Annotated in this window: 56 protein-coding genes (2 of these 56 running past the window's edge); 28 read left to right on the top strand and 28 right to left on the bottom strand. The window is 66.8% G+C overall.

Annotated elements, in window-relative coordinates:
* The 3 genes from oxlT to MFF22_RS14700 form a co-directional block, all read left to right on the top strand.
* A protein-coding gene (oxlT, locus tag MFF22_RS14690; protein WP_283206181.1) for an oxalate/formate MFS antiporter crosses the window boundary here: on the top strand, positions 1–841 show its 3' portion. It extends 494 nt beyond the left edge of the window; only the last 841 of its 1,335 coding nucleotides appear in the window; its start codon lies beyond the left edge, outside the window; it ends in the stop codon at positions 839–841.
* Positions 842–1,015: 174 nt separating this feature from the next.
* The gene (oxc, locus tag MFF22_RS14695) at positions 1,016–2,776 is read left to right on the top strand and encodes an oxalyl-CoA decarboxylase (RefSeq protein ID WP_238249706.1); all 1,761 of its coding nucleotides are present in this window, start codon (positions 1,016–1,018) and stop codon (positions 2,774–2,776) included.
* 209 nt (positions 2,777–2,985) lie between these two features.
* Positions 2,986–3,687 carry an alpha/beta hydrolase gene (locus MFF22_RS14700; RefSeq protein WP_238249707.1) on the top strand — a complete coding sequence of 234 codons (702 nt, stop codon included), beginning with the start codon at positions 2,986–2,988 and terminating at the stop codon, positions 3,685–3,687.
* On the opposite strand, the gene MFF22_RS14705 is transcribed toward MFF22_RS14700, so the two are convergent.
* Both MFF22_RS14705 and MFF22_RS14710 read right to left on the bottom strand, forming a co-directional pair.
* Positions 3,653–4,060: a YybH family protein gene (locus MFF22_RS14705; RefSeq protein ID WP_238249708.1), complete on the bottom strand. Its 408-nt coding sequence runs from the start codon at positions 4,058–4,060 to the stop codon at positions 3,653–3,655. The genes MFF22_RS14700 and MFF22_RS14705 overlap by 35 nt on opposite strands.
* Positions 4,057–4,500 carry an OsmC family protein gene (locus tag MFF22_RS14710; protein WP_238249709.1) on the bottom strand — a complete coding sequence of 148 codons (444 nt, stop codon included), beginning with the start codon at positions 4,498–4,500 and terminating at the stop codon, positions 4,057–4,059. The genes MFF22_RS14705 and MFF22_RS14710 overlap by 4 nt, the downstream gene beginning before the upstream one ends.
* Before the next feature lie 200 nt (positions 4,501–4,700).
* Here MFF22_RS14710 and MFF22_RS14715 point away from each other — a divergent pair, with 200 nt between their 5' ends.
* From MFF22_RS14715 to MFF22_RS14725, 3 genes are all read left to right on the top strand, one after another.
* Complete coding sequence (locus tag MFF22_RS14715; protein ID WP_238249710.1) at positions 4,701–5,144, top strand: PAS domain-containing protein; 444 nt, start codon at positions 4,701–4,703, stop codon at positions 5,142–5,144.
* 93 nt (positions 5,145–5,237) lie between these two features.
* On the top strand, positions 5,238–6,488 hold the full coding sequence (gene frc, locus MFF22_RS14720; RefSeq protein WP_238249711.1) for a formyl-CoA transferase: 1,251 nt from the start codon (positions 5,238–5,240) through the stop codon (positions 6,486–6,488).
* 156 nt (positions 6,489–6,644) lie between these two features.
* A complete protein-coding gene (locus MFF22_RS14725) occupies positions 6,645–7,838 on the top strand; it encodes an HPP family protein (RefSeq protein WP_238249712.1) in 1,194 nt (397 codons plus the stop codon).
* A gap of 193 nt (positions 7,839–8,031) precedes the next feature.
* Here the strand turns inward: MFF22_RS14725 and MFF22_RS14730 are convergent, their stop codons facing one another.
* Positions 8,032–8,715: a GntR family transcriptional regulator gene (locus MFF22_RS14730; RefSeq protein ID WP_238249713.1), complete on the bottom strand. Its 684-nt coding sequence runs from the start codon at positions 8,713–8,715 to the stop codon at positions 8,032–8,034.
* Positions 8,716–9,122: 407 nt separating this feature from the next.
* Between MFF22_RS14730 and MFF22_RS14735 the strand changes: the two genes are divergently transcribed.
* Positions 9,123–9,404: a hypothetical protein gene (locus MFF22_RS14735; RefSeq protein WP_238249714.1), complete on the top strand. Its 282-nt coding sequence runs from the start codon at positions 9,123–9,125 to the stop codon at positions 9,402–9,404.
* A 385-nt stretch (positions 9,405–9,789) separates the two neighbouring features.
* Positions 9,790–9,936, top strand: a complete 147-nt coding sequence (locus tag MFF22_RS14740) for a hypothetical protein (protein WP_238249715.1) — start codon at positions 9,790–9,792, stop codon at positions 9,934–9,936.
* Positions 9,937–10,004: 68 nt separating this feature from the next.
* On the opposite strand, the gene frc (MFF22_RS14745) is transcribed toward MFF22_RS14740, so the two are convergent.
* A complete protein-coding gene (gene frc, locus MFF22_RS14745) occupies positions 10,005–11,282 on the bottom strand; it encodes a formyl-CoA transferase (protein ID WP_238249804.1) in 1,278 nt (425 codons plus the stop codon).
* A gap of 460 nt (positions 11,283–11,742) precedes the next feature.
* Here frc (MFF22_RS14745) and MFF22_RS14750 point away from each other — a divergent pair, with 460 nt between their 5' ends.
* The gene (locus MFF22_RS14750) at positions 11,743–11,976 is read left to right on the top strand and encodes a hypothetical protein (RefSeq protein WP_238249716.1); all 234 of its coding nucleotides are present in this window, start codon (positions 11,743–11,745) and stop codon (positions 11,974–11,976) included.
* Between the two features lie 82 nt (positions 11,977–12,058).
* Here MFF22_RS14750 and MFF22_RS14755 read toward each other — a convergent pair whose 3' ends face one another.
* Positions 12,059–12,310 (bottom strand): hypothetical protein, encoded by a 252-nt coding sequence (locus tag MFF22_RS14755; RefSeq protein WP_238249717.1) that lies wholly within the window; start codon positions 12,308–12,310, stop codon positions 12,059–12,061.
* Positions 12,311–12,326: 16 nt separating this feature from the next.
* Complete coding sequence (locus MFF22_RS14760; protein ID WP_238249805.1) at positions 12,327–13,628, bottom strand: RsmB/NOP family class I SAM-dependent RNA methyltransferase; 1,302 nt, start codon at positions 13,626–13,628, stop codon at positions 12,327–12,329.
* A gap of 257 nt (positions 13,629–13,885) precedes the next feature.
* On the opposite strand from MFF22_RS14760, the gene MFF22_RS14765 reads away from it, so the two are divergent.
* Positions 13,886–14,068 (top strand): hypothetical protein, encoded by a 183-nt coding sequence (locus MFF22_RS14765; RefSeq protein ID WP_238249814.1) that lies wholly within the window; start codon positions 13,886–13,888, stop codon positions 14,066–14,068.
* Between the two features lie 40 nt (positions 14,069–14,108).
* Here the strand turns inward: MFF22_RS14765 and panE are convergent, their stop codons facing one another.
* From panE to MFF22_RS14780, 3 genes are all read right to left on the bottom strand, one after another.
* Entirely contained in the window at positions 14,109–15,053 is a 945-nt protein-coding gene (gene panE / locus MFF22_RS14770) for a 2-dehydropantoate 2-reductase (protein ID WP_238249718.1), read from the bottom strand.
* Between the two features lie 28 nt (positions 15,054–15,081).
* Positions 15,082–16,575, bottom strand: coding sequence for an IMP dehydrogenase (gene guaB, locus MFF22_RS14775; protein ID WP_238249719.1), 1,494 nt, complete (start codon positions 16,573–16,575; stop codon positions 15,082–15,084).
* Positions 16,576–16,725: 150 nt separating this feature from the next.
* Positions 16,726–17,613 (bottom strand): DUF3313 domain-containing protein, encoded by an 888-nt coding sequence (locus MFF22_RS14780; protein WP_238249720.1) that lies wholly within the window; start codon positions 17,611–17,613, stop codon positions 16,726–16,728.
* A 228-nt stretch (positions 17,614–17,841) separates the two neighbouring features.
* Between MFF22_RS14780 and MFF22_RS14785 the strand changes: the two genes are divergently transcribed.
* Entirely contained in the window at positions 17,842–19,278 is a 1,437-nt protein-coding gene (locus MFF22_RS14785) for an MDR family MFS transporter (protein ID WP_238249721.1), read from the top strand.
* 5 nt (positions 19,279–19,283) lie between these two features.
* Here the strand turns inward: MFF22_RS14785 and MFF22_RS14790 are convergent, their stop codons facing one another.
* The 4 genes from MFF22_RS14790 to MFF22_RS14805 form a co-directional block, all read right to left on the bottom strand.
* Positions 19,284–19,781, bottom strand: coding sequence for a DoxX family protein (locus MFF22_RS14790; protein WP_238249722.1), 498 nt, complete (start codon positions 19,779–19,781; stop codon positions 19,284–19,286).
* Between the two features lie 77 nt (positions 19,782–19,858).
* Positions 19,859–21,025, bottom strand: a complete 1,167-nt coding sequence (locus tag MFF22_RS14795) for a multidrug effflux MFS transporter (protein ID WP_306424680.1) — start codon at positions 21,023–21,025, stop codon at positions 19,859–19,861.
* 288 nt (positions 21,026–21,313) lie between these two features.
* On the bottom strand, positions 21,314–22,603 hold the full coding sequence (locus MFF22_RS14800) for an MFS transporter (protein ID WP_238249723.1): 1,290 nt from the start codon (positions 22,601–22,603) through the stop codon (positions 21,314–21,316).
* 27 nt (positions 22,604–22,630) lie between these two features.
* Entirely contained in the window at positions 22,631–23,071 is a 441-nt protein-coding gene (locus tag MFF22_RS14805) for a MarR family winged helix-turn-helix transcriptional regulator (protein WP_238249724.1), read from the bottom strand.
* A gap of 128 nt (positions 23,072–23,199) precedes the next feature.
* On the opposite strand from MFF22_RS14805, the gene MFF22_RS14810 reads away from it, so the two are divergent.
* Positions 23,200–28,044 (top strand): NAD-glutamate dehydrogenase, encoded by a 4,845-nt coding sequence (locus tag MFF22_RS14810; protein WP_238249725.1) that lies wholly within the window; start codon positions 23,200–23,202, stop codon positions 28,042–28,044.
* Positions 28,045–28,265: 221 nt separating this feature from the next.
* Positions 28,266–30,086: an outer membrane beta-barrel protein gene (locus tag MFF22_RS14815; RefSeq protein ID WP_238249726.1), complete on the top strand. Its 1,821-nt coding sequence runs from the start codon at positions 28,266–28,268 to the stop codon at positions 30,084–30,086.
* A 30-nt stretch (positions 30,087–30,116) separates the two neighbouring features.
* On the opposite strand, the gene MFF22_RS14820 is transcribed toward MFF22_RS14815, so the two are convergent.
* On the bottom strand, positions 30,117–30,572 hold the full coding sequence (locus MFF22_RS14820) for a nucleoside deaminase (protein WP_238249727.1): 456 nt from the start codon (positions 30,570–30,572) through the stop codon (positions 30,117–30,119).
* A gap of 122 nt (positions 30,573–30,694) precedes the next feature.
* Here MFF22_RS14820 and MFF22_RS14825 point away from each other — a divergent pair, with 122 nt between their 5' ends.
* From MFF22_RS14825 to rsmD, 4 genes are all read left to right on the top strand, one after another.
* The gene (locus MFF22_RS14825) at positions 30,695–30,886 is read left to right on the top strand and encodes a CsbD family protein (protein ID WP_238249728.1); all 192 of its coding nucleotides are present in this window, start codon (positions 30,695–30,697) and stop codon (positions 30,884–30,886) included.
* Between the two features lie 121 nt (positions 30,887–31,007).
* On the top strand, positions 31,008–31,184 hold the full coding sequence (locus MFF22_RS14830; RefSeq protein WP_238249729.1) for a DUF1328 domain-containing protein: 177 nt from the start codon (positions 31,008–31,010) through the stop codon (positions 31,182–31,184).
* A gap of 100 nt (positions 31,185–31,284) precedes the next feature.
* A complete protein-coding gene (locus MFF22_RS14835) occupies positions 31,285–33,231 on the top strand; it encodes a pseudouridine synthase (RefSeq protein WP_238249730.1) in 1,947 nt (648 codons plus the stop codon).
* Between the two features lie 12 nt (positions 33,232–33,243).
* Complete coding sequence (rsmD, locus tag MFF22_RS14840) at positions 33,244–33,801, top strand: 16S rRNA (guanine(966)-N(2))-methyltransferase RsmD (RefSeq protein ID WP_238249731.1); 558 nt, start codon at positions 33,244–33,246, stop codon at positions 33,799–33,801.
* A 73-nt stretch (positions 33,802–33,874) separates the two neighbouring features.
* Here the strand turns inward: rsmD and MFF22_RS14845 are convergent, their stop codons facing one another.
* Together MFF22_RS14845 and MFF22_RS14850 are read right to left on the bottom strand one after the other, a co-directional pair.
* Positions 33,875–34,318, bottom strand: coding sequence for a helix-turn-helix domain-containing protein (locus tag MFF22_RS14845; RefSeq protein ID WP_238249732.1), 444 nt, complete (start codon positions 34,316–34,318; stop codon positions 33,875–33,877).
* Positions 34,319–34,498: 180 nt separating this feature from the next.
* Positions 34,499–36,913, bottom strand: a complete 2,415-nt coding sequence (locus MFF22_RS14850; protein ID WP_238249733.1) for a thiamine pyrophosphate-binding protein — start codon at positions 36,911–36,913, stop codon at positions 34,499–34,501.
* A gap of 122 nt (positions 36,914–37,035) precedes the next feature.
* Here MFF22_RS14850 and MFF22_RS14855 point away from each other — a divergent pair, with 122 nt between their 5' ends.
* Positions 37,036–37,503 carry an Lrp/AsnC family transcriptional regulator gene (locus MFF22_RS14855; protein ID WP_238249734.1) on the top strand — a complete coding sequence of 156 codons (468 nt, stop codon included), beginning with the start codon at positions 37,036–37,038 and terminating at the stop codon, positions 37,501–37,503.
* Between the two features lie 237 nt (positions 37,504–37,740).
* On the opposite strand, the gene gatB is transcribed toward MFF22_RS14855, so the two are convergent.
* The 5 genes from gatB to MFF22_RS14880 form a co-directional block, all read right to left on the bottom strand.
* Positions 37,741–39,213 carry an Asp-tRNA(Asn)/Glu-tRNA(Gln) amidotransferase subunit GatB gene (gene gatB / locus MFF22_RS14860; protein WP_238249735.1) on the bottom strand — a complete coding sequence of 491 codons (1,473 nt, stop codon included), beginning with the start codon at positions 39,211–39,213 and terminating at the stop codon, positions 37,741–37,743.
* Between the two features lie 210 nt (positions 39,214–39,423).
* On the bottom strand, positions 39,424–39,723 hold the full coding sequence (locus MFF22_RS14865) for a hypothetical protein (protein ID WP_238249736.1): 300 nt from the start codon (positions 39,721–39,723) through the stop codon (positions 39,424–39,426).
* Complete coding sequence (gatA, locus tag MFF22_RS14870; protein ID WP_238249737.1) at positions 39,720–41,201, bottom strand: Asp-tRNA(Asn)/Glu-tRNA(Gln) amidotransferase subunit GatA; 1,482 nt, start codon at positions 41,199–41,201, stop codon at positions 39,720–39,722. Before gatA ends, MFF22_RS14865 begins: the two co-directional genes overlap by 4 nt.
* A 61-nt stretch (positions 41,202–41,262) precedes the next feature.
* Positions 41,263–41,550 carry an Asp-tRNA(Asn)/Glu-tRNA(Gln) amidotransferase subunit GatC gene (gene gatC / locus MFF22_RS14875; protein ID WP_238249738.1) on the bottom strand — a complete coding sequence of 96 codons (288 nt, stop codon included), beginning with the start codon at positions 41,548–41,550 and terminating at the stop codon, positions 41,263–41,265.
* Between the two features lie 87 nt (positions 41,551–41,637).
* A complete protein-coding gene (locus MFF22_RS14880; protein WP_238249739.1) occupies positions 41,638–41,823 on the bottom strand; it encodes a hypothetical protein in 186 nt (61 codons plus the stop codon).
* Between the two features lie 144 nt (positions 41,824–41,967).
* Between MFF22_RS14880 and ruvX the strand changes: the two genes are divergently transcribed.
* A complete protein-coding gene (ruvX, locus tag MFF22_RS14885) occupies positions 41,968–42,459 on the top strand; it encodes a Holliday junction resolvase RuvX (RefSeq protein ID WP_238249740.1) in 492 nt (163 codons plus the stop codon).
* Positions 42,460–42,497: 38 nt separating this feature from the next.
* Here ruvX and MFF22_RS14890 read toward each other — a convergent pair whose 3' ends face one another.
* The 6 genes from MFF22_RS14890 to MFF22_RS14915 form a co-directional block, all read right to left on the bottom strand.
* Positions 42,498–43,781 (bottom strand): TRAP transporter large permease, encoded by a 1,284-nt coding sequence (locus tag MFF22_RS14890; RefSeq protein ID WP_238249741.1) that lies wholly within the window; start codon positions 43,779–43,781, stop codon positions 42,498–42,500.
* Positions 43,782–43,812: 31 nt separating this feature from the next.
* On the bottom strand, positions 43,813–44,400 hold the full coding sequence (locus tag MFF22_RS14895) for a TRAP transporter small permease (protein ID WP_238249742.1): 588 nt from the start codon (positions 44,398–44,400) through the stop codon (positions 43,813–43,815).
* A gap of 54 nt (positions 44,401–44,454) precedes the next feature.
* Positions 44,455–45,459, bottom strand: a complete 1,005-nt coding sequence (locus tag MFF22_RS14900; RefSeq protein ID WP_238249743.1) for a TRAP transporter substrate-binding protein — start codon at positions 45,457–45,459, stop codon at positions 44,455–44,457.
* A gap of 139 nt (positions 45,460–45,598) precedes the next feature.
* Complete coding sequence (locus MFF22_RS14905) at positions 45,599–46,435, bottom strand: HTD2 family dehydratase (protein WP_238249744.1); 837 nt, start codon at positions 46,433–46,435, stop codon at positions 45,599–45,601.
* Positions 46,436–46,446: 11 nt separating this feature from the next.
* Positions 46,447–47,196 (bottom strand): glucose 1-dehydrogenase, encoded by a 750-nt coding sequence (locus MFF22_RS14910; protein ID WP_238249745.1) that lies wholly within the window; start codon positions 47,194–47,196, stop codon positions 46,447–46,449.
* Between the two features lie 29 nt (positions 47,197–47,225).
* A complete protein-coding gene (locus tag MFF22_RS14915) occupies positions 47,226–48,386 on the bottom strand; it encodes a CaiB/BaiF CoA transferase family protein (RefSeq protein WP_238249746.1) in 1,161 nt (386 codons plus the stop codon).
* 342 nt (positions 48,387–48,728) lie between these two features.
* Between MFF22_RS14915 and MFF22_RS14920 the strand changes: the two genes are divergently transcribed.
* The 7 genes from MFF22_RS14920 to ureG all read left to right on the top strand — a co-directional run bounded on the left by MFF22_RS14920 (position 48,729) and on the right by ureG (position 53,890).
* Entirely contained in the window at positions 48,729–49,166 is a 438-nt protein-coding gene (locus tag MFF22_RS14920) for a Ros/MucR family transcriptional regulator (RefSeq protein WP_238249807.1), read from the top strand.
* 142 nt (positions 49,167–49,308) lie between these two features.
* The gene (locus MFF22_RS14925; protein WP_238249747.1) at positions 49,309–49,491 is read left to right on the top strand and encodes a hypothetical protein; all 183 of its coding nucleotides are present in this window, start codon (positions 49,309–49,311) and stop codon (positions 49,489–49,491) included.
* 179 nt (positions 49,492–49,670) lie between these two features.
* Positions 49,671–50,291 (top strand): urease subunit gamma, encoded by a 621-nt coding sequence (locus MFF22_RS14930; RefSeq protein WP_238249748.1) that lies wholly within the window; start codon positions 49,671–49,673, stop codon positions 50,289–50,291.
* A gap of 31 nt (positions 50,292–50,322) precedes the next feature.
* Positions 50,323–52,050 (top strand): urease subunit alpha, encoded by a 1,728-nt coding sequence (gene ureC, locus MFF22_RS14935; RefSeq protein WP_283206182.1) that lies wholly within the window; start codon positions 50,323–50,325, stop codon positions 52,048–52,050.
* Between the two features lie 68 nt (positions 52,051–52,118).
* Positions 52,119–52,580, top strand: a complete 462-nt coding sequence (locus MFF22_RS14940; RefSeq protein WP_238249749.1) for an urease accessory protein UreE — start codon at positions 52,119–52,121, stop codon at positions 52,578–52,580.
* Positions 52,573–53,259, top strand: a complete 687-nt coding sequence (locus tag MFF22_RS14945; protein ID WP_238249750.1) for an urease accessory protein UreF — start codon at positions 52,573–52,575, stop codon at positions 53,257–53,259. The genes MFF22_RS14940 and MFF22_RS14945 overlap by 8 nt, the downstream gene beginning before the upstream one ends.
* 10 nt (positions 53,260–53,269) lie before the next feature.
* A complete protein-coding gene (ureG, locus tag MFF22_RS14950; RefSeq protein ID WP_238249751.1) occupies positions 53,270–53,890 on the top strand; it encodes an urease accessory protein UreG in 621 nt (206 codons plus the stop codon).
* Between the two features lie 60 nt (positions 53,891–53,950).
* On the opposite strand, the gene MFF22_RS14955 is transcribed toward ureG, so the two are convergent.
* Positions 53,951–54,172 carry a hypothetical protein gene (locus tag MFF22_RS14955; protein WP_238249752.1) on the bottom strand — a complete coding sequence of 74 codons (222 nt, stop codon included), beginning with the start codon at positions 54,170–54,172 and terminating at the stop codon, positions 53,951–53,953.
* Between the two features lie 121 nt (positions 54,173–54,293).
* Between MFF22_RS14955 and MFF22_RS14960 the strand changes: the two genes are divergently transcribed.
* A complete protein-coding gene (locus MFF22_RS14960; RefSeq protein WP_238249753.1) occupies positions 54,294–54,572 on the top strand; it encodes a DUF3311 domain-containing protein in 279 nt (92 codons plus the stop codon).
* A protein-coding gene (locus MFF22_RS14965; protein ID WP_238249754.1) for a sodium:solute symporter family protein crosses the window boundary here: on the top strand, positions 54,569–55,299 show its 5' portion. It continues 727 nt past the right edge of the window; 731 of the gene's 1,458 nt are visible here — the first part of the coding sequence; the start codon lies at positions 54,569–54,571; its stop codon lies off the right edge, out of view. Before MFF22_RS14960 ends, MFF22_RS14965 begins: the two co-directional genes overlap by 4 nt.

Consider the following 55,299-nt stretch of genomic DNA (forward strand, 5'->3'; position numbering starts at 1 on the left):
CGTCGTGCCGATCGCCAGGACGATTGCCACCAGCGGTTACGAGACCGCCTTCCTGTATTTCGGCATCGGCCAGGGCATCGTCGTGATGCTGCTGTCGTTTCTGCTGCGCAAGCCGCTGACGGCCGGCCCGGCGAAGAAGCGCAGCGTGCGCGTGCCGCAGACGAAGATCGACCGCACGCCCAAGGAAGCGGTGCGCACACCGGTGTTCTGGGTCATGTACGCCATGTTCGTCATGGTCGCCTCGGGCGGTCTGATGGCGGCGGCGCAGATCGCGCCCATCGCCCATGACTTCAAGGTAGCCGGTGTGCCGGTCAGCTTGTTCGGGCTTCAGATGACCGCCCTGACACTCGCGATCTCCCTCGATCGGATCTTCGACGGATTCGGACGGCCGTTCTTCGGCTGGGTGTCCGACAACATCGGCCGTGAAAACACGATGTTCCTCGCCTTCAGCATCGCCGCGATGGCGATGATTGTTCTGCTGAACCTCGGTACGAACCCTTACGTCTTCATCCTGGCCACCGCGGTTTATTTCGGGGTGTTCGGCGAAATCTACTCGCTGTTTCCCGCCACCTGCGGCGACACGTTCGGCTCGAAGTTCGCGGCGAGCAACGCCGGGCTCCTCTACACCGCCAAGGGCACCGCAGCCTTCCTCGTCCCCTTCGCGAGCATGATCTCGGCCTCCTTCGGCTGGTCGGCTGTCTTCTCCCTGATCATCGGCCTCAACATCGTGGCAGCGTCCCTCGCCATGTTCGTGCTGAAGCCCCTACGTCGCCGCTACCTCACCGAGGAGCCGGTCGCCGTCGCCGAGGGCGCAAAAGTTCAGGCGCCTAGACTCGCGTAAAACCCCTGCGCGCCTGTCTACGGATCGGCGCGCGGCGAATGCCGGAAAACCTTGTCCGGAAATCTGGTATATCGTATACCAACATGGCCGTGAGAGCCGGGCGCATCCTCCATCCGCACACAACAGGCGGTTTGGACCGCATCGGCTCCAAGAAATCTGCAGGGAGGCCCACCAATGACTGTTGTTGCAAAGAAGCTCGATATGTCGGCCGCCGATGTTGCCATTGCCGACTTCTACTCTCCGACGGAGTTGACCGACGGGTTCCACCTCGTGATCGACGCCCTCAAGCTGAACGGCATCGATACAATCTACGGTGTGCCCGGCATCCCGATCACCGACCTCGGACGGATGGCCCAAGCCGAGGGGATGCGGGTCCTGTCGTTCCGGCACGAGCAGAATGCCGGTAACGCCGCCGCCATCGCAGGCTTCCTCACCAAGAAGCCCGGTATCTGCCTGACCGTGTCGGCGCCGGGCTTCCTCAACGGCCTGACCGCGCTGGCGAATGCGACGACGAACTGTTTCCCGATGATCCTGATCTCGGGCTCTTCGGAGCGTGAAATCGTCGATCTGCAACAGGGCGACTACGAGGAGATGGATCAGCTCGCCATCGCCAAGCCCTTGTGCAAGGCGGCGTTCCGTGTCCTCCACGCCTGCGATATCGGGATCGGCGTGGCGCGGGCCATCCGGGCCGCCGTGTCGGGTCGTCCCGGCGGTGTCTACCTCGATCTGCCGGCCAAGCTGTTCGCGCAGGTCATCGATGCCCAGCACGGCGCGAAGTCCCTCGTAAAGGTGATCGATGCCGCCCCCGCGCAGTTGCCCGCGCCCACGGCCATCGCCCGTGCCCTCGATGAGCTGAGAAACGCCAAGCGCCCCCTCATCATCCTCGGCAAGGGAGCGGCCTATGCCCAGGCCGACGATGTCGTACGCGAATTCGTGGAGCGCAGCGGCATCCCCTATGTGCCGATGAGCATGGCCAAGGGGCTCCTGCCGGATACGCACCCCCTCTCGGCCGGCGCCGCTCGCTCCACGGCCCTCAAGGATTCCGACGTTGTTCTGCTCGTGGGTGCGCGCCTGAACTGGCTGCTCTCGCACGGTAAGGGCAAGGCGTGGGGCGAGCCGGGGTCCAAGCGCTTCATCCAGATCGACATCGAGCCGCGGGAGATGGACTCGAACGTCGAGATCGTCGCGCCGGTCGTGGGCGACATCGGCTCCTGCGTCTCTGCCCTGCTCGACGGCTTGGGCGACGGCTGGAAGGGCGCGCCGGCCGAGTGGGTCGAGACGATCCGGGCCAAGCGTGAGGCCAACATCGCCAAGATGGCCCCCAAGCTGATGAAGAACACCGCGCCGATGGACTTCCACTCCGCGCTCGGGGCCTTGCGCACGGTGATCAAGGAAAGGCCGGATGCGATCCTCGTCAACGAGGGCGCCAACACCCTCGATCTCGCCCGCGGAATCATCGACATGTACCAGCCGCGCAAGCGCCTGGATGTTGGCACCTGGGGCATCATGGGTATCGGCATGGGATTCGCCATCGCCGCCGCCGTCGAGACGGGTAAGCCCGTCCTCGCGGTGGAAGGCGACAGCGCCTTCGGTTTCTCCGGCATGGAGGTCGAGACAATCTGCCGGTACAAGCTGCCGATCTGCATCGTGATCTTCAACAACAACGGCATCTACCGCGGCACGGACACCGACCCGACCGGCCGCGATCCGGCCACGACGGTCTTCGTCCCGGATTCGCGCTACGACCGCATGATGGAAGCCTTCGGTGGGGTGGGCGCGCAGGTTTTCACCCCGGACGAGCTGAAGCGCGCCGTCGATGCGGCGATGGATTCCGGCAAGCCGACCCTGATCAACGCCGTCATCGACCCGGCCGCGGGGAGCGAGAGCGGCAACATCGGCAGCCTCAACCCCCAGAGCGTGATCAAGCGTAAGTGACGGGAACATCTTCGTTCGCGAGAGGAAACCAACCGATCCTTCACTCGACCTCATCCTGAGGCGCCCGCCTTGGCGGGCCTCGAAGGAGGGCTCCAGATGGCTCGGCGATCTCTGGATGTCACCTTCGAGGCTGCTTTGCAGCACCTCAGGATGAGGAAGAGGGCGGGATCAAGCGGTGGCCGGGCCGGACAACCGATCGGGGACCCACCATGATCGACCCCAAGCTGGCCGGACGGCTCAACGTCCCACTCAGGCTGCCGACGGAGGATCCTCTCCCGCCGGGATGCCACGCCCTCGGTCTCTTCGCGGAGCGGGATCCGTGGCTCTATGTGCCCACCGCGCTGGCGCCGCACCGGCCCACCCCCCTCGTCGTGCTGTTCCACGGCGGCGGGGGCAGCGCCGAGAAGATCCTGCCGATGCTGGCGGTCCATGCGGAGGCGCGGGGTTTCCTGCTGCTCGTTCCGCAGTCCCTTCACCCGACTTGGGATCTGGTCATCGCGGGCAACGGCCCCGACCGCGACCGGTTGGAGGGAACGCTGCAAGCGGTCTCCACGCATTTCCTGCTGGACCCCGGTCGGATTGCTTTCGCGGGGCATTCCGACGGGGGAAGCTATGCCCTCTCCCTGGGTCTGACCAACGGCGACTTCGTCAGCCACCTGATCGTGTCATCGGCCGGCTTCATGTCGGTGCAGGTTCAGGTGGGCGTGCCCCGGGTGTTCCTCTCCCACGGCACGCGGGACGAGCAGATCCCCATCGAGCGCAGCGGCCGCACCCATGCGCGGCTCCTTCGGGAAGCCGGCTACGACGTCGCCTTCGTCGAGTACGACGGACCGCACGCCTACGATCCTGCTGTGGTCCGGCGCGCGGTCGACTTCTTTATGGACGAGCGGGAGCCTCTCCGCGCGGCTTGATCTTCAACTGGTCGATCGCCCAGAGCCAAGACCCGTCGGCCTGCCGCTTGGCCGCCTCGACAGATAGGACGCCACTTGCGAGCCGGGCGAAGGTTAGCGCAAGGTCGTCCTTGACCAGGGTTGGCAGCGTCTCCGCCTGCGGAAACTCGGATCGTCTGGCCAGAAGATCCGTATAGAACCGGCGGATCTCCTCGCGGCCCGTGGCGACCACATCCCCGGCCGCCAGCACCGCCCCTGGCTCGTAGAGCGCCACCAGCCCCTCGACGTCGCCAGCATTGGCGCGGGCGTTGAACAGGAGGGCGAGATCGCCCGGCTCCCGTGCACCTTCGCGCGCGGCCTCGTGATCCCGCATTCCGTCCTCCCGCTCGTTCATCGCAGCTGCTCCCCGTTTCCATCCCGCACCACCACGGTGACGGGGATGCCCGCCTTCACGCTCTCGGACACGGTGCAGAACCGCTCGAACTGGGCGAGCACCTGCTCGATCCGCGGCATGGCCGCTGCGGCGGCGCCCAGGGTGATGTCGACCTCGATGCCGCCGATGCGCAGGCGCCGCTCGGTGTTTCGGACGATGGATGCCGACACCCGCGCCGTGACGCCCCGGCTGTCCTGCCCGAACTTGCCCAAGGCGAAGGCGAGGCTCGCACACAGACAGTTGCTCACGCCTGCGATCAGCAGTTGCTCCGGCGACGGGCCGGAGCCGGACCCGATAGGTCCGGGCTCATCCGTCTGCAGAGCCGGAAACGCGGCGCCGAAATCGACGACAAACTTGAAGCCCTCAATCTGCGTGATCGTGATGCTCGGTGCGAGCGTCATGCCGGCCACCTCCCCCCCTGTCATTAGCCCACGCCGGAACTCCCCCAGACATCGGCTTGACTGCCATTTCGTATCTGGTATACCAAATGCCAATCACCGAGTCACCCGTCGGGAGGGAGAGCCTCTCGTGCAGGAAGCAAGGGAGACAACGCCATGACTGAGCCGCGCCTATCAGACCGGCCGAGCGCGTGAGCGCGATCATGGCGCCAGACCTCGATCTGTCCGGGATCGTCGATGTGGTCGGCGACGCCGTGGTGGTGGCCGATCCTGACGGGGCCATCGTCGTGTGGAACCCGGCCGCCGAGCGCATCTTCGGCTTCACGCGCCAGGACGCTTTGGGCCAACCCCTCGATCTGATCACGCCCGATCGCCACCGTCGCCGGCATTGGGACGGCTACGCCAAGACCATGCAAACGGGGGTGACGAAGTACGGCACCCAGTTGCTGCGCGTGCCGGCCCTGCACAAGGACGGTCGCTCCCTCTCCATCGCCTTCACCGTCGGCCTCCTCAAGGACGAAGAGGGGACGGTCACCGGCATCGTCGCGGTCATTCGCGACGAAACTGAGCGCTGGCAGGACGAGAAGCGTCTTCGCCAGCGAATTTCGGACTTAGAAGCCGAAAGCAAAGATTGCATTCCGACTTAAAGAAAAACGCCTTTCGGATCTTAGTGAATTCAATCGCTATGCTTCGAATCGTCTTTCGGAGTGTCAATATTCCGCATAACGGGAGGAACGAAAATGACCCAGCCGCTTGATGGTATCAAGATCATCGATTTCACGCACGTCCAGGCGGGGCCGGCCTGCACGCAGCTTCTGGCATGGTTTGGGGCCGACGTGATCAAGGTCGAGCGCCCCGGCGCGGGCGATGTGACCCGTAACCAGCTCCGCCATGTCGAGGATGCGGACGCTCTTTACTTCACGATGTTGAACTCGAACAAGCGTTCACTAACGCTGGATACCAAGACCAAGCAGGGCAAGGAAGTTCTTGAACGGCTCATCCGGGAGTCGGACGTGATGGTCGAGAACTTCGGCCCGGGCGCCCTCGACCGCATGGGTTTTTCCTGGGCGCGTATCCAGGAGCTCAACCCGGGGATGATCCTCGCTTCGGTGAAGGGATTCTCCGACGGCCACCACTACGAGGATCTGAAGGTCTATGAGAACGTCGCGCAATGTGCCGGCGGTGCAGCTTCAACCACCGGATTCTGGGATGGCCCGCCCACCGTGTCGGCCGCCGCCCTCGGCGATTCCAACACGGGTATGCACCTCGCCATCGGTATCCTGACGGCGCTTCACCAGAAGTCGAAGACCGGTAAGGGTCAGAAGGTCGCCGTTTCGATGCAGGACTCCGTGATCAATCTTTGCCGCGTGAAGCTTCGCGATCAGCAGCGCTTGGAAGCTGTCGGATACCTTGAGGAATACCCACAATATCCGCACGGCACGTTCACGGATGTGGTGCCGCGGGGCGGCAACGCGGGTGGCGGCGGCCAGCCGGGCTGGGTGTTGAAGTGCAAGGGTTGGGAGACCGATCCGAACGCGTACATCTACTTCACCATCCAGGGTCATGCCTGGGCCCCGATCTGCAAGGCGATCGGCCGGGAAGAGTGGATCGAGGATCCGGCTTACAACACGGCCCGTGCTCGCCAGGACAAGATCTTCGATATCTTCAATACGATCGAGCAATGGCTCGCTGACAAGACGAAGTTCGAGGCGGTCGACATCCTGCGCAAGTTCGATATCCCGTGCTCGCCGGTTCTCACGATGAAGGAGATCGCAGAGGACAAGTCGCTCCGGGAGAGCGGGACGATCGTCGAGGTCGCGCATCCGAAGCTCGGGTCGTATCTGACGGTCGGAAGCCCAATCAAGTTCTCCGATCTGAAGGTGGATATCAAAGCGTCGCCTCTCCTGGGCGAGCACACCAACGATATCCTGGCCCAGCTTGGCTATACTCAGCAGCAGATTGCCGAGCTGCACGACGCCAAGGCCGTCTGACCGGCCAGTGATGGGCGGGGGGCGCACGCGTCCCGCCCATCCGGGCCGCCAGAGTCATGTGAGTTGCGTGGGTGCGTGGTGAACAATCACACCCCCCTCCGCCACCCCACGGCGTAGGTCCCCTCCCCGGCCGAGGGCGAAGCGGAGAGATTTGACATGAAGCCGGGGACGCTGATCGGCCGCTTCGTTCCGCGGATGGTGAAGGTCAGCCTCCTCGAACGGGCGCGATCGGCCTGCGGCGCCTTGATCGGTATCCTTTGTACAGGTCTGATCGCCCGCAGTGCCGTGGGCTCGGGCGCCGATCTGCCCATCCTCATCGCTCCGATGGGCGCCTCTGCGGTCCTGCTTTTCGCCGTGCCGGCCAGTCCCCTGGCGCAGCCCTGGTCCATCCTCGGCGGCAACATCGTCGCTGCCCTCGTCGGAGTCACGGCCGCGGCCCAGATCGGGGATGTGATGATGGCCGGGGCGGTGGCCGTCTCGGTGTCCATCGCCCTGATGATGCTTCTGGGCTGCCTGCACCCGCCAAGCGGCGCGGTCGCCCTCACAGCTGTTCTGGGTGGGCCCGCCATTCGCAGCCTCGGGTACACATTCGTGGCGTGGCCTGTCGGTTTGAACTCACTGCTGCTCCTCGTCTGCGCATTGATCTTCAACAATGTGACCGGTCGCACCTACCCTCACGCAGCCCCGGTGGAGAGCCGAAACGACGTCGGATCCGGCGCGGCCATGGGCGCCGGCCTCAACGCCGCGGACATCGATGCCGCCCTCGCCCAGTTCGACGAAGTGCTCGACATCGACCGCGGTGATCTGCACGCGATCCTCCGCAGGGCGCAGGTGCATGCGTCGCTCCGCCAATCCGGCCAGACGACGTGCGGGGCACTCGTCACCCGGACCACGCGCGCCATCGCCCCGGGCACACCGCTCCGCGATGCGCTGACGGTCCTGCGCCAGCATCGGTTGACCATGGTGCCGGTGACCGACGAAAGCGCGCGGGTCCTCGGTGTCGTCACACAGAACGATCTGATCGATAAGACCGTCGGGTGGGAACGGCGAGCCCCACGGCTCGGCTTCGGCCGCCGGATCGCCCTGATGTTTCAGCGGGGCCGCGCCCCGGACGGCACCGTCGCCGACGTGATGACGACGGGTTCGGTGACGCTGCAGCCCGCCATCGCCGCCGGCACAGCGGCGTGGCTGATGAAGCAGGGCGGCCTCCACCAAGCGCCCGTGGTCGGGACGGATGGACGGCTGATCGGTATCGTAGACCAGATGGATCTCATCGGCGCCATGCTTGCCGACATCGCGAGCGAACACGCTGTCCCCGATCGCCGGGTGGCGGGCCTCGTCAACGGTTAGGCGCGTGCCCGACCGATTGCTTCTTCAGCACGCGTGCATGCCAAGACGGTTCCGTCTGCTTACCCGCCACTGCGAGCGCAGCGACGCGATCCAGGGATCCGCATCGTTCTCCGGCGTGTCGCTGTCCCGAAGGCCTCGCTGACCGCGCTCCGGAATAGCCCTGCCGCATCTCGCCGGAAATGTTCGCCGCGGGTCAGTCCAGATGGTTGCCGTAGGTCTCGACGTGGGCGGCGAGGCCCAAACCATGCTCCCGCACGAGGCGCTCGGCCAGATCGGCATTCCGCGCCTCGAGCGCTTCGATGATCGCGACATGCTCCGCGATTGATTTCGAAGCGCGATCACCCTGCCTGAGGGCGGTATTCCGGATACCCCGGACATGCATGAGCAGATTGCTGCACAGCGCCTGGATCGCCTCGCACTGACCGAGGGACAGGATCTTCTGGTGGAAGCGGATGTTCGCTTCCGAATATTCGTCCAGATGCTCGTGAGGTTTGCCTTCGAAGAACTCGGGGAACATCCGCCGGATACAAGCCAGATCGTCGTCGCTGGCTTGGGTGCAGGCGAGGCGAGCCGCCATGCTTTCCAGGGCCGTCCAGGCCTGAATCATCCCCACAATCTCCTTGCGGGTCTTCTTCACCACGAAGATGCCGCGCCGCGGCTCGTTGCGCACGAAGCCTTCTTGTTCAAGCACGGTCAGCGCTTCACGGATCGGTGTGCGGCTGACGCCGAGCGATTGCGACAGGCTGCGCTCGTCCAGGCGAATATCCCCCGCCTGCCCGTAGATATCCATCTCGGTGATAGCGGATTTCAGCGCTTCATAGGCGAGCGTGCGGAGACTCGTCGCGGGGACGATCGGGTTGATCACTAAATTCTTCATGGTGGTCTACAACACTTCTGCGCTGGCACAGGAGCGACGCTGGCACGAAAGCGCCGCCGCGCAACGAGCGGAAGATGCTCGCTCGTGTCGCGAAACACAAGGCGAGCGGCGACCGGTATGCCCTTGCGAACAGTCGAGAACCGCAAGACTGCGCAGTCTCCTGTTGACAGCAGGTATTATGTATACCAATCTTGGTGTCAGGTACCGCGCCGAGAAGTGCGGACCCGAAGGAGGAGCGTTATGGCCCAAGCAATCGGCCGAACGCACGACGCCATGGCAGCCGCCCGGGTCGCCGCGCACGGATCCATCATCGATGCCCGACGTCGTCACGCCGGTGCCCATCTCAGGGCACGATTGGCATGACCGACCGTCCGCATGAGACCGCAACCGAGCCGGCGAGCGCCTCGATGAAATACTTGACCATTCTCGAATGTCCGGTCGTCTACGCGGCCGAGAACGACCATGCCCTCGCCAGCAAGGACATGCTCCCGCGTTTCGGGGTGACATCCGGGTTCGAGAGCCAACACGTGCGGGTTCTGGACGCCCGGATCACGTCCGTCTGTATCTGGACGAGTGAGTTCTGCGCCAAGAAGTTCTTCGGCAAGGATTGGTCCGATAAGGCCGCCGACATTTGGGGCGATGAATATCAGATGCGCTTCGAAACGATCGACGCCGCATCCGCCGCCTGATCGAGCGTCTAACGAGGCCTGTATTCAAGGGTCAGTTTCCGGCCTCTTCTCTTTTCCGTCACCGACTCCGTGGCTCGCTCGCAGACTGCTGCAGAGTTGCTGCGGAGGAGAAGCTCTCGTCAGTCGATGATACGCTTAGCTTTCATGTGGGCAAAGCGAAGCAAAGCTTGGCAAGCGCCTCAGCGGGCAATGGTCTAAGGAATGGCGCCCCGGTGTCAGTCCGCGGCGACCGGCACTCAGCCTGAACCTCCCCGACCGGCCCACAGCTAAGCCTTGTGTGCTATGCACAAAACGCATGCGCAAACTTGGTATTTTGCACTTGGTATACAAGGCACCTGGGCCTATATCGCGACTACCGCACCGCAGCATGCGCCCGGAGGTCACGATGCTTCTCACCACTCTCACCGCTTTCGTTTTCTTCGCCGCTGTCCAGTGCCTGCTCGTGGTTCATGTCGCGGACAAGCTCTCGCCCAGCGCCGCCGATGATCGCAGCACCCAGCGCCCGGCCGACTCTCAGGCCCGCTACGCCTGACCCGCTTGGCGAGCCGGTCTATCCGCCTCGCCGGGAGCTGGAATGGTAATATGCGCCGAGCAGCGCCGTTATTCCGCAGCGAGCTTCGGCGTCATGCCCACCGCGCCTGACCAGAGGATCGCGTCGATCTCGGCATTCGAACAGCCGAGCATGTCGCGGAGAATCTCATCGGTGTGCTCGCCGAGCAGCGGCGAGCGCTGGATCGCCACCGGGTTAGCCGACAGGCGGATCGGGTTGCCCACCGTCAGGTAGGAGCCGCGCGTGGGGTGATCGACCTCGACGATTGTTCCACTCGCGCGAAGCGCCTCGTCTTCCGCGATCTCTTTCATTGAAAGGATCGGGCCGCAGGGAATGTCGTAGGCGTTGAGAATATCCATCGCCTCGAACTTGTCGTGCTTCATCGTCCACGCTTCGATGCGCGTGAAGATCTCGTTGAGGTGCGGCAGACGCGCTTGTGGTGAGCTGTAGTTCGGATCCGTCTTCCAGTCCGGTTCGCCGATGATGTCACAGATCGGCTTCCAGACCGCCGCCTGCGCAATAAAGTAGATGTAGGCGTCGGGATCCTGCTCCCATCCCCGGCATTTCAGGATGCGGCCGGGTTGCCCCCCGCCGGAATCGTTCCCGGCGCGCGGAACGGCTTCGCCGAACGGGACACCTTCTCCGAACTGACTGTATTCCGTAAGAGGTCCCTGCGCGAGACGCTGCTGGTCCCGCAGCTTCACGCGGCAGAGATTGAGAACGCTGTCCTGCATGGCGCAGTCGACCCGCTGCCCGCGTCCGGTCTGCACCCGATGGTACAGGGCCGTCACGATCCCCAGGGCAAGGTGAAGCCCCGTCCCGGAATCGCCGATCTGTGCACCGGTCACCATCGGTTTGTCGCCGCGCCAGCCGGTGGTCGAGGCCGCGCCACCCGCGCATTGGGCGACATTCTCATAGACCTTGCAGTCCTCGTAGCGGCCCGGACCGAATCCCTTCACCGAAGCCAGGATGAGGCGGGGGTTGGCTTCCGCAAGGGCCTCCCAAGTCAGGCCCATCCTGTCGAGGGCACCTGGCGCAAAGTTCTCCACGAGGACATCGCACTCGCGGATGAGACGCCACAGGACGTCCTTACCCGTCTCGTGCTTCACGTCGATCGTGATTGACCGCTTGTTGTGGTTCAACATCGTGAAGTAGAGACTATCGATGCCGGGAATATCCTGAAGTTGCTGCCGCGTCGCGTCGCCGGTTCCGGGCCGCTCGACTTTGATGACGTCTGCGCCGAACCATGCGAGCAACTGGGTGCATGTCGGGCCGGACTGAACATGCGTGAAGTCCAGAACCTTCACGCCTTCGAGCGGCGCGCCCATCATGATAGCCTCCCTCACCGATCTTCTTGTCGGCGCTGTTCCGTTGAGAATTGTTCGCTTCGCTCGTCGGACCCCCGACGATGCTTCGCCGACCCAATGCCAAAGCGGCCTGCCACCGTTGAGCGTACGATGGCATACCACATACCAACTGTCAAAATGGGTGTGTCGTTTTGAGCCGAACGCAGCGTCTCGGCTTCGGTCGAACGTGGCTGTGCTTGAGAAGCGAGTGGAGCGTTGGATGACTTTCGTGAAATTGCCCTTCATCTCCGAAAGTCACCGTGATGAGCTGGCCCGCGATGTGGTCGTCATCACGGTAAAGCCTTTTTCACGCGCAATGGACAGGTGAAGGCTGAACCGTGTGCAAGACAGTGCAAAACCACAGTATCACGCCTTCTTTGGAAGACTCAGCGGTGAAAAAGGGCGAGAGCTATTTCTACGGATATCGCCGGGAGTCTCGCTCATGGCTTGGATTGAATTGACGATGGCGGAGGACGGCAAAAAGACGGTTGTGAATACGGATCATATCGTCAGGTTCAGTACCCCGCCGTCTCACGTGGCAAAGTCTGGTTCCTATGTCTTCCTGACTGTCGAGGCCTCATGGTCCGGCGACAGTTTGTGGCTTACTGTCGAAGAGACGATGGCAGATATCGAGCGCCTGCTCGTCGGCTGCAGCGACGGCGGCGTGATCCGATAACTGGGCTTCGGCCGGACGGCTTGCGTGCCCAGATTACCTTCGTTCCTTGCGCCATCCCAATCTCTGAGAAGGCGCGACAGGCTCAGCCTTGGAGGCTTTCGGCGAAATCTTCAGGGATCTCGCCCCATTGGCCGAGGATGGTCACTGCTTCCAGTTCACCGGTTTCGTCGTCCGCCACGACCTTCAGGGCCGCCGCGCCGGGCATCCGCTTCGCGAGGTTCTCGGCCTTCTTGATCGCGCCGCTCTCGGTCTGCGCGGGCTCCTGGCGACCCGGCCGCAGGCGCTTCCGGTGAATCTCGAACGGCTGCACCACGTAGCTCGTCTTCATCGCCATCGCTTGAGATCCCGTATCACCGCTGCAGAACGAGCGCCGAGACGTAGAAACCGTCCGTGCCCGTCCGCAGGGGCGTCATTTGCACGCCGTAGGTCGTGACGCGAACGGCTCCGGCCAGAGAGGACGGAGCGGGCGCCAGCAATTCGGCGACGTCCACTGGCGCGAAAGCATTGCCGCTGCGGGCAAGCAGGGCGCCCACGGCCGCATCGTTTTCCGACGGGAAGAGCGAACAGGTGATGTACACGATCCGCCCCCCCGGCCGCACGAGGGAAGCGGCCCGGTCGAGGACGGTGGCCTGCTCGGCATGCCGCGTGGCGAGGCTGCCGGGCCGTAGGCGCCATTTGGCATCCGGGTTCCGCCGCCATGTGCCCGAACCCGTGCAGGGCGCATCGACCACTACGCGGTCGACGGTACCGTCGAGGTCGGCCAGCACATCGCTACGTGCCTTGCCGCCCCGCGGGGTGCGAACCTCGGCCTGGGCGCCGGCGCGGCGGAGGCGCTCGTGGATGGGTGCGAGTCGACGGGGATCGCCATCGGTGGCAATCAAGCGGCCCGCATTGGCCATGGAGGCGGCCAGCGCCAGCGTCTTGCCGCCGCCGCCGGCGCAGAGATCCACTACCGTCTCGCCCGGTTTCGCGTCGGCGAGGATCGCCGCAAGCTGCGAGCCCTCGTCCTGGATTTCGTACCAGCCGTCGAGGAACTCGGCTTCGACATGCAGCGCCGGCCCGCGGCCATCGGCGGCGACAGGGACGCGCAACCCCTGCGGCGCATGGGGCGTGGGCGCCGCCCCATACCCTTCCAGGGCGGCGAGAATCGTCTCGCGCGGCCCACGGAGGGTGTTCACCCGCAGATCGAGGGGCGCGCGCCGGGCCAGGGCACGCAGTTCGGGGATCAGGTCCTCGCCGAGTGTCGCCTCAAGTTCCGGAAGCACGAAAGCCGGTGCATCGCCTGCGATCTCTGGAGGCGCCCCAGCCAGCGTCATCGTCTCGATCCGCGCCCGCTCGTCGGCCGTCAGCGCGGGCGGGGCGTAGCCCTCTCCCGAGAACAGGGCCGCGATCGATGACGCCGCGAGCCCCTGTTGTAGTCGCAGGGAGCCAATGATGATCGCCCGGGGCGTGTCCGATCCCATGATCCACGCCGCGGAGGCCCGGCGGCGCAGGGCGTCGTAAACGAGGCTCGCGATCCCGGCCCGGTCGCCGGAGCCTGCAAAACGGTGGGCCAGCCCCCAATCCTTGAGGGCATCGGCAGCCGGACGACGGCGCTCGATGATGTCGGCCAGCACGTCGATGGCGGCTGCGCAGCGGGCGGCGGGGGTCAGGGGACACCTCCAGAAAAAGCAACGGTTCAAAACGTCGTTTCAGGGCGATAGCCCCGAAGTCCGGATCCCGGAAGGGTTTTCGCGATCGGGGAGCCGGTCATGAAGCGGCCACGATACGGTCAAGCTTTCGCACGAATGCGAACGTTCATGCGAGTCGGCCCGGCGGGCGTTCCCGGCGGGCCCATACACGTCCCATCGCATCGGCCGGGCCGCCCATGGTGGGTGGCCGCGGCCCTCGGCGCGGAGTCGTTCGGATCATGTCGCCCCAGACCAGAACCCTGAGCCGGATCGTCCTGCTCGGTCTCGCCACCTCGATGCTCGCCGCGTGCGCGACGGCGCCCGCTTCCACCGATTTCACGCCCCCGCCCCGGCGCCCCGTCGATGCGAAGACGCAGCTCGAATACGGCAACCCGCCTCCGCCGCCGCCCGCCCGCTACTGAGAACGACCTCCGGCGGGGGGAGAGCCCCCGCCCCTCGGGCCTACGAAGTCTCCCTCGCCCTACGCGCCTCGTAGGCCTTGAGGCCGGTATATGCCACGGCGAGCATCGGCGTCGGCAGATCGTGGGTACGACCCCGGGCGATCAAATCGCCGATCACATGGTCGGATTCGATGCGCCCCCGGCCTTCCATGTCGCGGAGCATCGACGCCGTGAAGGTCGAGCCCGCCGCGGTCAGTTGCCCGAGGGCACCCGATGCCACCTTCTCACGCGGGGCGAAACCCGTCGCGGTCGCGATCGCGGTGCACTCGCCATACAGGGTCGCCATCAGTTCGGTGCCCCCGGGAGCCGCGACCATGTCCCCGACTGCGGCGCGCATGAGGGTGGTCCCGCCGGCGAGGGTCGCCAGGAACGCCCACTTCTCCCACATCTCGAGCAGGATCCTGTCGGACAGGCGTGGCTGGAACTTCGGGCCGCCTGACTTCATCAGGGCATCGATGGCCGCGATCCTCGCCGAGGCGTCCCCGTTGCGTTCACCGTAGGTGATGCTGCACAGTTCGCTCATGTGGCGGATGGCGCCATCGGGAGCGAGCGTCGCCGCGATGGCGCAGCTTCCGCCAAGCACCCTCTCCGGGCCGAACCGGGCATCGAGGGCGTCGAGATGAGCCATGCCGTTCAGGACCGGCAGAATGGCCGTCTGCTCCCCTACGGCGGGTGCCATGTCGGCGATGGCCGCGTCGAGGTCGTAGGCCTTGCAGGACAGCAGGACCAGATCGAACGGCCCGGCCGCCGCGAGCGTTGCCGCGGTCACCGTAGGTGGGTTCGCCAGATGCACGTCCCCCAGGGGGCTGACGACCCGCAGGCCGTCCGCCGCGAGCCGCTCGGCCCGGACCGGGCGAACGAGGAACGTCACGTTCGCCCCGGCCTCGGCGAGCCTCGCGCCGTAATAGCCACCGGTCGCCCCGGCCCCGACCACCAGAACCCGCATCCTCGTCGCCCTCCCCTTACCCGGATCTTCAGGTCCGAGACGGATAGTTCGGGCTCTCGCGGGTGATCGTCACGTCGTGGACGTGGCTCTCGCGCAGGCCCGCATTGGTGATGCGGATGAACTGCGCCCGCTCCTGGAACTCGGGCACCGTCGCCGCGCCGACATAGCCCATGGCCGCCCGCAAGCCGCCCGAGAGTTGGTGCAGCACCGCGGCGACCGGACCCTTGTAGGGCACCTGCCCCTCGATGCCCTCCGGCACCAGCTTGTGCGTGTCGCTCACTTCAGCCTGGAAGTAGCGGTCGGCCGAGCCCCGGGCCATGGCGCCGACGGAGCCCATGCCCCGGTACGACTTGTAGGACCGGCCCTGGTGCAGGAACACCTCGCCGGGGGCTTCGTCCGTCCCGGCGAGCAGCGAGCCGAGCATGGCCACGGAGGCGCCCGCCGCGATGGCCTTGGCGAGGTCGCCGGAATACTTGATGCCGCCGTCCGCGATGACCGGGATGCCCGCTTCCGACGCAGCCTCCACGGCCTCCATGAGGGCTGTGAGCTGCGGCACGCCGACCCCCGCCACGATGCGGGTGGTGCAGATCGACCCAGGGCCGATGCCGACCTTGATGGCATCCGCACCCGCGTCAATCAGGGCCTGTGCGCCCTCGCGGGTCGCGACGTTGCCCGCGACGACCTGCACGGCATTCGAGAGCTGCTTCACCCGGCGCACGCTGTCGAGCACCTTGATCGAGTGGCCGTGGGCGGTATCGACCACGATCACGTCGCAGCCGGCATCGATCAGGCGCTCGGCGCGCTCGAAACCGCCGTCTCCGGTAGTGGTCGCCGCGGCCACGCGCAGCCGGCCCTGCTCGTCCTTCACGGCGTTGGGATAGGCGACCCGCTTCTCGATGTCCTTGACCGTGATCAGGCCGATGCAGCGGTAGTGGTCATCGACGACGAGGAGCTTCTCGATCCGAAATTGATGCAGGAGCCGCTTGGCTTCGTCCTGCGTCGTGCCCTCGCGCACGGTGATCAGCCGGTCGCGGGTCATCAGTTCCGAGACGGGCTGGGCCGGGGCCGTGGCAAAGCGCACGTCGCGGTTGGTGAGGATGCCGACGAGCTTGCCGCGGTTGCCGTTCGGGCCGCGCTCCACCACCGGGATGCCGGAGATACGGTTGGCCCGCATCACCTCAAGGGCATCCGCCAGGGTCTCGTCCGGATGGATGGTGATGGGGTTCATCACCATGCCCGACTCGTACTTCTTGACGAGGCGGACCTGCTCGGCCTGCTCAGGCGGCTCGAGGTTCCGGTGGATGACGCCGAGGCCGCCCATCGCCGCCATGGCGATGGCCATGGGCGCCTCTGTCACGGTGTCCATCGCCGACGACATGATCGGCATATGGAGGGCGATGCTGCGCGTCAGGCGCGTCGCGATGTTCACCTCGGTTGGCATCACCGAAGAGGCGGCGGGCCTCAACAGCACGTCGTCGAAGGTCAGGCCCTCGATGATCGACGCGGAACTGAGTCGGGCCATGTGCCAACGGTCCTTGGAACGAGCGGCGCGGGTCGCGCGGCAGGGGGAGCGGGTTGGCAAGTGCCCCTATCACGCCCGGAGCGGCCACGCCAATGCGAGGATGCCGCTCCGCAGCAAGACGATGTGCATGGCTCGCGGGTTCGTGCGGCCTCAGCGGCCGGGAACGGGGGCGCCCTTGTCCCCATATTCCGGCGGCAGGCCGATATAATCGGCCACGATGCCGTCGATGCCCGGCGCCCGGCCGAAAGCCTCGCAGTCGGGATCGAGGGGTGCCTCGCCGAGCATGGTCACGCGGATGCGGTCCCAGGTTGGCAGGGTGTTCGGCGCCGTGAACGGATCCTCGGCCTTGGCGAGCAGGTAGCCGAAATCCTGGCCGAAATCGCCTGCGAGATCATAGGGGTCGCTGGCGGCCGAGAAGCGTGGCTGGCTGGTGAAGGAGTTTGCCGCCCCGCCCCACACCATGGCGGCCCGCTGCTGGTGGCGGCGGTCGAGCGCCTCCGCCTCCACCGTCAGGCTGCCGAGGCCGATCGGCAGGCGCGGGATCGGAATGCGGCCGATGCCGTCGGCGAAACCTACACCGACCTGGGACGCGATGCTGACCGCCGCGGATCCGGCGATGGTCCCGCCGGCCCCGATGAGGTTCGTGGGCTCGACGCGGGTGACCTGCGCCCGGACGGTCAGGTCCGCGTCGCGGCTCGTCACCACGTCGTAGCGCAGGGAAAGGTCGTAGCAGAGCGCCCGGTCCGCCGCGTTGGCGATCAGGCGACGGTCCGCGGCCGTGAGGGGAGCCGAACCCTCGACGTTGGCAGGAAAGGCGGTCGGGATGATGCGCACTGTGCGCGCGCGCTCCAGGGCCGGCCGGTCGATGTAGAGCCGCGCCTCTGTCGCCGTCGAGGTGGTCCGCTGGAGGCGGTCGTAGCGGGTGAGAGAACCTGTATCGTTCAACAGGACGGTGCCGCAGGCCGCGACTCCCGACATCAGGACCGCCGCGGTCAGAAGACGTGACAAGGCGCGACGGTCGAACCGGCTGGGATGCATCCGCTCTCTCTGTATCCCCCGCCCAAGGGTGCAGCGACTGCCGGGCAGGATCGGACGGGCGCGGCGCCCATCCATCCGCCAAGCTTATCCGTCACGCCGACGTGATGATAGCGGTCACGCTGTCGTGCCCATGCCGGCGCACCATCCGTGTGGCTTCGCGGATACAATCTTGAAACGTCGCGGTGAGAGAGGCCGCAACCGTAGTTCCGTTCGTGCGTCTCCCGTCCGATGCCCCGTTCCTCGACCCTCTCCCTCCGGATCGTTCCTCTTACGGTTGCGACGGCCCTGTTCATGGAGAACACGGACTCGACCGTGATCGCCACGGCCCTGCCGAGCATCGCCGCGAGCCTGCACGAAGATCCGATCGCCCTGAAGCTCGCCCTGACGTCCTACCTCGTCAGCTTGGCGATCTTCATCCCCGTCAGCGGCTGGGCGGCCGACCGCTATGGGGCCCGCACCGTGTTCCGGGCGGCCCTGTGTGTGTTCCTGGCCGGGTCGCTGGCTTGCGCCGGCGCCAACGGCCTCGGCTGGTTCGTGGCGGCGCGGTTCCTCCAGGGTATCGGCGGCGCGATGATGGTTCCCGTGGGGCGCCTCGTGGTGTTGCGCTCGGCGCCCAAAGCGCAGCTCGTCACCGCCCTCTCGTATCTCACCTTGCCGGCGATGGTCGGGCCGGTGATCGGGCCGCCGCTCGGCGGGTTGATCACCACCTGGCTCGACTGGCGGTGGATCTTCTTCATCAACGTGCCTATCGGCATCGTCGGCTTGATCCTGGCGAGCCTGTATTTCGAGGATCTGCGCGAGCCGGACCGGCCGCCTCTGGACGTGTTGGGATTCCTTCTCCTCGGCGGCGGCCTCGCCTCCCTGATGCTCGGCCTCGCCTCCATGGGGCGGCACCTATTGCCGGCTACCGTTTCCTGGGGTTGCTTCGTTGCGGGGGGAATCCTTTTGCCCCTGTATTTCTGGCGGTCGCGCCGGGTTGAGCACCCCGTGGTGCGCCTCGACCTGCTCCGTTATCCGACGTTCCGGGCGGCGGTGACCGGGGGAAGCCTGTTCCGCATCGGAACCGGGGCGATCCCGTTCCTGCTGCCGCTGATGCTGCAGATCGGCTTCGGCCTTGATGCCCTTCGATCCGGCCTCATCACCTTCGCGGCCGCAGCCGGCGCGATGTTCGTGAAGACACTCGCACCGACGATCCTGCGGCGCTTCGGCTTCCGCCGGGTCATGGTGGTCAACGCCGTCCTCGCATCGGCCTTCCTGGCGGTGAACGGCCTCTACACGGTGCAGACGCCGCATCTCGTGATGCTCGCGATCCTCTTCATCGGAGGCTGCAGCCGCTCGGTGCAGTTCACCTGTGTCAACGCCATCGCCTATGCCGATCTCGACAAGCGCGAAATGAGCGCAGCCACAAGCTTCGCCAGCGTGGCGCAGCAGCTCTCCCTGAGCCTAGGCGTCACCTTCGGGGCTCTGGCACTCGAAGCCACCGCCGGGTTCCATGGGCGCTCGGCGATCGAAGCCGCGGATTTTGGACCGGCCTTCTTCGCGGTGGCGGTGATCTCCTTGCTCTCGGTCTTTCCCTTCCGCGCCCTTTCACCCGAGGCGGGTGCCGAAGTGTCGGGACGGCAGATCGCCGCGACCCCGGCGAACGTGTCGCCCGGGCGCAGCTGAAGCGATCAGGCCGGACGGGCGGCCGGGGCGCGCCGTCCGGCGCTTCCCTTCGCCTTGGATTTCGCGGCGGGTTTGCCGGCGGACTTCATCGGCGCCCCGGTGCGCCAGCCCTGCCAACTCCAAGCCCCTGGCCCGGTGGTCGCGTAGATGAGGTAGCCCCCGGCGAGGCCGAGATCGGCCAGCATCAACGTCCGCTCGGCGACGAGCGCGGGCCCGGTGAACTGCCAGAAGGCGTGGAGCATGCACGCGGTGGTGGCAGCGAAGAGCGCCAGCGCGATCCCCGTGAGGCGGGGCAGCACGCCCACGATCAGCGCCAGCGGGCCGAACACCTGCACCACGACGGCCCCCGTCGCGACGGCGTTGGGAAAGGGCATACCCGCCCCCGCGAGGGTCAGGGCAAACCCGGAGACGTTCAGGGCGCGGGCGATCCCCGTCGGCAGAAGCGCTGCGGCGAGGAGGAGGCGCGCGGCGAGCAGGGTGCCATCATGGGCGCGGGGGAGCATGGGGCGGGTCCGAAGCACGAAGGAATGCCCCGAGAGTCGCGGGATCCTTTGAACGGCCCGTTAAGCGCAACCGCAAATCACGTGGATGATCCCTGGCCGAACAGGCGCCAACGCTCCGTCCAGGCGACGACGACGAGGGCGAGGGCGCCCAGCCCGGCATAGCCGAGCCCTATGGGCAGCACCGTCCCGTCGAAGGACTGTCCAATGGCGTAGCCGCAGGCCGCGCCCAGGATCGTGGTGTAGAAGCCCAGGAACGACGAAGCCGTGCCCGCCACCGCCCCGAGGGGCTCCAGGGCAAGGGCATTGAAGTTGGGCATGGCGAAGCTAATCAGGAACTGGTTCGCCGCCAGCACCGCCAGGAACAGAGCCAGGGGCGGGTGACCGCCATAGGCGAGGCCAACCGCGACCTGGACGAGGCCGACAAGCGTGAAGGCCAAGGTGCCGGCATGAGACAGGCGGCGCATCCCGAGCCGCCGCACCACCCGTGAGTTGATGAGGGTCGCCGCGCCCATGGCCCCCGCCACCATTCCGAAGGCGAGCGGGAACAGGGGGCCGAGGCGGTAGAGGCCGGTATCGAACACCTGCTCGGCCGAGCCGACATAGCCCATGATGCAGCCGGTGAGCAGGCCGAGCGCCGTGGCGTATCCCACGGCGACGCGTGTCGAGACGGTCAGGCGCACGGCCTGGATGGTGGCTTTCAAAGAGAGCGGGCGCCGGTATTCCGGATGCAGGGTCTCCGGCATGCGCCAGCCGAACCACGCCGTCAGGATGAAGGCGAGCACCAGCATCGAGATGAAGACGTAGATCCACGATCCGAACGCCAGCATCGCCCCGCCGATCGCCGGGGCGATCATCGGCACGATCAGAAAGACCATCATGATCAGGGACATGACGCTCGCCATGTCCCGGCCTGCGAACCGGTCCCGCACGATGGCCGTGGACAGAACACGCCCCCCCGCTGCGCCGATCCCCTGGATCACCCGCGCGGCGAGCAGCCAGCCGAAGCTCGGCGCCACCATCGCCAGAAGGCACCCGGCGACGTAGACGCCGAGGCTGGCCATCAGCACAGGCCGCCGTCCGAGGGAGTCCGAGAGCGGGCCGTAGATGATCTGCGCCGGCCCGAAGCCCAACATGTAGACGTAGACGAGGAGCTGGAGGTGGTTCGGGTCCGAGACGGCGAACCGCGACTCGATCGCCGGAAAGGCCGGCAGCAGGTTGTCGATGGAGATCGCCGTCACCGCCATCATCAAAGCGACGATGGTGACGAACTCTGTGAAGCCGGGCCCGGCCCAGGCCCGGCGAGTTTCGGCGGCCTTCACGGTCGGAAGGGCATCGGACAAAAGGCGGCTCGCTGCGACGGTGCGGGACAGTCACCCCTCACCGCCATCGCGTGCCCGGCGAAACGTCCCCAAGAGGGAGGATCATTGAGCGGAGCGCTGCCCAGGATCGCTTCGTGGCGCGCGATGACGGGATGAAATGGGCCGACTGCGGGTGGCGCTGTTTACGCCACAACGCCCCGCGTGTGCCGCAGTTCAGGCCGGCAGCGGGCGCATCGCCTCCTCCGCCTCGGTCTTGCGCCCGACGAACAGCGCCATCATCGCCGCCACGAGGCAGAGGATCCCCGCCGCCACGAAGGCCTCGAGATAGGTGCCGGTCGCGGTGCGGCCGACGCCCGCCAGCCACGCCGCGGAGGCGGCGCCGATCTGGTGGGCGGCGGCGATCCAGCCGAACATCAACGCGGCGTTGCCCTCGCCGAACGCCTTGCCGGCGAGGTTGACCGTGGGCGGCACGGTGGCGATCCAATCGAGCCCGTAGAACACCGCGAACAGCGACAGGCCGTAGAAGCTGAGATCGAACGAGTAGGGGAGGAAGATCAGAGAGAGGCCGCGCAGGGCGTAGTACCACGCCAGCAGCTTGCGGGAATCGAACCGGTCGGTGAGCCAACCGGATGCGGTGGTGCCCACGAGGTCGCAAATCCCCATCAAGGCCAACAGGCCGGCGGCGGTCACTTCCGGGATGCCGTGGTCGAAGCAGGCCGGGATGAGGTGGGTGCCGATCAATCCGTTGGTGGATGCGCCGCAAATGAAGAACGTGCCCGCCAGCAGCCAGAAATCCTTCGAGCGCAGGCCCATCGCGAGCCCCCGCAGGGCGCGCTTGGCGGGGTTCTCGGTGTAAACGGGCGCGGGCTGAAGGGCGGTCTCCCCATACCGGGGAAGACCGAGATCGGCGGGCCGGTCCCGCAGGAGCAACAGCACCAGGGGAACGAGCGCCAGGGTCACGGCCGCGACGACGAGGGAGACCGTGCGCCAGCCGTGATTGACCGCGAGGCTCGCCAGGAGTGGCAGGAAGACGAGCTGCCCCGTGGCGCTGCTGGCTGTCAGAAGGCCCAGCACGAGCCCCCGGCGCTGGCCGAACCACCTCCCGGCCACCGTCGCCCCGAGAACGTTGGCGACCATTCCGGAGCCCGAGCCGACGACGAGGCCCCAGAGCAGCAGCATCTGCCACGGCGTCTGCATCAGGCTGGTGGCGCTGGTGCCGATGGCCAGGATGACGAGGGCTCCGCAGACGGAGGCCCGGAGCCCGAACCTCTCGATGATCGCCACCGCGAACGGCCCGATCATCCCATAGAGGAAGATGTTGACCGCGATGGCGACGCCGATCGTCGCGGCGCTCCAGCCGAACTCCTTCTCCCACGGCACGATAAGAACGCCCGGCGTGGCGCGCACCCCCGCTCCGACCAGCAGGACCAGGAACGTCATCGCCGCAACGACCCAGGCATAATGGACGCGGGGGTTGGCGCGGGCTTGCGCTTGGGAGGTCATCGCTTCCGGTCTCCTGCCCTCACGGGCTCACTCCGCGCTCAAGGCGGCGGCCAGCGCCTGCACCGAGCCGGGATCGACCCGCTGCGCCAGTCGGTCCTGCGCGCGCTGCCAGTGCGGCAGCGCCCCGGCGAGGGCTGCGCGGCCCTCCTCCGTCAATTCGGCGAGGCGGCTTCGCGCATCGGCTGCATCGGCAGTGACGCGAACGAGGCCGCGCCGCTCGAGGGGATCGAGGTTGCGCGCCATGGTTGTGCGTTCGAGGGCGGCCTTTGCCGCGAGCCGCGTGACGGGCAGCGGACCACACCGGTCGAGGATCTTCAGGATGGCGAATTGCGTCACCCGCAGGCCGGTCGGACGCAGGGCCTGATCGTAGAGCGCCGTCGCTGCCCGGGCAGCCCGCCGGAGCACGCCGCATGTGCAGAAATCGCTCTCGTAGGTCGGCGTGCCGTTCATGGATACGTGTATATGCACCTATCACTGCCTCGGCAAGCTGGTGACGGATGGCGATGATCGACGCTGCCACGGTCGGCACCGTCATCGACTCGGGGCGTACCTCTGATAACCCTCACGGCGGCTGACACCCGGTCCGGGAGACGCACATGACCCTCGAAACTGCGACTGCCCTCTCCTCGCACGAAGAGCGCAGTGCGCGCTCGGGGTTGATCGATGCCGCAGTCGATCTGGTGTCGGGTCAGGGCGGCCCCGGTGGATTCGTCCGCGATCTCTTCGGCCGCGTCCCGCCTGAGGACCTCGCGCCCTACTCCGCCGATGCCTTGGCGGAATTCGCGAGCCGGGCGCGGGACTTCCTGTCCCTGCCCCGCCGGCCCGGCGATCCCGCCCGGCTGCGCTTCTCCGACCTCGCGGTGAGGCGCGAGGGCCGGACCCGGGACATGACGGTCATGGAGATCATCAACGACAACCGACCCTTCCTCCTCGATTCGACCCTCGCCGCCCTGGCCGCCCAGGGGCTGAGCACCGATCTGGTGGCCCACCCCATCCTCGGCGTCGAACGAGATGGGAACGGCGCCCTAGTCCGCGTCGTCGGCGAGACGACTGCCGACGCCCACGGGACCCTTGCCCGGGAAAGCCTGATCCATCTCCATCTCGACCGGCTGGAAGGCGAGGCACGCAAGATCCTCGAAGCGAGCTTGGTGCAGGTGCACCACGACGTGGCGCACGTCGTCGCGGATCATGCGGCGATGAGCGATCGCCTGTCGTCCCTCGCAGCGGATTACGGACGGACGCCCTCGCCCCTGCCGGAGGAGGAAACTGCCGAAGCCCGTGCCTTCCTGACATGGCTCGGAGATGGTCACTTCACGCTGCTCGGCATGCAGGAGCACGGCATTCAGGGGGAGGCACATCCCCTGGTCCCAGGCTCGAGCCTCGGCGTGCTAAGGGATCCCGGCACCGCGGTGCTCCGCCGGGGCGGAAGCCTCGTGGACTATACGCCGGAGATCCTCGCCTTCCTGGAAGAGCCCCAGGCGCTCATCATCACCAAGGCGAGCGCCAAGAGCCGGGTCCGCCGGGCCGCGCATCTCGATTACGTCGGGGTGAAGCTATTCTCTCCGGCTGGCAAGCTCTCCGGCGAAATCCGCCTCGTCGGCCTCTTCACCGCCGCCGCCTATGCGAGCCCCGCCCGCGAGGTGCCGGTGGTTCGCCGTAAGGTGGAGGCCGTGGTGGACCGGGCCGGACTCGATCCGACGAGCCACGCCGGCCGCAGCCTCCTCGCCGTGCTTGAGGACTATCCCCGCGACGAACTGTTTCAAATCGACGTGGGCCGCCTGACCCGGTTCGCCCTGGGGATCGTCGACCTCGCCGACCGCCCGCGGATCCGGGTCCTGTCCCGCCCGGACCGGTTCGGGCGCTTCGTCTCCCTCCTCGTCTACGTTCCGAAGGACCGCTACGATTCGGGCGTCCGGGCGCGGATCGGCGCTTACCTCGCAGAGAGCTACGGCGGCCGGCTCACCGTCGCGCAGCCGGATTTTCCGGAAGGCCCCCTGGCCCGCACCCACTACATCATCGGCCTCGCCGACCAGGATGTGCCGGAGCGCGATCCGGCCACCCTCGAGGCGGGGATCGCCCGGATCGTCCGCACCTGGGCCGACGGCCTTCGCGCGGCGCTTGCCGAGCGGAACGACGGCAGCCGGGCGAGGGCCCTCGCCGCCCGCTACGCCGAGGCGTTCTCCGCGGCCTACCGGGAGAGCTTCCTGCCCGAGGTCGCGGTGGAGGACATCGCGATCCTCGAATCCTTAAGCGAGGCGAACCCGCGCGCCGTGTCGATCAGCCGGCGCGAGACGGACCCGCCTCCGCAGATCCGCCTGAAGGTCTTTTCCAGGGGAACGGCGATCGCCCTCTCGGACCGGGTCCCCGGCCTGGAAAATCTGGGCTTCCGGGTCCTCAACGAGCGGACCTATCGTATCGTCCCGGCTGGAGTGAGCGAGGCCGAGCGGGTCTGGTTGCACGACATGCTGATCGAGCGCGCGACCGGCGCTCCCATCGACGTGCCGGCCCTCGAAACGCCCCTCGCGTCGGCGATGCTCGCCATCGCCGACGACCTCGCCGAATCGGACGGCTTCAACCGCCTCGTCCTCGAAGCCGCCCTCCCCTGGCGGGACGCGGCGCTCCTGCGCGCCTTCGGCCGGTACCTGCGCCAGCTCCGCATCCGCTACGGCCAGGATTACCTCGCCGGCACCCTCGCCCGCCACGCCGGCATCGCCCGGGACCTTGTGGCCCTGTTCCGCGCCCGCTTCGACCCTGCTTTGGAGGGAGATCACGACGCCGCCCAGGCTGAGATCCGCGCCCGGATCGAAGCGGCCCTGGCGGGGGTGACGAGCCTCGACGACGACCGCATCCTTCGGCGGTTCGTGAACCTGATCGAGGCGTCGATCCGCACGAACTTCTTTCAGACCGACGAAGCCGGCGCCCCCCGCGGAACGATCAGCTTCAAGTTCGCCTGCGCCAAGGTGTCGGGGATGCCCCTGCCCCGGCCGCTCTTCGAGATCTTCGTCTACTCGCCCCGGGTCGAGGGGGTGCATCTGCGCTTCGGCTATGTTGCCCGCGGCGGCCTGCGCTGGTCTGACAGGCCGGAGGATTTCCGCACCGAGATCCTGGGTCTCGTGAAGGCGCAGCAGGTAAAGAACGCGGTGATCGTGCCGGTGGGGGCGAAGGGCGGCTTCTATCCCAAGCGTCTCCCGCCGGCCGGTGATCGCGCCGCCTGGATGGCCGAGGGCACGGAGAGCTACCGGATTTTCATCCGCACCCTCCTCGAGCTCACGGACAACATCGTCGATGGGGAGATCGTCCCCCCGCCCAACACCGTCCGTCAGGACGCCGACGATGCCTACCTCGTGGTCGCCGCCGACAAGGGCACCGCGACCTTCTCCGACATCGCCAACGCCATCTCCATCGAGAAGGGCCATTGGCTCGGGGATGCCTTCGCCTCGGGCGGCAGCCAGGGTTACGACCACAAGGGTATGGGCATCACCGCCCGGGGCGCCTGGGAGGCCGTGAAGCGGCACTTCCGCGAGATGGACGTGGACACCCAGTCCGATCCGTTCACCGTGGTCGGCGTCGGCGACATGTCGGGCGACGTGTTCGGCAACGGCATGCTGCTCTCCCGGACCATCCGGCTCCTGGCTGCTTTCGACCACAGGGACATCTTCCTCGATCCGGCACCTGATGCGGGGTCGAGCTTCGCAGAACGTCAGCGTCTCTTTGCGATGGGCCGCTCGTCCTGGGCGGATTACGACAGGTCGCTCATCTCGACGGGGGGCGGGGTGTTCTCCCGCAGCCTCAAGACGATCCCCCTATCGCCCGAGATCCGCGCGGCCCTCGCCTTCGACCGAGCAGAGGCGACACCCACGGAACTCATGCAGGCGATCCTCAGGGCGCCGGCCGACCTCCTCTGGTTCGGCGGAATCGGCACCTATATCCGCGCCACCACGGAGACCGATGAGGACGCGGGCGACAGGGCGAACGATGCCCTGCGCATCACCGCCCCCGAGCTGCGCGCCAAAGTGATCGGCGAGGGCGCGAATCTCGGTCTCACCCAGCGCGGCCGTATCGAGGCGGCCCGGTCCGGCGTGCGCCTGAACACCGATGCCATCGACAATTCCGCCGGCGTAAACACCTCCGACGTGGAGGTGAACATCAAGATCGCCCTCATGGGACCCGAACGGGACGGGCGCCTGTCCTACGACGAGCGCAACGTGCTCCTGGCGGCAATGACCGACGAGGTGGGACACCTCGTGCTGCGCAACAACGAATTGCAGACCCTCAGCCTCTCCCTCGCCGAGCGGGGCGGACTCGGCGAGACGGGCTTCGCCATGCGCACAATGCAGGCGCTGGAGGCGGAGGGCCGCCTCGACCGGGCGGTGGAATTCCTCCCCGACGACGCCACCCTGACGGAGCGGATGCGCCGCGGCGAGGGTCTGACCCGGCCGGAATACGCGGTGCTTCTCGCCTACGCGAAGCTCTCCTTGCACGACGCGATCCTCGCCAGCGCGGTGCCGAACGATCCGTATTTTGACCGGGAATTGCAGCGATACTTCCCGAAGGCGCTGCGCGAACGGTTCCCCGACGCGGTCAAGGGTCACCGTCTGCGCCGCGAGATCATTGCGACGGCGCTCGCCAACATCATCGTAAACCGCGGCGGGTCGTCCCTGGTCTCGCGCCTCGTGGACGGGACCGGAGCCGATGCGGCCACCATCGCCAAAGCTTACGCGGCGACGCGGGATGCCTTCGGGCTGATGGAACTGAACCTCGCCATCGACGGCCTGAGCGGCAGGATCGGGGGTGCCGCGCAGCTCGACCTCTACGCCGAGGTGCAGGACCTCCTGGCCAACCGCATCGTCTGGTTCATCCGCCACCTCGACCTGGCGGGTGGCCTCGCCCCCATCGTCGCCCGGTACAGGGACGGCGTCGCTGCCGTGGAAGCCGCCCTGCCGAAGGTCCTGAGCGACGCGGCGCGGGCCGAGATCGAGGCCCGGGAGACGGAGTTGACCGGGCGCGGTATGGCCCCCGAGCGGGCCCGCCGCCTCGCCTCCCTCTCGGCCCTGGTGTCGGCGCCGGACATCGTCCGCGTCGCGGAAATCAGCGGCCGCCCGGTGGAGGACGTGGCCTCGACGCATTTCGCGGTGGAACGCGAGTTCGGGCTCGACGCCCTCGCCACGGCGGCCCGGACGTCGCCCGTCACCGACACCTTCGATCGGATCGCCTTGGAGCGGGCCATCGCGGGTATCGCCTCGGCGCACCGGAAGCTGACGGCCGAGGTCGTGGCCGATATCGGCGCCGGACCGGACTCGGTCGCCGCTTGGGTGAAGGCCCGCGGCGCTCCCCTGGCCCGCATCCGCGACGCGGTGGACGGCATCGCCTCATCCGGTCTCACCGTGTCGAAGGCGACGGTCGCATCCAGCCTGCTGGCCGATCTGGTCCGGGCCGGGTGAGCCGACGGCGGTGCGGGGCCGAGGCGCGGTGAAAGCGCTCAGTTTGCCGTGAATGAAATCGGCCCAGCCGGGCGTCTGTCCGCGGGTGCGGCCCTGGACCGTTGACCGGCCATTAACCGCGTCCTGCTACCCCTGATTAACCTTGATGGTTCCAGGCATTCGGCGCTCGAAACCCGCCGTGCCGCAGACCGTCGTGAGTGTTCACGTTACGGGGGCAGCGAGTGCGGGGCGCGAAGACCGACAGCGATGCCGGAATTGCGCGCGCCGCTGCCGGACCGGCCGCGGGTCTGATCGTCGCCATCGCCCTCGCCGGCATCCCGGTACCGGTCGCCGCTCAGACGCCGCGCTTCGATGCCGTGAGTCCCGTGACGGGGGCGCCCGACAACCCCGGTACAGGGCTCGATGCCGGGGCGAATGGGCTTCCTGTCCTGCGCAGGCGTCTCTCGGACGGAACGTCCCGCGATGGACGCGCCGAGGGAGCCCTCCCGGGCGTCGGTGGCAATGCCACGACCGGCGGCTCGTTGCCCGAAACCGGAAGCGACGGCCTCCGCTCGTCCGGGCTCAACGCCCCGGACAACAGGCTGACCCTGACCGGGCAGCGCACTGGCGGCACGTCGACCGCCGTCTTCAACCGTGGCCTGTCACCGGCCCTGCGCTTCCGGGCGGCACCCGCCCGGCGAAACGGCATCGCCGTCAAGCGGATCACGCAGGAGAGCACCCAGGTCACCACGCAGTCGATCCGGCTGACCCCCGTTATTCAGGAGGCCGTGGTCGGGGTGCCGTTGCCGTTGTCGACCCTCGGGTCGCGCCTGCCTCTCTTCGCGAACAACCCTTCCCTCGGCCTTCTCACACCAGGTTTCATCCTGGGTACCGATCTGTCCCGGCCGATCCCGGCGGACCCAGCCTATGCGCCCCTCGGCTACAAGGTCGGCACCTTCACGGTGCTGCCGACCTTCGCTCAGAGCATCGGGTACGATTCGAACCCCGATCAGACGACGCGCCAGTTTGCCCGCGGCTCGGCCGCCCTGCGCACGGAAGGCACTGTCGACTTCCGAAGCGACTGGTCGTCCAGTTCGGTCGATGGCTCCCTGCGCGGCGCCTATCTCGAGACCCCTCAGAACGAGGCGGCAAGCCGCCCGGCGGCGGACGGCATCGTGAACCTGCGGGTCGATGCGACCCGCGACCTGCATTTCGATGCGCAAGGCCGCTTCCTGATCGACACCCAGCGGACCACCAGCCCGAACCTGCAGGCAGCGACCGCGACGAGCCGGCCCCTCCTGGCCCTTTACGGCGGGACGATCGGAGCCACGCAGACCTTCAACCGTCTGTCGATCACCGTCAGCGGCCTCCTCGACCGCTCCGAATTCGACGACGTGCAGCTCAGCAACGGCACTCGGATCCGCCAATCGGACCGCAACCTCAACCAGTTCAGCCTGCGCCTGCGTGCGGCCTACGAGATCAACCCCGATTTCAAGCCCTTCGTGGATGTGATCGGCGATACCCGCATCTACGATCAACGCTTCGACGCCTTCGGCATCCAGCGTGATTCAAATGGCGTCGGCGTCCTGGCCGGCGCCCAGGTCGGCCTCGCCAGCCGTCTGACCGGTGAGGTCTCGGCGGGCATCCAGCATCGCTCGTACGTCGATCCATCCCTTCGCGACATCGACGCCCCCCTCGTCAACGCCAACCTGACGTGGTCGGCGACGCCGCTCACCACCGTGCGGCTGAACGCGGCCACGGGGGTGACGGAGACCACGATCCCCGGATCGAGCGGCGTGCTGACCGAGGTCGCGACCCTCGAAGTGCAACACGATCTGTTGCGAAACCTGTCCTTCGTGCTCGGTGGCTCGGTTCTTCACAATGAGTACCGTGACAGCACGATCCGCGACAACGGTTTCTCCGCCACGGCCCGGTTCGACTACCACTTCAACCGCTGGCTGACCCTGCGCGGAACCTACATCTACCAGCAGATAAACAGCACCGCTGCCGGATCGAGCTTCCGGGACAACACCGTGCTGGTGGGGCTCCGGGTCAATCCCTGAACGACACTCCGTTCGTCGGGGTAGCGTGCTTCACTCTCGCCGCGCGGCGAAGAAGGCCTTCAGCAGCGCCGACGCCTCGGTCTCCCGGAACCCACCGTAAACCTCGGGGGCATGGTGGCATGTCGGCTGCGTGAAGACCCGCGGTCCATGCTCCACGCCGCCGCCCTTGGGGTCATTGGCGCCATAATAGAGCCGGCGGATGCGGGCGAAGGAAATGGCGCCGGCACACATCGGGCAGGGTTCCAGCGTCACGTACAGGTCGCAGCCCGAAAGTCGCTCGTCATTGAGGGCGATGCAGGCCGCCCGGATCGCCAGGATTTCCGCATGGGCGGTGGGATCGCGCAGGGCCCTGGGGCGATTGTGCGCGACCGCGATCACCCGCCCGTCCTTCACGACGGCGGCCCCGACGGGGACTTCACCCTCGGCCTCGGCCTGCCGGGCCGCATCGAAGGCGAGGTCGAACGGTGAGGGTGAGCTGTCAGACATCAGCTCTCGGACCCTCGCGCCCCGCGCAATCCCGTGATGTTGACAAAAGGAACATTACCGCGCCCATGCCCGTTGCTTGTTCGACGCGGCTTTGCCGTAACAAGACAAAATGGAGTGACGCCATGAGCAGCACCACCGACAAGATCAAGGGCGCGGCCAACGAAGTGCTCGGCAAGGCCAAGCAGGGCATCGGCGACGCGACCAACAACGACAAGATGAAGGCCGACGGTGCCGCTCAGGAGCTCAAGGGCAAGGCCCAGAGCACGGTCGGCGACGCCAAGGGCGCCGTCAAGTCGGCGACTGACAAGATCTGATCCAGATCGGTTCGCGGCGCGCCGGCGTTCTTCGGAAACGGTCGGGCGCTGCGGCGGTTAATCTTTCGGACGGCGGCGCCCCAGCGGCGCCACCGACGCCGTTCCGCGCAGGAGTTTCCCCATGATCGGTTGGGCAATCACGTTCCTCGTCGTCGCCCTCGTGGCAGCGCTTCTCGGCTTCGGCGGCATCGCCGGGACTGCCGTGGAAGCCGCAAAGCTGGTTTTCTTCGTCGCCATCGCCCTGTTCCTGATCTCCGCCGTCTTCGGCGTGATGCGCGGGCGCTCCCCCAGGCTCTGACGGCCACGACAGTGTCATCCGGCGGGACGCGCGCCTCGCGTCGTCCCCCGGATGCGTCGGCGGCCTCGCCTCGAACCGGCGGCTCTGGTATGGGCCGCCGATGACCGACATTCCAAACGACGACACGCCCGGGCCGGACCGGGACCAATCCGATACGCCCCAGGCTCCCTGGACGCCCGCCACCGATGCTGGCAGCGCCAAGGACCTCGCGTCTGACCCTTCGGACACCCGCCCCAAGCGACGGGCCGGCCCTTCCGGTGACGCCACCCTGAAACGCCGTGCGCCCGAATCCACCCCAGAGCCCGCCGCGGTGGAAGGCGAGACGCCGGCCGATGAGGGATCGGGGGGATTCGCTGGAGAGCGCATCGCCAAGGCGATTGCCCGCGCCGGCCTCGCATCACGGCGCGATGCAGAAACGATGATTCTCGCCGGCCGTGTAAGCGTGAACGGCGCGGTGATCGATTCGCCGGCCCTCAATGTCACCGACGACGATGCGATCGTTGTCGATGGCGAGCCCCTGCCGGCCCGGGAACGCACCCGCCTCTGGATCTTCCATAAGCCGCGCGGCCTCGTCACCACTGCCCGCGATCCGGAAGGGCGGCAGACGGTGTTCGAGGTGCTGCCCGAGGATATGCCCCGGGTCGTCGCCGTGGGCCGCCTCGACATCAACACAGAGGGCTTGCTGCTCCTCACCAACGACGGCGGACTGGCGAAGGTCATTGCCCATCCCGATACGGGCTGGCTGCGCCGCTACCGCGTCCGGGCCCACGGCGACACCGACCAGGCGCAGCTCGACCGGCTCGCCAAGGGCGTCACCATCGACGGCATGGAATATGGCCCGGTCGAAGCCACCCTCGACCGCATGCAGGGTGACAACCTCTGGCTGACGCTCGGTTTGCGCGAGGGCAAGAACCGCGAGGTCAAGCGCATCCTGGAGCATCTCGGCCTGCAGGTGAACCGGCTGATCCGCCTGTCGTTCGGACCGTTCCAGCTCGGCGATCTGGAAGTCGGTCTCGTCGAGGAAGTCCGCACCCGCGTCCTGAAGGATCAGCTCGGCAAGAGTCTGTCGGAGCAGGCCGGCGTCGATTTTGAAAGCCCGGTTCGGGAGCCGATCTCCCCCTTCGGCGGCCCCGCGAAGGCGGCGAAGGGAGATGGCGAATCTTCCAAGAGGCCGGAGCGCCGTGCCCCCGCCCGGCCGGCGCCACAGCGCGTCTCCACCGGCGGCGCAGGCTCGGGACCGCGTCGCTCGGTGTGGCGGGATGAGGGCGAGGAGACGGGGGTCTACAAGCCAGCGCGTCCGCCCCGGCGGGGGGCCGACCCCCGGGAGGATCAGGCCCGGGCGGCGGAACGAGGGCGTGAACGGGTCGGGGCGATCAAGGCCGGAGACCGGCGTGTGCTCGTCGAGCGACTGTCGCCGACGCCCGCCCAGCCGAGGGTCGAGGAGCAGCCGCGTCGGCGCTACTCCAAGGCGCCTACAGGCCGCCCTGGGAACGATACGGCCCCCACCGAACCGCGCCGGGAGCGGACATCGTTCCGGGGGAACGAGGCCCCGCGGGGAGAACGTCCCGCCCGCAGCCGGGACCAGGCTGAGACCAGTGGCCCGAACCGCGCGCGGTTCCGCGACAGTTCCGATGGCGGCAATCGGCGCGATGAGCGCGGTGGTGGCCAGCGCCGTGAGGGTGGCGCGCCGTTCCGCGGCCGCCCCGCCGAACGGAGCGAAGGCGGCGGCGAGCGCCGCGGACCGCGGCAGGATGGCGGTTTCAGCGGCGGCCAGCGCGCCCGGTCGGATGGCGGCAACGAGTTCCGTGGCCGCTCGGCCGGCCCCGGCAAGGGGTCGTTCGAGCGTCCGGCTGGTAAGCCCGGCGGCGGCTTCAGCGCGGGCGGATCGCGGCCCGACGGCAAGCCGGGCGGCGGAGCGGGACGTGGCGGTAAGCCCGGAGGCTTCAAACCCGGTGGCTTCAAGTCCGGCGGGGGCGGAAAGCCCGGCGGATCGCGCCCCGGCGGCCCAAAGGGCGGCGGCAGCCGTCCGCCGCGCGGCGCCCGATAGAGCGCGCTGGCGATGCGGATCGTCGGTGGGCAATGGCGTGGGCGGCGGCTTGCCACGCCGCGGACGGATGCGATCCGGCCCACCTCCGACCGCCTGCGCGAATCGCTCTTCAACGTGCTCACGCACGGCTACGACGATGTCGTGGCCGGCGCGCGGGTGCTTGACCTGTTCAGCGGAACGGGGGCACTCGGTTTCGAGGCCCTGTCACGCGGGGCGTCATACGCCCTCCTCGTCGACGACAGCACGGAGGCGCGCAGCGTGATCCGCGCGAATATCGAGGCGTTCGGTGCGGAAGGCACGACCCGCCTGTTCCGGCGCGACGCGACCCGTTTGGGCGAAGCCGGTCCGGCGGGTCGGTTCTCGGTTCTGTTCTGTGATCCACCCTATGGCCGAGACCTCGCCCCTGCAGCTTTGGCCAGCGCTGCTGCCGGTGCCTGGCTCGAAGAGGGGGCCCTCGCCGTGGTCGAGGAAGCGGCGGCGTCCCAGGTCAACCTGCCGGATGGCTTCCGGGAGCTCGCGCGGCGGACTTACGGTGAAACCGCCGTCACTTTTGCCCGGTTCGCACCCTGAGGTTGGACCGGCATTCGCGTTCCGTGCAGGCCCACCGTCCAGATCGGCGACCGACCCGGACCCTGTACCGCGCTCAGTGGGAGGGGCCGGCAGCCGGGCAATTGGAAGCATCCTGTTCCCCGGCCGCGGCACCGGCCTTCGACACGCGAAGCGTCGCCTTCACCATCGTCACGATGCTCCGGCGCAGCTCATCATCCTGGATGGAGACGTAGGCGCGCAGAAGATCGATCGCGCCGTCGCTTTGCAGAAGCAATTCGACAGCATCGTCGCTCGGCGGCTGTGTCGTGTCTTCGAAGAACGTCGAAACCGGAACCCCGAGCCGGTCTGCGATGGCTTGGAGACGGCCGGCACCGATCCGGTTTTTCCCGGCTTCGTATTTCTGGACCTGCTGGAAGCTAATGCCCAGAGCATCGGCAAGCTGTGACTGGCTCAGGCCATTAGCGGTCCGCAGCAGTGCGATTCTGCTGCCGATCCCCTGATCGACCGGCGTCGATTGCTTCGGCTTAAATGACTTCATCAATCCCGCTCCGGCAGAGGCCCGGACCCAACGAACCACGTCGGGAACTAACCTCTGATCGCTGGACGATTTAAACCGAACTTACGGTATAATGCTATCAAAGGTTTGTATGTAGGACCTTAGTCCTTAACCCTGCGAGAACCGTTCAGGACGGCATTGGAAACGTTCGTGAAATGACCGTCAAGCGTGCATTGCGCTGCGACCGATGCGGTGGCCGTAGCCCCGAAGCCTGATCGGCCGTTCAGGCGAGAGGCCGTTCGCGGCTGCGGCGATGCCCTCAGCGTCGAGGCCGTAGTGGCGGTAGAGGTCGGCGACTGTCCCGGTCTGGCCGAACCGCTCGATACCGAGAGCCCGGGTCCGGTGTCCGTGGACGGAGCCGAGCCACCCGAGGGTCGCCGGATGGCCATCGACCACCGTGACCAGCCCGCAATGGGCGGGTAGCCCATCGAGGATATCTTCCACGTGGGACCACGCATCGCGGTCTCCTGCTTCCCGGGCACGCTGGGCCGCCGACCACCCGGCATGCAGCCGGTCATAGGAGGTCACGGCGAGCAGGCCGATATCCCGGCGGTCTTCGGCCATCAGCCCCACAGCCTCGATCGCTTCCGGGGTGGGGGCGCCGGTCACGGCGACGACGAGATCGGCGTTCGGGCCGGGCTCGCGCAGCCAGTAGGCGCCCTCGATGATATTCTGCGCCAACGCCGTGTTCATCGTCCGTTGCGGCTGCGTCAGGCTGCGGGTCGAAAGGCGGAGGTAGACCGAACCACCGTCCTTGCCCTCCCGCTGCACGAAATCGAACGCGTGGGCCATGATGATCGACAGTTCGTCCACGAAGGCCGGTTCGAACGTCGTGAGACCGTCCTGGGCCATGCCGATGAGCGGCGTGTTGATCGACTGATGGGCACCGCCTTCCGGCGCCAGTGTCACGCCGGATGGAGTCGCTGCGATGATGAACCGGGCATCCTGGTAGCAGGCATAGTTCAGGGCATCGAGGCCCCGGCAGATGAACGGATCGTAGAGCGTGCCGATGGGGATCAGACGCTCACCGAACAGCCGGTCCGACAGGCCGAGCGCCGAGAGCAGCAGAAACAGGTTCATCTCCGCGATGCCGAGTTCCAGATGCTGCCCCTTGGTGGAGAAGTCCCAGTTGAACGTCGACGGGATACGCTCAGACTTGAACAGGTCGCGCAGCTCCTCCTTCGCGAAGAGGCCGCGGCGGTTCACCCATCCGCCGAGATTGGTGGACACCGTCACATCGGGGGAGGTCGTGACGATACGCGAGGCCAGGGGCGTATCCGCCTTGGCGAGTTCATTGAGGATTATCCCGAAGCCCGCCTGAGTGGAAAGGCTGGCTTGGCGGGGGCACGGGAAATCTTCCGGAACCGGGAGCTTGGGCGCGCTGTAGCGGCGCGGGCCGGCGGAGAAGAACGGCGATCCTTCGATGAACCGGCGCAGCTCCTGCTCGGGCACCTGCAGGCCCTCGAAGGGCTCCCATTCCCGGCCGGCGCGCACGCCGACCTTCTCACGGAACAACTCCGTCTGAGCGGGGGTGAGCAGGCCCGAATGGTTGTCCTTATGGCCGGCGAGCGGCAGGCCGTATCCCTTTACTGTGTAGGCGATGAAGACAGTGGGGCGGTCGTTGTCAGCCGCCTCGAACGCCTTCAGCAGATTGACCATGTCGTGGCCGCCGAGATTCCCCATAAGGGCGGCGAGTTGCTCGTCGTTCCGTCGGGCGACGAGGGCCAGCGCGTCTTCATGCCCAGCGAGATCCTGGTTCAGACGCTTGCGCCATGCGGCGCCACCTTGGAACGTCAAGGCCGCATAAAGCTGGTTGGGGGCGGTATCGATCCAGTCGCGCAGGCGCTCACCGCCAGGTTCGGCGAAGGCGGCGTCCATGAGACTCCCGTATTTCAGAACGACCACATCCCAGCCGAAGGATCGGAAGATCTCCTCGAAGCGGGTGTAGAGGCCTTCGCGGATCACTGCATCGAGGCTCTGGCGGTTGTAATCGATGATCCACCATGTCCGGCGGAGGCCATGCTTCCAGCCCTCCATGAGGGCCTCGAAGATATTGCCTTCGTCCATCTCGGCATCGCCCACGAGGGCGACCATGCGGCCTTCCGGACGGTCGAGACCCCAGCCATGGGCGCGGACGTAATCCTGCACCAGGGAGCCGAACAGCGTCTGGGCGACGCCGAGGCCGACGGATCCGGTCGAGAAATCGACGTCATCCGTGTCCTTCGTCCGGGAGGGGTAGGATTGCACGCCGCCGAAGCCGCGGAAGTTCTCGAGCTTCTCCTGTGTCTGCCGGCCGGCGATGTATTGCAGGGCGTGGAAGACCGGCCCTGCATGGGGCTTCACCGCCACCCGGTCCTCCGGGCGCAGGGCCGCGTAGTAGAGGGCCGTCAGGATGGTCGCCAGGGAAGCGGACGAGGCTTGGTGGCCGCCCACCTTCATCCCGTCGTGGTTCGGCCGGATGTGGTTGGCGTTGTGGATCATCCACGTCGACAGCCACAGGGCACGGCGCTCGAGCTCTGCGAGGTAGGACAGGCGCGGATCGGCGGTGGCAGTGTCGGCGGAGATGGCGGGCGACATGGCGGTCTCTGCGAAAGATGCAGGAAAATGCCATGGATCCGAGGGCGGAAGTTGCCAAATCCGTCCCTCCGCGGGTAATTATTGGCAGACATCACGCATTTTAGGAGCGCGGTTGGCAGATCATGCCAGAACGGACCATCGATCAAATCGACCGCAAGATCCTGGCGGAGCTGCAGCGGGACGGGCGCATCACGGTGCAGGACCTCGCCGACCGGGTGGGGCTCTCGGCCTCGCCGACCCTTCGGCGCATACGGATGCTGGAGGAAGCCGGCATCCTGAAGGGCTACGTCGCCCTGGTCGATCAAGCACGGGTCGGCCTGCCGATTTCTGTCTTCGCCTCCGTGAAGCTCGAACGCCAGCGCGAGGAGGAATTAGACCGCTTCGCCGAGGCAGTGGCCCGCTGGCCGGAGGTGGTGGAATGCTACCTGATGACCGGCCGGCACGATTACCTCGTGCGGGTCGTGGTGCCGGACCTTGCCGCCTATGAACGGTTCTTGAAAGACAAACTCACGCGCCTCGACGGCGTCGGTTCGATCGAATCGAGTTTTGCCCTTGGGCAGGTGAAGTATACGAACGTGCTACCAGTCTAGATGACCGTCGGCGTCACTATAGGCGCGGCATTGCATAAGTTGGTGGTCATTCACCCCTCCAACCCTGCCCCTCATCCTGAGGTGCCGGCGCAAAGCGGCGGCCTCGAAGGAAGGCTCCAGAGGTCTCAGCGATCCCTGGAGCCCTCCTTCGAGGCCCGCTGACGCGGGCACTTCAGGATGAGGGCGAAGGAGGGATGACCCTCGCAACGATCCCCGTTAACGTGAGCAGCCCCCGCCTCACTCGATCCCGAGCTTCGCCTTCAGCAAGGCATTGACCGCGGCGGGGTTGGCCTTGCCGCCGGTGGCCTTCATCGTCTGGCCGACGAACCAGCCGAGAAGTGTCGGCTTCTCCTTCGCTTGAGCGACCTTGTCGGGGTTCTTGGCGATGATATCGTCCACGGCGGCCTCGATGGCCCCGGTGTCGGTCACCTGCTTCATGCCCCGGGCCTCGACGACGGCCCGCGGGTCGCCGCCTTCGGCCCAAACGATCTCGAAGAGGTCCTTGGCGATCTTGCCCGAGATGACCCCTTCGCCGATCAAATCCACGATAGTGCCGAGCTGGTCGGCGGAGACCGGCGTCTCTTCGATGCCGAGGCCCTCTTTGTTGAGGCGGCCGAACAGCTCGTTAATGACCCAGTTGGCGGCCGCCTTGCCGTCCCGGCCCTTGGCAACGGCCTCGTAATAATCGGCCGAGGCTCGCTCGGCGACGAGCACTCCTGCATCGTAGGGCGAGAGGCCGAAATCCTTCACGAACCGGGCCTTCTTGGCGTCCGGCAGTTCGGGCAGCCCCTCTGCCAGGGAATCCACGAAAGCCTGGTCGAACTCGAGCGGCAGCAGGTCCGGGTCCGGGAAGTAGCGGTAGTCGTGCGCCTCTTCCTTCGAGCGCATCGACCGAGTCTCGCCCTTGCCCGGATCGAACAGGCGGGTCTCCTGATCGATCTTGCCGCCATCCTCCAAAATCGCGATCTGGCGGCGGGCCTCGGTCTCGATGGCCTGCCCGATGAAGCGGATCGAGTTGACGTTTTTGATCTCGCACCGGGTGCCGAGCGGTTCGCCGGGGCGGCGAACGGAGACGTTCACGTCGGCGCGCAGGCTGCCCTTCTCCATGTCGCCGTCGCAGGTACCGAGGTAGCGCAGGATCGTGCGCAGCTTCGTCACATAGGCCTTCGCTTCTTCGGAGGACCGGAGGTCCGGGCGGGACACGATTTCCATCAGCGCGACACCGGAGCGGTTCAGGTCCACAAAGCTGCGGGTCGGGTCCTGGTCGTGCAGGGACTTGCCGGCATCCTGCTCCAGGTGAAGCCTCTCGATGCCGACGGTGAACGAAGTGCCGTCGAGCATGTCGACCAACACCTCGCCCTCCCCCACGATCGGGTCCTTGTACTGCGAGATCTGGTAGCCCTGCGGCAGATCCGGGTAGAAGTAATTCTTGCGGTCGAACACCGAGCGCAGGTTGATCTTCGCCTTCAGCCCAAGACCGGTGCGCACCGCCTGGGCGACGCATTCCTGGTTGATCACCGGGAGCATGCCCGGCATGGCCGCATCGACCAGGGAAACGTGGTCGTTGGGCTCGCCCCCGAACGCCGTAGAGGCGCCGGAGAACAGCTTCGCCTTGCTCGTGACCTGTGCATGGATCTCCATGCCGATCACGACCTCCCAGTCATGCAGGCCGCCCTTGATCAGCTTCTTGGGGTCAACGGGTGCGTTCATGGTCGGTCCGGGCCGCAGAGGCGCTTCACGGTGATGTCCCACCCGTTTGCCTCATCCTGAGGTGCGGCGACAGCCGCCTCGAAGGAGGGCTCCAGGGTTCGCGCGGCCGCTGGAAGTCTCTTTCGAGGCCCGCTGGCGCTGGCGCCTCAGGATGAGGGCGCGGGTGGGAGCGAATTCGAGCCCGCAGTTAGGAGCCCCCTGCCCGCAGGGTCAAGCGCGTCGCGCCACCACGCGGCGGGCGCCGTAGCCGAGGATGGCCCAGAGCAGGGCTGCCACGGCGCGGACGGTGAAGAACGTGGGCCCGTCATGGGTGATCGGCGCCGGCCAGGGAATGCCCGCGGCCGTGACCACCCACGAGAAGAGCACCGCGATGGCGAAGGCCGCGATGGCCGCGATAAAGGTCTTGCCGAATTGATCGGCCTTCCAGCCGAGATACAGCGCCACCACGATGAGGGCGGGGTCGAACCCCGCCCAGATCCACACGGTCCAGGGATAGAACGGGACGGTCATGCCCACCACGCGGCGGGCAGCACCGTGCGCCCGGCTGAGTCTTCGATCACCTGCGCGGCGGCGAACAGGGTTTCCTCGTCGAATGGGCGCCCGATCAACTGCAGCCCGAGCGGCAGGCCCTGCGAATCAAAACCCGCCGGCACGGCGATCCCCGGAAGGCCTGCCATGTTCACGGTCACGGTGAAGACGTCGTTGAGGTACATCTCCACCGGGTCGGCATTGGCCTTCTCGCCGATGCCGAAGGCGGCTGACGGCGTCGCGGGGGTCAGGATGGCGTCCACGCCATCTGCGTAGGCGGCCTCGAAGTCTCGCTTGATCAGCGTGCGGATCTTCTGGGCGCGCACGTAATAGGCATCGTAATATCCGGCCGAGAGAACGTAGGTGCCGATCATGATCCGGCGCTTCACCTCGCGCCCGAATCCTGCGGCCCGGGTGTTCTCGTACATCCCCGCGATGTCCTTGCCCGGCACCCGCAGGCCATAGCGGACACCGTCGTACCGGGCGAGGTTAGAGGAGGCCTCGGCGGGGGCGACGATATAGTAGGCCGGCAGCGCATAGGAGGTGTGGGGGAGCGAGATCTCCTTGATCGTTGCCCCGGCCGCCTTCAGCCATGCGGCGCCCTCGTCCCAGAGCTTCTGGATCTCGGCCGGCATGCCGTCGACCCGGTACTCCTTCGGGATGCCGATGGTCAGACCCTTGACGCCCCGCCCGACCGACGTTTCGAAATCCGGCACGGCCAGGTCGGCACAGGTGGTATCGCGGGGATCGGGGCCACTCATGGACGTGAGGAGGATCGCGCAGTCCCTCACCGTGCGGGCGATGGGCCCCGCCTGGTCGAGGGACGAGGCGAAGGCCACCGTGCCCCAGCGGGAGCATCGGCCGTAAGTCGGCTTGATGCCGACCGTGCCGGTGAAGGCAGCCGGCTGGCGGATCGATCCACCGGTATCCGTTGCCGTGGCTCCCAGGCAGAGGCGCGCCGCCACGGCCGCGGCCGACCCGCCCGACGAGCCGCCGGGGACGAGGGGCGCCTCGGAGCCCTTCCGGCGCCACGGGGAAATCACGTTGCCGAAGGCGCTGGTCTCGTTGGACGAGCCCATGGCGAACTCGTCCAGATTGAGTTTGCCGAGCATCACGGCGCCGTCGCGCCAGAGGTTGGCCGAGACGGCCGATTCGTAGTGCGGCTCGAACCCCTTCAGGATCTTGGATCCCGCCGTCGTCTCGACGCCGTCCGTGCAGAATAAATCCTTGATGCCGAGGGGGATCCCCTCCAGCGGGCGGGCCTCACCGGCGGCGATCTTGCTGTCCGCCTTGTCGGCCATCGCGAGGGCCCGCTCAGGCGTCTCGAGCAGGTAGGCGTTCAGCGAACGCGCCTTGGCCATGGCATCGAGATGCGCCTGGGTCAGCTCGCGGGCGGAGAGGGTCTTCGCCTTCAGGGCGTCCCGCGCGTCGGCGAGGGTGAGTTCGTTGGGGCTGCTCACGCGTCTCAGGTCCCTGTGCGCCGGGGGCGCGTCCATTCAAGAAAAGGTCCGGGCCGGAGGGCTATTCGACCACCTTCGGAACCAGGAAATAGTTGTCTTCGGTCTCGGGGGCGTTGGCCACCACGGCGTCGGCACGGCCGCCATCCGTGACGGCGTCCTCGCGCTTCTTCATCGCCATGGGCAGCACCGACGTCATCGGTTCAACCCCGGAGACGTCCACCATCCCGAGTTGCTCAACGAAGGCGAGGATGGTGTTCAGTTCGGCGCCCAGGGGACCGACTTCCTCGTCGGTCACCGCGATACGCGCCAGATGTGCGATCCGCCGCACAGTCTTCTCGTCGACAGACATGCCGTCCCATTCGTCGCGACCGGGGACTCGTTCCGCCGGTCGGCCGGGCTATAGCATTGCGGTTCCAAGCGCCGCAACGCGGCCGGTTCAGGTCACCACATGGTTGGGCGTGACGGTCTGCTCCACCACGACGCCCGCGGGTTGGATCGGCCGCAACACGGATTGGGCGGCGCCAAAAACCAGCACTTCGAAGGCCAGAATGAGCAGCCAGCGATTGCGGCGACGGCGAGCAAGCTCCGCCTGATGATCGATAATGTCAGAAGCGACCGGCACAGCCGTCTCCGCGATGTCCGTTAATCAATCCTTAACCAATTAATTCAGGCTTCGCTCCCGGAGAATCCGCCTCGACAACTGATATGGTTAAGGCTGTGGATGGAGCGGTGGCGCGCGCGCCCCGCCTCGCGTAGGTCCTGCGGCATGGACAAGCAGACGATCCGCGACTTCGTGGCCGCCTCCCGCGGGGGGGCGCGCCTGCTCGGCCTCGACCTCGGCACCAAGACGATCGGGCTCGCCCTGTCGGATCTGGGCCGCCAGATCGCGAGCCCGCTCGAGACGATCCGCCGTGTGAAGTTCACCCCCGATGCGGCGCGGCTGAAGGCGGTCTGCGAGGCGCACCGGGTCGGCGGGCTCGTGCTCGGCCTGCCGCTGAACATGGATGGGAGCGAGGGGCCACGGGTTCAGTCGACGCGGGCCTTCGCCCGCAACCTCGCGCCGATCTTGCCGCTTCCCATCCTCTTCTTCGACGAGCGGCTCTCCACGGCCGTCGTCACCCGGGCGCTGATCGAGGCCGACGCGTCGCGCCAGCGCCGGGGCGAGCTCGTGGACAAGCTCGCCGCCGCCTACATCCTGCAGGGCTGCCTGGATGTCATGCGCAACCTCGCCGACGAGGATGCGGAGGACGAGGAGTAACTCGCCCCGTCACCCCTACCCTCGTACCACGGCCCCGGTCACATCGCCCCCAAGGCCCGGGGCAGCCAGAGGGACAGAGCGGGCCAGTACGTGACGAGGATGAGGAAGCCCAGCATCGTCAGCAGCCACGGCAGGACGGCAACGGTGAGCTCCGAGATGCCCATATGGGCGATGCCGCTCGCCACGTAGAGGTTCAGTCCGACCGGGGGGTGGCAGAGCCCGACTTCCATGTTGACCGCCATGATGATCCCAAAATGAATCGGATCGATCCCGAGCTTCACGGCGATGGGGAACAGGATCGGCGCCATAATCAGAAGGATCGAGGACGGCTCCATCACGTTGCCGGCCACCAGCAGGATGATGTTGACGACGAGCAGGAACACCAGGGGGCTGAAGTTTTTGGCGATGAGCCATGCCGCCATCGCCTGGGGAATGTTCTCGGACGTCATCAGGAACGAGAACAGCACCGCGTTCGTGATGATATAGAGGAGCATCGCACTCATGTTCGCCGAGGCGAGCAGCACGCGCGGCACATCCGAAAGCGTCAGGTCACGGTAGACGAAGACGGCGATGACGAAGGCATAGACTGCCGCCGTCGCCGCGGCCTCGGTGGGCGTGAAGATGCCGGCATAGATGCCGCCGATCACCATCACCACGAGGAACAGACCCCAGACGCTTTCGCGAAACGCCCGGAAGCGTTCGCCCCATGTCGCCTTGGGCATGCGCGGATAGCCGTTCTTCCGGGCGATCAGAAAGGTGACGGCCCCGAGCAGCAACGAAAGCACGATGCCCGGCATGACGCCGGCCAGGAAAAGGTTACCGATCGAGGAGTTGGTGGAGACACCGTACAGGACGAGGATGATCGAGGGCGGGACGAGGATACCGAGCGCGCCCGACGTGGTGATGATTCCGGCTCCGAACCGGCGAGGATAGCCCTCCGCGACCATGGCCGGCAGGGCGATCGAGCCGATGGCGACGACGGTCGCGACGCTCGACCCCGAGACCGCCGCGAACAGGGCGCAGGCGACCACGCCCGCCAGCCCGAGACCGCCCGGCCAGTGCCCGACCAGGGAGGTCGTGAAGGCGATCATCCGCCGGGCGACACCGCCCTGGGCAAGGAAGTTTCCGGCCAGGATGAAGAACGGGATCGCCATGATCGAGAAATTCTCGATCCCCGTGAAAAGCTTGAGGGCGACGCTCTCGATCGGCACCTGGGTAAGGGTGAAGAGGAAGGTCAACACCGTCAGGCCGAGGGCGATGGAGATCGGCATGCCGGTGAGCATGAGGGCGATGAGCAGCCCGAAGATGATCACGCCGCTCATTCGTGCGGCTCTCCGCGTGCCATGAGTGCGCTCACGCCGGCCCTCCCTCGCGTCCCAGCTGGATTGGATCGACGCCCTCGACGGTTTCGACGCCATCGACATGGGCGTGGTCGCGGGCGGGCAGGTGCCCTGTGCGCAGGAAGGTCCAGGCCACTTGGAGGAAGCGGAAGCACATCAGGTAGGAGCCCAGCGGGATCGCGAGGTAGACGATCCAGACCGGGATCTCCATGTCCGGCGTTGTCTGGTCGGTATGGCCGATACGCCAGACGAAGCTCGCCCCGAGGGTGCCGACGATCCCCGTGAACAGGGCACCGGCCATCAGGCTGACGATCACCATCCCCCGGCGGGCGCGGGGCGGCAGCCGGTTCACCAGCACGTCGACGCCCACATGGATGCCGGTGCGGACACCGTAGGCCGCGCCGAATTTCGCGACCCAGATAAACATGTAGATGCACAGTTCCTGGGACCACCCGAAGTCGATCCGATCGGTGTAGTCCTGCAGGCTCGGGATGCCTGAGAGGAAGCGGTGCACGACGGTGGCGAAGGTGATGAGCGTCGCCGCCGCCATCAGAGAGCCGATCAACAGCTCTTCGAGTCGGTCAAGGATCTTCAGGAGCATGGGGTTCGCATCGGCTGCTGTCGATTCAGGACAGGGCGGCTGCCGGCCGACGCCTCAATTCGCCGGCGCCCCCGCCGCCTCGGCTTCCTTGTTCAGGGCCGTGACCAAGTCCCTGCCCACCCGGGAGGCCATCTCCTTCTGCACCGGGGCCAGGGCCTTGCGCCACGCGGCGTTCTCGGCTTCCGTCGGCGTGTAGACCTCCGTCTTGCCGGTGGCGCGGATGGTGGCCAGCGCCTTCTCGTTGTCCGAGTTGGCGACCGAGTGCTCGAAATCCGTGGCATCCTTGATGCAGCCTTCGAGGGTCGTCCGAATGTCGGCCGGTAGGCCGTCCCAGAAAGGCTTGTTCACGATCACCGCGTAGCCGACATACCCGTGGTAGGTCAGCGTGGCGTGTTTCTGCACCTCGTTGATCTTCTGCGTCAGGACGTTCGACGGCGGGTTCTCCTGGCCATCGACGACACCGGTCTGAAGGGCCTGATAAAGTTCAGAGAAGGCCAGGACTTGCGGCAGGGCGCCGATCTGCTTGAACTGCGCTTCGAGGACCTTGGACGACTGGATCCGCATCTTCAGGCCCTTCATGTCCTCCGGCAGGTGCATCGGCCGGTTCGAGGTCATGATCTTGAAGCCGTTGTCCCAGTAGGCCAGCCCCTTGATGCCCTTGCCTTCGAGCTTCTTAAACAAGCCCTGGCCGATCGGCCCGTCCTGCACCCGGCGAAGCACCTGTTCGTTCGGAAAGATGTAGGGAAGGTCGAAGGCCTCGAACTCCTTCACGCCGAGGGGCCCGAACTTGCTTGTCGAGGGCGCGAGCATCTGTACCGCGCCGAGTTGAAGCATCTCGACTTCTTCTTTGTCCTTGTAGAGCGTGCTGTTCGGATAGATCTCGACCTTCACCGCACCCTTGGTACGTTCCTCGGCGAGTTGCTTGAACTTTTCGGCGCCCTGCCCCTTCGGCGTGTCGGCCGTCACGACATGGCTGAACTTGATGATGATCGGGTCCGCCCAAGCCGGGGACGCGAATGCCAGCGCGCAGCCGAACGCACCGAACAGCAGAGCCTTCATGGTGTCCTCCCGGGATGCCCAGTTCGGGCTCTTTGTATTTTGAATAGCCTGTCAGGCTCGGCGCCGAACGGCAAGGGTTCGGCTGACCAAAAGCTTCATTTCGCCCAAGCTTCCGGTTCGGTCGCGTGAGCGAGGCGCCTTACACGGAGGCGGTGGCCCGCATGCAGATCCGGCCTGATGCGTCCAGGGTGACGCCTTCCCAGCCCTGGCTGTTGGTGCGGCCGCAGACGGAAAAGGTCTGGTTGGCGGTCATAGGCGACACGCCCCGGTGCCGGAAGCGGACCGGAACCCGGCCGAGCGTGGCCGTCGCGAGGTTCATGAGCAGGGTCGCCTGAATTGGCCCATGAACCACGAGGTCGGCATAGCCCTCGACCTTGGTGGCGTAGGGTTGATCGTAATGAAATCGATGGCCGTTAAAGGTGATCGCCGAGTAGCGGAACAGCAGGGTCGGCGTCGCAAGCAATTGCCACACGGCCTCGTACTCGGAAGGATTGGCCCGCTCGGGCACCGTCTCCGAGCCGGTCTGAGCGCCCGCGGCCTCCCGGTAGACGATGTCCTGCCGTTCGCGGATCGCCACGCCCCGCGGTCCGATCACCTCGTGGGATACGGTGACGAAGCAGAGGCGCCCGCTGCGACCCTCCTTGAAGGCCACGTCCTGCAAGGTCTCGATCCGGGTGACGGCATCGCCTTCCCGGAGGGCGGACAGGGTCTCGACCTCGCCGCCGGCCCACATGCGGCGGGGCAGCGGGACCGGCGGCAGAAAGCCCCCCTTGGCGGCATGGCCGTCCGGGCCGAGGGCGGCCGCGGCCGGCGTCTCGGGTGCGAGGCACCAGTGGAACGCCGGCCATGCGTCTCCGTCCGGCACAGGCGCAAGGTGGGGCGCGAAGGTCGCCCGGAACTCCGCCATGAGCCGGGGCGTCACCAGATCCCGGCCCTCACGGCGCCGGCCGATCCAGTCCGCGAAGTCGTTTCCCATCGCCCCCTCCGTCACGCGGTCCGGCCGCCATCGACGGGCAGGTCGATCCCGGTGATGAACGCAGCCTCGTCGGATGCCAGGAACAGGGCCGCCGCCGCGATATCCTCGGCCGTCGAGAGGCGTCCGAGGGGAATGGTCGAAATGAACTTCGTCCGGTTCTCGGGCGTGTCCGGCACGCCCATGAATTCCTCCAGCAATCCGGTCGCCCCCATGACCGGGCAGAGGGCGTTCACCCGGATCTTCCAGGGTGCCAGTTCGAGGGCGAGGGAATGGGTGGCGAGGCTCGCCGCACCCTTCGACGCATTGTACCACGTGAGGCCGGGCCGGGGCCGAAGGGCCGCCGTCGAACTGACGTTGAGGATCACCCCGCCGCCGTTGTCGCGCATCACCGGCGCGGCCGAGCGGACGAAATGGAAGATCGACTTCACGTTCACCCTGAAGACGCGGTCGAAATCCTCCTCCGTCACTTCCATCAGCGGCTTGTTGCGATGGGTGGTGCCGGCATTGTTGACGAGGATGTGTGCTGCGCCGAAGCGCTTGCCCGTCTCCTCCACCACCGCCGCGACATCCGCCGCCGACCCGACATCGGCGGTGAGGGCGATGGCTCGATCGCCGAGGGTGCGCGCGAGCGATTCCACGGCGTCCGGCCGGATATCGACCAGGGCGACCCGGGCGCCCTCCGCGACGAAGCGCTCCGCGATGCCGGCACCGAAACCGCCGCCCGCACCTGTGACGATGGCGATCTTGCCCTCAAGCCGCATGGTATCCTCCCGGTGTCGCTTGTGTCGTTTCAGACTATCGCCGCGCCGAACTCTTCGCGGATCCGCGCGCTATGCTCGCCGACCGCCGGAACCGGCCCGAGGGGCCGCACTTCGCCATCGACGAGGACCGGTGGCGCCACGATCCGCGCCGTTCCGGCAGGCGTCTCGACCTCAGTACGGACCAGGGCGGGATGTGTGGCAAGATCGGCGAGGGTGTTGACGAAGCCGTATGCGGTGCCCGCCGCCTTGAGCCGCGCCGCGGCTTCATCCCGGGTCAGAAGGCCGATGACCTGCCCGATCCGGCCATCGACCGCAGCGCGGTTGGCGACGCGGGCATTGTTGGAGCCGTACCCTTCGGCACGGGCCAGATCCGGCTCGCCGAGGACGCGGTCGCAGAAGGAGGCCCATTCCCGCTCATTCTGAATGGAGATCAGCACGAGGCTTTCGTCCGCAGTCCGGTACGCGCCGTAGGGGCTGATCGAGGGGTGGGCGAGGCCGAGGCGCTCTGGCGTGCGTCCGGTCCCCTCGTAATAGAGCAGCGGCACGTTCATCCAGTCCGCCGCGCCGCTGAACAGGCTGACTTCCAGCGCGGCGCCCTCCCCCGTGATGCCCCTGGCGATCAGGGCCTCCAGCACGGCGGCATGGGCATCCATTCCGCAGGCGACGTCGCAGACGGAGACGCCGACCCTCCCTGGTCCGGCGGGGTGTCCGGTGATTCCCGCCAGTCCGCTTTCGGCCTGCACGAGCAGATCGTAGGCCTTCATGTCGGCGTAGGAATGCCCCGTTCCGTACCCGGTGATGTCCACCGTGATCAGACGCGGATGGCGGCGGCGAAGCTCGGCCGAGCCGAAACCCGCCCGCGCCGCTGCGCCCGGCGCGAGATTCTGAACGAAGACATCCGTCGTCTCCAGGATGCGATGCAGGAGGGCGGCATCGCCCCGGTCCTTGATATCGGCGACGAGGCTTTCCTTGCCGCGATTGAGCCAGACGAAATAGCTCGCAAGACCGTTCACCGCCGCATCGTAGCCGCGGGCGAAATCACCTTCCGGACGTTCGATCTTGATGACGCGGGCCCCGGCATCGGCGAGGCGGGAGGTGCAGTAAGGTGCTGCCACCGCCTGTTCGAGGGCCAGGACCGTAAGGCCCTTCAGCGGAAGCGATCTCGTGCGGCCTTGTCCGTCCGGCGGCATGCTGTTCCCCCTGGCCCCGTTCGGCCCGTGCGACCGAGCCGGTTCTTCTTGGCGTTCGTCCTGACATGGCGCAGGGCGCCTGCCCTGTCCAACCCTCAGGGATGGGCTCGCCCGGCCGTTCGTTAATCCGACGCCGAATGCGCCGATTCATTCACAGAGTGAGGCTCACTAATTTCACAAAACCTCGAGTTTAGTTTATGCGCACAGACTTTGGTGTTTCGCGATAAAAGCAGCATTGAGCGCTTGAAAACAGCGCGGTGATGATGAAATTGCGATCGGACGAATCAGATAAAGGGGCCCGAAATTATGTCGGACGACATGGCGCAACCTGCGGCTGACGATATGATGCACCAACTCAGCCTTTACGTGAGTGATGTCATCTCCGCATACGTGGCCAACAATCCTTTGCCTGCTGCGGAGCTTCCAGCGCTCATCGGCAGCGTCCATGCGGCCCTCAAGCGCCTCGCCGAGACCGACACGGCGGATTCGGGTAAGGATGCGGAGAGGGTGCAGAAGCCGACCAACGCGGAGATCCGCAAGTCCATCGGGCGCGATGGTCTGGTCAGCTTCATCGACGGCAAGGTCTACAAGACCCTGAAGCGCCACCTGTCCAGCCACGGGCTCGATCCCGAGAGTTACCGCGAGCGTTTCGGCCTGCCGAGCGACTATCCGATGGTCGCCCCGAGCTATGCCGCCCGCCGCTCCGCCCTGGCCAAGGAAATCGGCCTCGGCCGCCCGGGGGCCCTCGCCGCCCGGCAGGCCAAGCGGGACGCCGCCTGACGCGAAGCGGGCGCGCCGTGACCGTCGCGTGAGACAACGGCAGATCTTCGTCGCCACCATTCCTGTCATGCCTATTATTCGGGCTGGACCGCATGCTTGCGGCTGACTACCGAATGGCTGAAACGACCCAGGGAGGTACGACATGACCGCTGTTGTCTTTGCGATAACGCGCGCGTCGGCTTCGAACGATGCGGACATTCGCCAACGGAAGGCCGAGGCGGAGACGCTTCACTCGGCCCTCCGCGCCGACAGGAAGGCCCGCGATGAGCGCACCGCCCGTCTCCGCGCCATGCTGATGGCCGTGGGTGAAGAACCGGGCTGCTGAACGCCTCTTTTGTTTAGCCGTGCGGGGATACGCCGCCTGCGCATAGGACTGCCGCGATACCGCGCCTCGGCCTCGTCGCACGCAGTATGATGTCTCCGCGGATGGCGGAACGGCCTTGACCTGCCGTCGAGCATGATCCTTGCTCCGCCAGCTTCAACTGGCCACGAGACGAGGCGACGGTGCTCCTCACCCCCCGCGAGAAGGACAAGCTGCTCATCGCGATGGCGGCGCAGGTGGCGCGCAACCGCCTCGCCCGGGGCGTGAAGCTCAACCATCCCGAGGCCGTGGCGCTGATCTCGGACTTCGTGGTTGAGGGTGCCCGCGACGGGCGGACGGTCGCCGAGCTGATGGCCGCCGGGGCCTCGGTGCTGACCGCCGACCAAGTGATGCCCGGCATCCCCGAGATGATCCACGACATCCAAGTGGAGGCCACCTTCCCGGATGGCACGAAGCTCGTCACCGTCCATCATCCGATCCGCGGCGCCCCCTCCCAGGACGTGCCGGGCGCGGTGACGACCGAGCCGGGGGAGATCGTGTTCAATGCCGGTGCGGAGCGGACGGTGATCGAGGTCGCCAATTCGGGCGACCGGCCGATCCAGGTCGGCTCGCACTACCACTTCTTCGAGGCCAATCCGGGCCTCGTCTTCGACCGGGCCCAGGCCAGGGGAAAGCGTCTCGACATCGCCCCCGGCACGGCTGTGCGGTTCGAGCCTGGTTCGACGCGGCAGGTTACCCTGGTGCCCCTGTCGGGTGAGCGGATCGTCCACGGCTTCCGCGGCGACGTGATGGGCAAGTTGTGATGCAGGCTCTGCAAGGCCGGAGGCCGAGGTCGTGAGCAATTCCCCCAAGCCGGCGAGCCTGCCCCGCTCCGCTTATGCCGACATGTTCGGACCCACGGTGGGCGACCGGATCCGCCTCGCCGACACCTCCCTGGAGATCACCGTCGAACGAGACTTCACCACTTATGGTGAGGAGGTGAAGTTCGGCGGCGGGAAGGTCATCCGCGATGGGATGGGCCAATCCCAAGCGCCGAACGCGGCCGGCGCGGTCGATACCGTCATCACCAACGCCGTGGTGCTGGACCACTGGGGCATCGTGAAGTGCGATGTCGGCATCGTGCGCGGACGCATCGCGAAGCTCGGCAAGGCCGGCAACCCGGATGTGCAGCCGGGCGTCGATATCGTCGTCGGCCCGGGGACGGAGGTGATCGCGGGGGAGGGCAAGATCCTCACCGCGGGCGGGTTCGACAGCCACATCCACTTCATCTGCCCGCAGCAGATCGAGGAGGCCCTGTGCTCGGGCATCACGACGATGCTCGGCGGCGGCACGGGTCCGGCGCACGGCACCTTCGCCACCACCTGCACGCCCGGCCCCTGGCATATCGCGCGGATGATCGAGGCGGCGGATGCCTTCCCGATGAACCTCGCCTTCGCCGGCAAGGGTAACGCCTCGAGGCCGGAGAGTCTGATCGAGATGGTCCGCGGCGGCGCCTGCGCCCTGAAGCTTCACGAGGATTGGGGCACGACGCCGGCAGCCATCGACACCTGCCTGAGTGTGGCCGACGCCCACGACGTGCAGGTGATGATCCACACGGACACGCTCAACGAATCGGGCTTCGTCGAGGACACGATCGCCGCCTTCAGAGGCCGGACGATCCACGCCTTCCACACCGAGGGCGCGGGCGGCGGGCACGCGCCGGACATCATCAAGGTCGCGGGGCTGGCCAACGTGCTGCCCTCGTCCACGAATCCGACGCGGCCCTACACCCGCAACACCATCGACGAGCATCTCGACATGCTGATGGTGTGCCACCACCTCGATCCGTCGATTCCGGAGGATCTCGCCTTCGCCGAGAGCCGTATCCGCAAGGAGACCATCGCGGCGGAGGATATCCTCCACGATATCGGCGCCCTCTCGATGATGTCGTCGGACAGCCAAGCCATGGGCCGGGTCGGCGAGGTCGTCATTCGCACGTGGCAGACCGCGGACAAGATGAAACGGCAGCGCGGTGCCCTCCCGGGGGACGCCTCCGGCACGGACAACCTCCGCGCCCGGCGCTACGTGGCCAAGTACACGATCAATCCTGCCATCGCGCACGGCGTGTCCCGGCATATCGGTTCGGTAGAACCGGGTAAGCTCGCCGACCTCGTGCTGTGGACCCCGGCCTTCTTCGGCGTAAAGCCCGACCTCGTGCTCAAGGGCGGCGCCATCGCCGCCGCGCCAATGGGTGACCCGAACGCGTCGATCCCGACGCCGCAGCCGGTTCACTACCGGCCGATGTTCGGCGCCTACGGCCGCGTGCCCTATTCCACCGCCCTCACCTTCGTCTCGAAAGCCGCCCTGGAGGACGGATTGCGCGAGCGCATCGGCGTGCAGAAGGAGATGGCGGCCGTGGAGAACGTCCGCGGCGGCATCTCCAAGAAGAGCATGGTGCTCAACGACGCGACCCCGGTGATCGAGGTTGATCCCGAGACCTACGACGTGCGTGCCGACGGGGAACTGCTGGTCTGCGAGCCGGCCGACGTGTTGCCCATGGCGCAGCGGTACTTCTTGTTTTGATCCGCGCCGTCATCACGAGCAATTCGAAGCAATGACGACGCGGGACTGGACGCCTGGGACATGACATCGTGATCCGCGCCACACGCCTCCTGCGCGCCGGCCATCTGAACGGCGGCGAGATCGTCGACCGCGTCGTGCTGGACCACGGCGACCGGCACCGCCGCCGCACCGCCATGCGTGGCGTCGGCGGCATTGCCTTCCTGCTCGACCTGCCCGACGCCGCCGTTCTCAATGATGGCGACGCCCTCGTTCTGGAGAATGGCCGCCTCGTCTGGGTGGAGGCGGCCCCTGAGCGGCTTCTGGAAATCCGCGCGCCGAGCGAGCACGCCCTCCGGCGGCTGATCTGGCATATCGGCAACCGGCACATCCCCGCTGAGATCGGGCCGGATGCGGTCTGGATCGCCCACGATCATGTCCTGGCCGAGATGGTTCGCGGCCTCGGCGGCACGGCCGAGCCCGTGGACCGCCCCTTCCGCCCGGAAGGCGGCGCCTATGCCGGCGGTCATGGGCATTCCCACTCCCATGACTGAGGCTGCCGCCGAGGCGTTGCAACTCTTCGCGTGGCTCTCGCCCGGCTATCCGGTCGGGGCCTACGCCTATTCCCACGGCCTCGAGGCGGCGGTCGAAGCCGGTGATGTGACGGGCGAAGACAGCTTGAGAGCCTGGCTCTCCGACGTCTGCGAGCATGGGTCCCTGCGCAACGACCTCATCCTCGTCGCCCATGCCCATGCTGCGGCCGGGATGGCGTGCGCGGACGACCTCGCCGATCTCAACAATCTCGCCCTCGCTCTCGCCCCGTCCCGGGAGCTGCATCTGGAGACCAGTCAGCAGGGCCGGAGCTTCCTCGATGCGACGGTGGGGGCATGGCCATGCCCGGCGCTTCTGGACCTAGCTTCGATGCTGACTGGTCCGGTCGCCTACCCCGTGGCCGTCGGTGCTGCGGCGGGCGCGCACGGGATGGCGATCGGCCCGGTGCTCGCCGCCTATGCCCTTGCCTTCGTCCAGAACCTCGTCTCGGCGGCGCTGCGCTCCGCCCCCGTCGGCCAGGCTGCCGGCACCCGCGTGGTCGCGGCCCTCACCCCAGGGCTGGTGTCCCTGGCTCAGGCGGCGTTGACGGCGGGGCTCGACGACATCGGTTCCGCGTGCCTGCGCCTCGATCTCGGGTCTTTCCGCCACGAGACGCAGTATTCCCGCATCTTCAGATCGTGAGGCTTTCGTCATGAGCGCTTCTGCCAACGGCCCCCTGCGCGTGGGCATCGGCGGGCCGGTCGGTTCCGGCAAGACGGCCCTGATGGAGCAGTTGTGCAAGCGGTTCCGCGACCGCTACGAGATCTGTGCGATCACCAATGACATCTACACGAAGGAGGATGCGCGCATCCTGACGGTGGCGGGCGCTCTCCCCGAGGAACGCATCCTCGGCGTCGAGACCGGCGGATGCCCGCATACGGCGATCCGCGAGGATGCCTCGATCAACCTTGCCGCGGTGGCGCAGATGCGCTCGCGTTTTCCCAAACTCGATCTCGTGCTGATTGAATCCGGTGGCGACAACCTCGCGGCGACGTTTTCTCCGGAACTCGCCGATATCACCCTCTACGTGATCGATGTCGCGGGGGGCGAGAAGATCCCGCGGAAGGGGGGCCCCGGCATCACCCGCTCGGATCTGCTGATCGTCAACAAGACCGATCTGGCACCGCTCGTCGGCGCGGACCTGACGGTGATGGAATCCGACACGAAACGGATGCGGGGCGAACGCCCCTACGTCTTCGCCTCCCTCCGGGCCGGCGACGGAGCCGACACCGTCGCGCGGTTCATCGAAGAGGCGGGTGGGCTTGGCCGCTGATCTGCCGCCCGCAACCGCGGGCGTCGGGCGTCACGATAGAGATTGAGTGACGGCGTGCCGTCAGTGCTCCGCCGATGCCGAGCGGGTGCGCGCGGTGGTCGGCGTTCCCATGAGAGCGTCCAGGCGATTCATCCGGGCGGCGAAACCGTCCGCCGCGGCCCTCTTTGCCTTCGCGGCGGGGCTTGCATCGGTCTTGGTGTGGTAGATCGGACGGGCTTCGGCCGCCAGCGGCGCAAGGGCCAGGACGACACCGAAAGTGAGAATGCGGGAAGCGTTCTTCATCGGAGAGTTCTCGGCTGGCTCGCCGCACGCGGCGGCGCATGCGCCTCCGTGTAAATTCGGCTTGGCCGTTCCTGCGTGCGCTGGCGCACCCGTGAAACGATTGCGGGGTTGCCGGCTAAAATTGAACCGCCAAGCCCGCAAACCGTTCATCCTCTACCGGGCAGCGATCTGGCCCGTGGTCGAGGGGGTGCAGTCGATGCGGCGTGTCCGGTGGCTCACGGCCTTGCCGTTTCTCGGCATGCTGATCGGCCCGTATTTCCTGAACCGGGTCGAACCCTTCATCTTGGGTCTCCCGTTCTTGCTGGCTTGGCTGGTGATCTGCGTCCTCACCACGAGCGTGGTGATGGCCATCGTCTACGTCACCGATCCGCAGAATCGCGTCCCGGAGGACGGCCGATGAGCGCCGCCCTCATCATCGTGGCCGCGGCCTTCGCCGCCGCCCTCGCCCTCGGACTGCGCGCCCGCGCCGGCCGGACGATGGGGCTGGAGCAATGGACCGTCGGCGGCCGGGGCTTCGGCACCGCCTTCGTCTTCCTGCTGATGGCCGGGGAAATCTACACGACCTTCACCTTCCTCGGCGGATCCGGCATCGCCTACGGCAAGGGTGGCCCGGCCTACTACATTCTCTGCTACCTCACCCTGGCCTACGTGACATCCTATTGGCTGCTGCCGCCGGTCTGGCGTTACGCCAAGGAGCGCCGCCTGTTCACCCAACCCGATTTCTTTGCGGCGAAATACGAGAGCCCGGCGCTCGGCATGCTGGTGGCCCTCGTCGGTCTGGTGGCCCTCGTTCCCTACATGGTGCTGCAGTTCAAGGGCCTCGGCATCATCGTCTCGACGGCGTCGTACGGCGCGATTTCACCCGCTGTCGCGGTCTGGATCGGGGCCGTCGCCGTGACGGTCTACGTGGTCGTCTCGGGTGTCCATGGATCCGCGTGGACGGCCGTCCTGAAGGATATCAGCATCCTCGGCGTGGTGGTCTTCCTCGGCATTTACCTCCCGCTTCGCTATTACGGCGGGTATCAGGCGATGTTCGAGGCCATCGAGGCGCAGAAGCCGGGCTTCCTCGCCCTGCCGGCCCAGGGCCAGAGCCCGACTTGGTTCGCGACGACTACGCTGCTCACAGC

Origin of the sequence: Methylobacterium persicinum (genome assembly GCF_022179525.1) — a bacterium.
In the GTDB taxonomy this organism is placed as follows: Bacteria; Pseudomonadota; Alphaproteobacteria; order Rhizobiales; family Beijerinckiaceae; genus Methylobacterium; species Methylobacterium persicinum.

Excerpts from the sequence above, each read along its gene's own strand:
- oxc (WP_238249706.1), top strand. The coding sequence starts at position 1,016 with ATGACTGTTGTTGCAAAGAAGCTCGATATGTCGGCCGCCGATGTTGCC.
- MFF22_RS14700 (WP_238249707.1), top strand. The coding sequence starts at position 2,986 with ATGATCGACCCCAAGCTGGCCGGACGGCTCAACGTCCCACTCAGGCTG.
- MFF22_RS14705 (WP_238249708.1), bottom strand. The coding sequence starts at position 4,060 with ATGAACGAGCGGGAGGACGGAATGCGGGATCACGAGGCCGCGCGCGAA.
- MFF22_RS14710 (WP_238249709.1), bottom strand. The coding sequence starts at position 4,500 with ATGACGCTCGCACCGAGCATCACGATCACGCAGATTGAGGGCTTCAAG.
- MFF22_RS14715 (WP_238249710.1), top strand. The coding sequence starts at position 4,701 with ATGGCGCCAGACCTCGATCTGTCCGGGATCGTCGATGTGGTCGGCGAC.
- frc (WP_238249711.1), top strand. The coding sequence starts at position 5,238 with ATGACCCAGCCGCTTGATGGTATCAAGATCATCGATTTCACGCACGTC.
- MFF22_RS14725 (WP_238249712.1), top strand. The coding sequence starts at position 6,645 with ATGAAGCCGGGGACGCTGATCGGCCGCTTCGTTCCGCGGATGGTGAAG.
- MFF22_RS14730 (WP_238249713.1), bottom strand. The coding sequence starts at position 8,715 with ATGAAGAATTTAGTGATCAACCCGATCGTCCCCGCGACGAGTCTCCGC.
- MFF22_RS14735 (WP_238249714.1), top strand. The coding sequence starts at position 9,123 with ATGAAATACTTGACCATTCTCGAATGTCCGGTCGTCTACGCGGCCGAG.
- MFF22_RS14740 (WP_238249715.1), top strand. The coding sequence starts at position 9,790 with ATGCTTCTCACCACTCTCACCGCTTTCGTTTTCTTCGCCGCTGTCCAG.
- frc (WP_238249804.1), bottom strand. The coding sequence starts at position 11,282 with ATGGGCGCGCCGCTCGAAGGCGTGAAGGTTCTGGACTTCACGCATGTT.
- MFF22_RS14750 (WP_238249716.1), top strand. The coding sequence starts at position 11,743 with ATGGCTTGGATTGAATTGACGATGGCGGAGGACGGCAAAAAGACGGTT.
- MFF22_RS14755 (WP_238249717.1), bottom strand. The coding sequence starts at position 12,310 with ATGGCGATGAAGACGAGCTACGTGGTGCAGCCGTTCGAGATTCACCGG.
- MFF22_RS14765 (WP_238249814.1), top strand. The coding sequence starts at position 13,886 with ATGTCGCCCCAGACCAGAACCCTGAGCCGGATCGTCCTGCTCGGTCTC.
- panE (WP_238249718.1), bottom strand. The coding sequence starts at position 15,053 with ATGCGGGTTCTGGTGGTCGGGGCCGGGGCGACCGGTGGCTATTACGGC.
- guaB (WP_238249719.1), bottom strand. The coding sequence starts at position 16,575 with ATGGCCCGACTCAGTTCCGCGTCGATCATCGAGGGCCTGACCTTCGAC.
- MFF22_RS14780 (WP_238249720.1), bottom strand. The coding sequence starts at position 17,613 with ATGCATCCCAGCCGGTTCGACCGTCGCGCCTTGTCACGTCTTCTGACC.
- MFF22_RS14785 (WP_238249721.1), top strand. The coding sequence starts at position 17,842 with ATGCCCCGTTCCTCGACCCTCTCCCTCCGGATCGTTCCTCTTACGGTT.
- MFF22_RS14790 (WP_238249722.1), bottom strand. The coding sequence starts at position 19,781 with ATGCTCCCCCGCGCCCATGATGGCACCCTGCTCGCCGCGCGCCTCCTC.
- MFF22_RS14795 (WP_306424680.1), bottom strand. The coding sequence starts at position 21,025 with ATGGCGGTGACGGCGATCTCCATCGACAACCTGCTGCCGGCCTTTCCG.
- MFF22_RS14800 (WP_238249723.1), bottom strand. The coding sequence starts at position 22,603 with ATGACCTCCCAAGCGCAAGCCCGCGCCAACCCCCGCGTCCATTATGCC.
- MFF22_RS14810 (WP_238249725.1), top strand. The coding sequence starts at position 23,200 with ATGACCCTCGAAACTGCGACTGCCCTCTCCTCGCACGAAGAGCGCAGT.
- MFF22_RS14820 (WP_238249727.1), bottom strand. The coding sequence starts at position 30,572 with ATGTCTGACAGCTCACCCTCACCGTTCGACCTCGCCTTCGATGCGGCC.
- MFF22_RS14825 (WP_238249728.1), top strand. The coding sequence starts at position 30,695 with ATGAGCAGCACCACCGACAAGATCAAGGGCGCGGCCAACGAAGTGCTC.
- MFF22_RS14830 (WP_238249729.1), top strand. The coding sequence starts at position 31,008 with ATGATCGGTTGGGCAATCACGTTCCTCGTCGTCGCCCTCGTGGCAGCG.
- MFF22_RS14835 (WP_238249730.1), top strand. The coding sequence starts at position 31,285 with ATGACCGACATTCCAAACGACGACACGCCCGGGCCGGACCGGGACCAA.
- rsmD (WP_238249731.1), top strand. The coding sequence starts at position 33,244 with ATGCGGATCGTCGGTGGGCAATGGCGTGGGCGGCGGCTTGCCACGCCG.
- MFF22_RS14845 (WP_238249732.1), bottom strand. The coding sequence starts at position 34,318 with ATGAAGTCATTTAAGCCGAAGCAATCGACGCCGGTCGATCAGGGGATC.
- MFF22_RS14850 (WP_238249733.1), bottom strand. The coding sequence starts at position 36,913 with ATGTCGCCCGCCATCTCCGCCGACACTGCCACCGCCGATCCGCGCCTG.
- MFF22_RS14855 (WP_238249734.1), top strand. The coding sequence starts at position 37,036 with ATGCCAGAACGGACCATCGATCAAATCGACCGCAAGATCCTGGCGGAG.
- gatB (WP_238249735.1), bottom strand. The coding sequence starts at position 39,213 with ATGAACGCACCCGTTGACCCCAAGAAGCTGATCAAGGGCGGCCTGCAT.
- MFF22_RS14865 (WP_238249736.1), bottom strand. The coding sequence starts at position 39,723 with ATGACCGTCCCGTTCTATCCCTGGACCGTGTGGATCTGGGCGGGGTTC.
- gatC (WP_238249738.1), bottom strand. The coding sequence starts at position 41,550 with ATGTCTGTCGACGAGAAGACTGTGCGGCGGATCGCACATCTGGCGCGT.
- ruvX (WP_238249740.1), top strand. The coding sequence starts at position 41,968 with ATGGACAAGCAGACGATCCGCGACTTCGTGGCCGCCTCCCGCGGGGGG.
- MFF22_RS14890 (WP_238249741.1), bottom strand. The coding sequence starts at position 43,781 with ATGAGCGGCGTGATCATCTTCGGGCTGCTCATCGCCCTCATGCTCACC.
- MFF22_RS14895 (WP_238249742.1), bottom strand. The coding sequence starts at position 44,400 with ATGCTCCTGAAGATCCTTGACCGACTCGAAGAGCTGTTGATCGGCTCT.
- MFF22_RS14900 (WP_238249743.1), bottom strand. The coding sequence starts at position 45,459 with ATGAAGGCTCTGCTGTTCGGTGCGTTCGGCTGCGCGCTGGCATTCGCG.
- MFF22_RS14905 (WP_238249744.1), bottom strand. The coding sequence starts at position 46,435 with ATGGGAAACGACTTCGCGGACTGGATCGGCCGGCGCCGTGAGGGCCGG.
- MFF22_RS14910 (WP_238249745.1), bottom strand. The coding sequence starts at position 47,196 with ATGCGGCTTGAGGGCAAGATCGCCATCGTCACAGGTGCGGGCGGCGGT.
- MFF22_RS14915 (WP_238249746.1), bottom strand. The coding sequence starts at position 48,386 with ATGCCGCCGGACGGACAAGGCCGCACGAGATCGCTTCCGCTGAAGGGC.
- MFF22_RS14920 (WP_238249807.1), top strand. The coding sequence starts at position 48,729 with ATGATGCACCAACTCAGCCTTTACGTGAGTGATGTCATCTCCGCATAC.
- MFF22_RS14925 (WP_238249747.1), top strand. The coding sequence starts at position 49,309 with ATGACCGCTGTTGTCTTTGCGATAACGCGCGCGTCGGCTTCGAACGAT.
- MFF22_RS14945 (WP_238249750.1), top strand. The coding sequence starts at position 52,573 with ATGACTGAGGCTGCCGCCGAGGCGTTGCAACTCTTCGCGTGGCTCTCG.
- ureG (WP_238249751.1), top strand. The coding sequence starts at position 53,270 with ATGAGCGCTTCTGCCAACGGCCCCCTGCGCGTGGGCATCGGCGGGCCG.
- MFF22_RS14955 (WP_238249752.1), bottom strand. The coding sequence starts at position 54,172 with ATGAAGAACGCTTCCCGCATTCTCACTTTCGGTGTCGTCCTGGCCCTT.